Origin of the sequence: Pseudomonas sp. EZ-C24 (assembly GCF_014525325.1) — a bacterium.
In the GTDB taxonomy this organism is placed as follows: Bacteria; Pseudomonadota; Gammaproteobacteria; order Pseudomonadales; family Pseudomonadaceae; genus Aquipseudomonas; species Aquipseudomonas shirazensis.
In genome coordinates, this window is sequence record NZ_JACDIU010000012.1 from 12,996 (window position 1) to 70,666 (window position 57,671).

Genomic DNA, 57,671 nt, shown 5'->3' on the forward strand with positions numbered 1-57,671 from the left:
ATAGCACGGTGGTTGTGCTTGCACAGGCACCTTGTTTCAACCAGTGGTAACCTGGTCTAAAACTACCAACTTGGACTCATAGCTCAGCTGGATAGAGTACTCGGCTACGAACCGAGCGGTCGCAGGTTCGAATCCTGCTGAGTCCACCATCTTCATCAAGAAGCCCGCTTTTATAGCGGGCTTTTTGTTGTCTGCAATTCACCGAATTGTCAGTAAGCCGGACTAGACTGTGTGAGTAGGGCGCCCATGCGACAGGTCCTGCGCCTATGTGCTTTTTGTCTGGCGCCCACCGTCGCACTGATGGCTTTGCGCGTTGTCACAAGATAATCGCGTAAACGATTGTTCTGACCAAAAATTTAAGCAATCCGACAGCTCTTGCAGTGTATGATTGCGCCCGTCAGCCCCGCCGGGGCTTGTGGAATACCACCATGGACTTACCCAGTAGTTACCCCTTAATCCGATTTGCCAAAATAGATCTGATCGATTGATCTCCCCGGCGTGCTCCGCTGCTGGGAGTGGAGTTCGCCTATGACCGAAGTCGAAGTAAAGAAAAGCCAAGACAGCCTGCAGGATCGCCTGGCTCAGGTGATTGACCTGCTGCAGCGTCAGCGTGTTGTTGAAGACCTGACCCACCGTCAGGAGGGGCAGCACAATAGCCTGGTGGAGAGCCTCGTCCACCGCCAGAACCTGGTCGAGCTGCAACGCAAGCTCGATGACCTGCACCCTGCCGACATCGCCTACATTCTCGAAGCACTGCCGCTCGACGACCGCCTGACGGTCTGGCAGTTGGTGCGCTCTGATCGTGACGGCGACATCCTCCTGGAAGTATCCGACGCCGTCCGCCAGACCCTGATCGCCGACATGGACGATCACGAGCTGCTGGCCGCTGCCAAGGAAATGGACGCCGACGAACTCGCTGACCTGGCTCCCGAGCTGCCGCGTGACGTTGTCCACGAGCTGATGGAGACCCTCGACGCCCAGCAACGCGAGCGGGTCCGCTCGGCGCTGAGCTACGACGAGGATCAGGTCGGTGCACTGATGGACTTCGAGATGGTCACCATCCGCGAAGACGTCAGCCTGGAAGTGGTACTGCGTTACCTGCGCCGGCTCAAGGAGTTGCCAGGCCACACCGACAAGCTGTTTGTGGTCGACTCCGATGGCATGCTCAAGGGCGTGTTGCCGATCAAGCGCCTGCTGGTCAATGATCCGGACAAGCAGGTGGCTGAGGTCATGGCTACCGACCCGGTCAGTTTCCACCCTGACGACGACGCCTACGACGCCGCGCAGGCGTTCGAACGTTACGACCTGGTATCTGCCCCTGTAGTCGACAAGAGCGATCGCCTGATCGGCCGTCTGACCATCGACGAGATGGTCGACCTGATCCGTGAGGAAAGCGAAAGCGAAGTCCTCAACATGGCCGGTCTGCGCGAAGAAGAAGACATTTTCGCCTCGGTCTGGCGCTCGCTGCGCAACCGTTGGGCGTGGCTGGCGATCAACCTGATTACCGCGTTCCTCGCCTCTCGCGTGATTGGCCTGTTCGAAGGCTCGATCGAGAAGCTGGTGGCATTGGCGGCATTGATGCCGATCGTTGCTGGTATCGGCGGCAACTCGGGCAACCAGACCATCACCATGATCGTCCGCGCCATGGCGCTGGACCAGGTCAGCCCGGGCAACACCTCGCGATTGATGCGCAAGGAGCTGGCGGTGTCATTGATCAACGGCCTGGTCTGGGGTGGTGTAATCGGGGTAGTGGCGTATCTGCTCTACGGCAGCTGGTCGCTGGGCCTGGTAATGACCGGAGCAATGACTCTGAACCTGCTGTTGGCGGCGCTGATGGGGGTTTTGATCCCGATGACCCTGGTCCGCCTCGGGCGTGACCCGGCGATGGGTGCTAGTGTTATGATCACGGCAGTGACAGACAGTGGCGGCTTCTTCATCTTCCTTGGCCTGGCCACGATATTCCTGATGTAAACCCACTGCCGGCGCTTGATTGAAGAGCGCCGGCAGCCAGAAACAACAAAGCCAGCTTGCGCTGGCTTTGTTGTTTCTGGCGGTTTGATCAGGACGCGTCGGCGGCCATTTCCACATCGTGGGCAATCAAGGCTACCAGAGCGTTTTGTTGGCGGTGGGAGAGCTGGCGGAAGCGTTGCAGCAGCTCGCGCTCGTGCAGGCTTAGCTCAGGGCTGTCCAGGCGCATGCTCAGCTCGTCGCCCAGTGCACCTTCCTGGATAAGGCTCTGTTCCAGGCGGGCAATGATCTCGGAGTTCATGCTGCGGTGATGGTTGCGGGCTACCTCGGCAATGCGCTCACGCATCCCGTCTGGCAGACGAACGACAAACTTGTCAGCGGTGCGGCTTGAATAAATAGCCTGTTTCAATGGGCGCATATAAATTGACCGGTTTACTGGTTCAGGGGAAGCGGTTGTCAAATGCCGCGCGGTGGAAATCTGACCGTCGCGACGGCAAAATGTTCAACCGTCGTGTATTTTTGGCGTTCATCATGCCTAAAATCTGCCGTTTCCTTGGCGTCAATTCTGTGACAAATAGTGATCCGCATAAAGGCTTTTTGCCAGTACCAATTATCAGAAATGAGCACTGGTTTGAAAAGTTTAGCGTTTTTCGGATCTACTGAATGTCAGACCTCTGCCGTCAAAATCTGGTAACAGTCGGAAAAGGGCAGGGAAAACACCTAGAATGCGCTCGGTCCCTAACAGTGAGCATAGTGGCTATGCAATATGACGCAAGCGGCAGTCCATCGACAGTAGGTAGGTTGATATTCCTCGTTGGACCCTCTGGATCAGGAAAAGATTCCCTGATCGACGCGTCTTGGGCGAAATTGACCGAGCACGGCATCATGGTTGCTCGCCGCGTCATTACCCGCTCGCCCGAAGCACTGGGCGAGGCCGCGCAGGGTGTCAGCCCTGAGCAATTCGAGCAGATGCGCGCAGGTGGGCATTTTGCCATGTATTGGCAGGCAAATGCTTTGGCATATGGCATTCCGGCGCAGATTGATCAGTGGCTCCAGGCTGGCAAGCACGTTTTGGTAAACGGATCGCGGGCTTACTTGGCCGAAGCGCGGCGACGTTACCCGGACCTGCTGGCAATCCGCCTCGAGGTAAACCCGACCGTCCTGCGTCAGCGTTTGCTGGCGCGCGGCCGAGAGACCCCGCAAGCCATCGAGCAGCGTTTGCAGCGCAGCGCCGAACTGCAGGTGACCGCCGCCGACAACGTGCATGTGCTGGACAACTCGCAGACGCTGGAGCAATCGGTCACCAGTCTGTTTGCCTTGCTGCAGGCCGAAGGTTTGCTTCAAGCCTGACCGCTATGACAAGTCTTACGTGGCAAAAGCCCGAATCGGGCATGACAAACGGTCTGGCGCTGGTTAACATGCTCGCCGTCACGCTCATCGGCGCTCGCCGGTGGCCCTGGTCCCAGTAGCTCAATTGGATAGAGCATCCCCCTCCTAAGGGGAAGGTTGGCCGTTCGAACCGGCCCTGGGACACCATCTCGCGCGCTGCTGGCGCCCACGCAGCACCGTCAGCTCCCCCAGACATTTCCCGCCGGACCTGGCACTTTCATGCTAGATTCTCGGAAATCTCCGACCATTTCCATGCTGCAACGCCCAACTTGATCCCAAACGATCGGGATTACTGCGCTGGGCAGGCTTATTCACTACTCTGTGGAAGACATCACGATGCAGCAATCTTCTGCCGACGAGACCATTCGTGCGGCGTTGCAGAGGTCCCATGCGCGGCTTCATCGCCAGCATGAGTTGGTGGTCGAGTTTGGCGTCGCCTCGCTCAAGGCGAGTGACCTGGACCTGTTGCTTACCAAGGCTTGCGTGGTGGTTGCCGAAGGCATGCAGACGCGCTTTGCCAAGGTGCTGACGCCGCTGCCCGACAGTGAAGACTTGCTGCTGTCGCACGGGGTTGGCTGGGACGAAGACGATATCGGTCACGCGACGCTGGGTGGTGACGTCGCCAGTCCGGCGGGTTATGCCATCGCCACCTACCGCCCGGTGCTGTCCAATCATCTTGGGCAGGAGCACCGTTTTCGCACCCCCGAGTTGCTGAAGAAGTACGGTATCGAGCGTGCCATCAACGTGCCGATTCGTGGTGCGATGACGCCGTTCGGCGTACTCGAAGCCGACAGCACCGACGGTGATGACTTCATCGAGAGCGATATCGTCTTTCTGGAAGGCATCGCCAACGTGCTGTCCATGGCAGTCGAGCGGTTGGCGGCTGGTAACGCCGAGGCGCTGCCCGACCCGTATTCGGAGAGCATGCTCAACGCCAGCCCGGACTGCGTGAAGGTACTGTCGACCGATGGCGAAATCGAGTTCATGAATGACGCCGGCATGTGCCTGATGCAGGTCGGCGACCTGGCCAAGGTCAAAGGCAAGCCTTGGCCGCAGCTGTGGCCAGAAGAGTCCAAGGACCTTGTGCTGGGCGTTATCGAGAAGGTCAGCAGCGGCGAATCCGCCCGCTTCGAGGCGTTCTGCCCGACCGCCAGCAACGAGCCCCGTTGGTGGGATGTTACGGTGGCGCCGATCGTCAGCCCGGACGGCGTGATCAGCAAGCTGATCGCGGTGTCCCGCGACATTACCGAGCGCCATCACCATGAGGCCAAGCTGCTCTCACTGATCGCCGCGCAGAACTCCAAGCTCGACGAAAGTGACCTTTTCCTTGAAGAGATTCACCACCGGGTCAAGAACAGCCTGCACCTGGTCAACACCTTGCTTATGTTGCAAGCCAACCTGACAGCGGACGAAGCGGTCAAGCTCCAGCTGGAGACTGCCGCTGGGCGCGTAGTGACGATTGCCAGCGTGCACGAGCGCTTGTACCAGGCGACAGAGAGTCAGGACCTCGATGTGGTTGAGTATCTGGGAGCGCTGTTGGGTGATCTGGGCAATGCGTTGGGTGATCGCAAGATCTCGTTGGAGGCTACGTCGTTTGTGCTGGCGCAAGAAAGAATGGCGCCGCTGGGGATGGTGGTGTCCGAGCTGATCACCAATGCGCTCAAGTACGGCAAGGGAAAAATCGAGGTCAGCCTGCACAAGGCTGAGGATCATGCCTTGATCACGGTGACCGACCAGGGTGACGGCTTCCCGGAGACCTTTCCCAAACCCAGTGGCACCGGACTGGGCATGCGCCTGGTCAAGAGTTACTCGGGTTACGGCGACAGCGCCATTTCGATTGATCGGCTGGAAGGCAAAAGCACCATCCGGGTCCGCTTCAAACTCTGATCCAGACCCAAGCGTGCAGCGCAGAGCGCGGTGCACGCCGGTCCTGCCGTTAGATATGCAGTGCGTGCCCCAAAGCGCGCAACGCGGCTTCCTGCACCGCCTCACCCAGGGTCGGGTGGGCATGGATGGTGCCGGCTATATCCTCGAGCCGCGCGCCCATCTCCAGCGACTGAGCAAACGCCGTCGACAGTTCTGAAACTGCCACGCCTACTGCCTGCCAACCCACGATCAGATGGTTGTCGCGCCGCGCTACCACGCGCACGAAACCGGTCTTTGACTCGAGTGTCATGGCCCGACCATTGGCCGCGAACGGGAACTGCGCAACGATGCAATCCAGACCTTGCTGGCTGGCCTGCTCCGGCGTATGCCCAACCACCACCAACTCTGGATCGGTAAAGCACACTGCGGCAATCGCGGTGGGCGCAAAGCGCCGTGCGTGGCCGGCGATCAGCTCGGCGACCATTTCGCCCTGGGCCATGGCGCGGTGCGCCAGCATTGGCTCACCCGCCACATCGCCGATGGCCCAGACGTTGCGCATGCTGGTCTGGCAGCGCTCATCAATGGCCACGGCAGCACCGTTCATACTCAGCCCCAGGCTTTCCAGATTGAAGCCTTGCGTGCGTGGCCGGCGACCGACGGCGACCAGCACCTGATCGGCCTCCAGCAGCAGTTGTTGGCCGTCGGCAGTGCGCGCCTGCAAGGAACCGCCCTCATAGCCTTCGACGCTGTGGCCCAGGTATGTAGCGACGCCGAGCTTTTTCAATGACTCGGCAACCGGTGCAGTCAATTCGGCATCGTAAGTCGGCAAGATCCGCTCACGCGCCTCGACCACGCTGACCTGTACCCCAAGCTTGCGATAGGCGATACCCAGCTCCAGGCCGATGTAGCCGCCGCCGACGACCACCAGGTGCTGGGGCAGTGCCTTGGGCGCGAGTGCTTCAGTGGACGAGATCACCGCGCCGCCCAGCGGCAGCATCGGCAGTTCGACGCTGCTGGAGCCGGTGGCCAGCAGCAGATGATCACAACGGATCAACTGCCCATCGACCTCGACGCTTTTGCCATCGACGATCTTCGCCCAGCCATGGATCACCGTTACGCCGTGCTTTTTCAGCAAGGCCGCGACACCACTGGTCAAACGATCGACAATGCCGTCTTTCCAGGCCACGCTGCGGCTGATGTCCAGCTGCGGTGTGGCCACGCTGATGCCCAGGGCGGCGTGTTCGCTATGCCGGCAGGTCTGGTGAAACTGCTCGGCTACATGGATCAGCGCCTTGGACGGGATGCAGCCGACATTCAGGCAGGTGCCGCCGAGCGCCTGACCTTCGATCAATACGGTCGGGATGCCCAGCTGGCCGGCACGGATCGCTGCGATGTAGCCGCCAGGGCCGCCACCGATGATCAGCAGGGTGGTGTTGAGGGTCTGAGTCATGCTCACTCCACGAACAGGCAGGCGGGTTGCTCAAGCAAGCCGCGCACGGCCTGGATGAACAAGGCGGCGTCCATGCCATCGACCACGCGGTGATCGAACGAGCTGGACAGGTTCATCATCTTGCGCACGACGATCTGGCCGTCGACCACCACCGGCCGTTCGACCATGCGGTTGACGCCGACGATCGCTACCTCCGGGGTGTTGACCACGGGCGTGCTGACGATGCCGCCCAGGGCGCCAAGGCTGGTCAGGGTGATGGTCGAGCCGGACAGCTCGTCGCGGCTGGCCTTGTTGTTGCGCGCCGCGTGGGCCAGGCGGGTGATCTCGCTGGCATTGCTCCACAGGCTGCCGGCCTCGGCGTGACGCAGTACCGGGACCATCAGGCCGTTGTCGCCCTGGGTGGCAATGCCGACATGCACCGCACCATGGCGGGTGATGACCTGGGCTTCGTCATCATAGGTGGCGTTGATCTGCGGGAAGTCGCGCAGGGCGACGACCATTGCCCGCAGCAGCAACGGCAGCAGGGTGAGTTTGCCGCGGCTTTCGCCGTACTTGCGATTGAGCTGTTGGCGCAGGGCCTCCAGCGCGGTCACGTCGATTTCTTCAACGTAGCTGAAGTGGGCAACACGGCGCTTGGCATCCTGCATGCGCTGGGCAATCTTGCGGCGCAGGCCGATCACCGGCACCTGTTCGCTGTCGGTGCGCCGGCTATACCCACTTGGCGCTTGCCCGGCAGCGGACTGTGGTTTGCTCATGAAGTTGTCGAGGTCTTCGTGCTGAATACGCCCGGCCGGGCCACTGCCGTGCACATAACGTAATTCGATACCGGCATCCAGCGCGCGCTTGCGCACGGCAGGGGAGGCCAGTGGTTTTTCGTTGGCCTGGCGCGGCACGATTTCAGCGCTGAGCTTGCTCGCCGCAGGCTGGCTGGTGACGCTGGCTGGGGTAGCTACTGGCGCTGGCGCTTCAGTCTGTGCAGTGCTGACGGCAGGCGCCGCAGCTGCTGCAGCCGGTTTGCTGTCAGGTGCATCAACATGGTTGCCACTGCCTTCGACTTCGATGCGGATCAGCTCGCTGCCGACCGCCATGACTTCACCCGGCTGGCCGCCGAGGGCTACTACCGTGCCGCTGACCGGCGAGGGGATTTCCACCGTGGCCTTGTCGGTCATGACATCGGCCACTACCTGATCTTCGGCAATCACATCGCCGACCTTGACGAACCACTCAACCAACTCGACCTGCGCGATGCCTTCGCCGATGTCCGGCATCTTGATGACGTGCGTGCCCATTCAGACCTCCATGACCTTTTTCAGTGCCGCGCCAACCCGCGAAGGGCCTGGGAAGTACGCCCATTCCTGCGCGTGCGGGTAGGGCGTGTCCCAGCCGGTGACGCGCTCGATCGGCGCTTCGAGGTGATGGAAGCAATGCTCTTGCACCAGCGCGACCAACTCGGCACCAAAACCGCAGGTGCGTGTGGCTTCGTGTACGACCACGCAGCGGCCGGTTTTTTTCACCGAGTCGACAATCGCGTCCAGGTCCAGCGGCCACAGGCTGCGCAGGTCGATGACTTCGGCGTCGACGCCGGTCTCTTCGGCAGCCACTTGCGCGACATAGACGGTGGTGCCGTAGGTCAGCACGGTCACGTCGTTGCCGGGCCGCACGATCGCAGCCTTGTCCAGCGGCACTTTGTAGTAGCCGTCCGGCACTGCGCTCTGGGCATGCTTGGCCCATGGCGTCACCGGGCGGTCGTGGTGGCCGTCGAACGGGCCGTTGTACAGGCGCTTGGGCTCGAGGAAGATCACCGGGTCGTCGCATTCGATCGAGGCAATCAACAGGCCCTTGGCGTCATACGGGTTGGACGGCATGACCGTGCGCAGCCCGCAGACCTGGGTGAACATCGCCTCAGGGCTCTGGCTGTGGGTTTGTCCGCCATAGATGCCGCCGCCGCAAGGCATGCGCAGGGTCAGCGGCGAAATGAACTCACCGGCCGAGCGATAGCGCAAGCGGGCCATCTCCGAGACGATCTGGTCGGAGGCCGGGTAGAAGTAGTCGGCGAACTGGATTTCCACCACCGGGCGCAGGCCATAGGCACCCATGCCGACAGCAGTACCGACGATGCCGCTTTCGGAAATCGGCGCATCGAATACCCGCGACTTGCCATACTTGGTCTGCAGACCTTCAGTGCAGCGGAACACACCGCCGAAATAGCCGACGTCCTGGCCATAGATGACCACATTGTCATCGCGCTCAAGCATCACATCCATGGCCGAGCGCAAGGCCTGGATCATGGTCATGGTAGTGGTGGACATGGCGGTTTCCAGGTCGATGCTGTTGTTGTGATCGTTCATGTTCAGACCCCCAGCTCTTGGCGCTGACGGCGCAGGTGCTCAGGCATTTCCTTGTACACGTCCTCGAACATCGAGGCGGCACTGGGGATCTGGCCATTGCTCATGGTGCCGTACTGCTCGGCTTGCTTCTGTGCCTTGATCACTTCGGCTTCGAACTCGGCAGTTACTGCCTGATGTTCTTCTTCGGACCACTGGCCGATGTGAATCATGTGCTGCTTGAGGCGGGCGATCGGGTCGCCCAGCGGGAAGTGGCTCCAGTCATCGGCGGGGCGGTACTTGGAAGGGTCGTCCGAGGTCGAGTGCGGGCCGGCGCGGTAGGTGACCCATTCGATCAGGGTTGGCCCAAGGCCACGGCGGGCGCGTTCAGCGGCCCAGCGCGAGGCGGCATACACCGCAACGAAGTCGTTGCCGTCGACGCGCAGCGAGGCGATACCGCAGCCAACGCCACGGCCGGCAAAGGTGGTCGACTCACCGCCGGCGATTGCCTGGAAGGTCGAGATCGCCCACTGGTTGTTGACCACGTTGAGAATCACCGGCGCGCGGTAGACATGGGCAAAGGTCAGGGCAGTGTGGAAGTCCGACTCGGCGGTGGCGCCGTCGCCGATCCAGGCCGAGGCGATCTTGGTATCGCCCTTGATCGCCGAGGCCATCGCCCAGCCGACGGCCTGGACGAACTGGGTGGCGAGGTTGCCGCTGATGGTGAAGAAGCCGGCTTCGCGCACCGAGTACATGATCGGCAGCTGACGGCCTTTGAGCGGATCGCGCTCGTTGGACAGCAGTTGGCATATCATGTCGACCAGCGACACGTCGCGGGCCATCAGGATGCTTTGCTGGCGGTAGGTCGGGAAGCACATGTCGCTGCGGTTCAGCGCCAACGCCTGAGCGCTGCCAATGGCCTCTTCGCCAAGGCTTTGCATGTAGAAAGACATCTTCTTCTGGCGCTGCGCAACCACCATGCGGCTGTCGAAGATACGCGTCTTGAGCATGGCGCGCATACCCTGACGCAGGATCTGCGGGTCGATGTCCGCAGCCCATGGGCCAACCGCGTTGCCGTGCTCATCGAGCACGCGCACCAGGCTGTTGGACAGGTCTGCGGTTTCGGCAGGCTCGACATCGATAGGGGGCTTGCGAACCTGGCCTGCATCGTTCAGACGCAGGTAGGAGAAATCAGTCTGGCAGCCTGGCCGGCCGGTAGGCTCGGGCACATGCAAACGCAGGGGGGCGTACTCGTTCATGCTGTTTACGCTCGCTCGAATATTGTTTTTGTGAGCTTTGAAGCGGTCGCCGCTGAATGCCGGCTCGTGACCAGCAGGTCAGTGCTGACTACATGGTAGTGGGAGCGCAGGAGAATATTTCTCTCTTGTTGATTGCCTTTGCCCTCACGCCCAGATAAACATTCCGCATAAACACAAAAAACTGGTGATTTTGTCTCATGCGCAAACTCGATCGCACCGATATCGGCATTCTCAACAGCCTGCAGGAAAACGCCCGCATCACCAACGCCGAGCTAGCCCGCTCGGTCAACCTGTCACCGACGCCGTGCTTCAATCGGGTCAAGGCGATGGAGGAGCTGGGCGTGATTCGCCAGCAAGTGACCTTGCTGTCGCCTGAGGTGCTGGGGCTGGACGTCAATGTGTTCATCCATGTCAGCCTGGAAAAGCAGGTCGAGCAGTCGCTGCATCGCTTCGAGGAAGAGATCGCCGAGCGGCCCGAGGTGATGGAGTGTTACCTGATGACCGGCGACCCGGATTACCTGCTCAGGGTGTTGTTGCCGAGTATTCAGGCGCTCGAGCGGTTTCTCGACTACCTGACCCGCTTGCCGGGGGTAGCCAACATCCGCTCCAGCTTCGCCCTCAAGCAAGTGCGGTACAAAACGGCGTTGCCGTTGCCAGCCAATGGCATGACCTTGCGTGAATGAGATGGACGATGTGCGAGGGTGTACAGGAACTCTGCCGTGACCCACTCATCGAAGCTAGACCTTTTTGCTGACTACGGCCTGCAGCCCGGCCTGTTTGCCCTTATGCTTGCCAGCATACCCTCCACCTGAATCGGGAGCCCCTCAGGGACGCATGCGCCAGATCTGGAAGTCTTTTCGTTCATTGTACTTTGCTGCGCTGATGATGCTGATCGGCTCCGGTCTGCTCAGTACCTACCTGGCGCTGCGCCTGGCGGCTGAAAACGTCGACAGCCTGTGGGTGGGTGCCTTGATGGCGGCCAACTACTTTGGTCTGGCGCTGGGCGGCAAGATCGGCCACCGGCTGATTGCCCGGGTTGGGCATATCCGCGCCTACGCGACCTGCGCCGGTATCGTCGGCGCGGCGGTGCTGGGCCATGGCCTGACCGACCTGTTGCCGGTGTGGGTCGGGCTGCGGGTGATCGTCGGTCTGGGCATGATGTGTCAGTACATGGTCATCGAGAGCTGGCTGAATGAGCAGGCCGATGCCAAACAGCGCGGTGCCGTATTCAGCGGCTACATGATCGCTTCGTATCTGGGCCTGGTGCTGGGTCAGTTGATTCTGGTTGTGCACCCTGAACTTGGCCCTGAGCTGCTGATGCTGGTCGCCATGTGCTTCGCCCTGTGCCTGGTGCCCGTGGCGATGACCCGGCGCATTCACCCGGCGCCGTTGCATCCGGCACCGATGGAGCCGAAGTTCTTCATCAAGCGTGTGCCGCAGTCGCTGAGTACCGTGCTTGGCGCGGGGCTGATCGTCGGCTCGTTCTATGGTTTGGCGCCGCTGTACGCCTCCAATCAAGGCCTGAGCACAGAGCAGATCGGTTTGTTCATGGGTTGCTGCATCTTTGCCGGGTTGTTGGTGCAGTGGCCGCTGGGCTGGTTGTCCGACCGTTATGATCGCGCAGTGCTGATCCGTAGCGCGGCGGGCGGCCTGGCGCTGGCGGCGTTGCCGCTGGCGATCCTGCCCAGTGTGCCGTTGGAAGTGCTGTTTGCGGTCGGCTTTGTCATCTCGTTGTTGCAGTTCTGCCTGTATCCGCTGGCGGTGGCTTTTTCCAATGACCATGTCGAGAGCGAGCGGCGGGTGTCGTTGACCGCGATGTTGCTGGTTACCTACGGCGTGGGCGCCTGTATCGGGCCGTTGGCGGCAGGCGTGCTGATGAAGCTGCTCGGGCCGCAGATGCTCTATGCATTCTTCCTGTTCTTCGCGCTGGTGCTGGTGTGGCGGATTCGACCGAAGGCGGTTACCGGTTTGCACCAGGTGGAGGATGCGCCGCTAGGACACGTCGCGATGCCGGCTGCTGGCTCGCCATTGTCGGCGGCGCTCGACCCGCGGGTGGATGAGCAGACTGTGCAGGATGTGATGCAGACGCCAGTGGCGGCGGAGGATACCGAGGAGGATCAGGTCGGTCCTGAGGGCAGGCCTTCCGAGCTGTAAGGGCTGGGCCCGCGTAGCGGGCCCGGAATCTCAGTAATCGTCTTTATCGAATCGCCGCGCTTCACGCTGCAGCTGGTAGACAAAACTTTCGATCTTGCGCTGCGCCTGGCCACTCAGGTTGTGGAAGCGCACGCCAGCGAAGGTGGTATTGATGCGTTCTTCGAAGTGCAGATGACGCAGCTCGACCATCACGTCCACCAGCCCCAACGGGTTGCCCGCCTTGAATCGCTCGTAAACCTGGCCCAATTGCAGACGCTCTTCTACGTCGCCTTCAAAACGCATCTTGCAGCCGGTGGCGGAGATGTCCAGCAGCTTGCCGCGCAGTGCGCCATTGCCCTTGATATGGGTACCATCAAGCGTCACATCGACCAACTGGGAGAGTTTCAGCGCAGCGCGGAACGCGTTGCGGCGCTGGTGGTAGACGACTTCTTCCGGTAGGGGGCCGCGGTAGCTGCGGTGGCCATCGACCTCGGTGATGGTCAAGGGCGAGTTGCATTCCCAGGCGATACGCACGCCGTCATGGAAGCCTTCAACGCGGAACGGTTCGCCGTTCTCTATGAATTTTTCCCCGTCGCGCGGGATCATTTCATCCAGTGCCACGCTGTTGCTGTCACGGTCAACATCCACTACATAGCTCTGGAACCGCTGGCTACGCTCGTGGAAGGTGATGATCAGCGGATCGTGGCTATCCAGCAGTTGACGCAAGTTGGCGACAATTTCCAAAGGGGTATTGAGCACCTTTGGCGGCTGGGGAGCATCGGATTCATTGAACACGGGTTATAAATCTCCAGGCAAAAACGACACACGCAATTAACGGCATTTTGCCAGTAGTACCGTGCAATGTCAGAAAAATCACACTTGGCTGAGCGCCCGCGGTTTGACCATTGGCGAGGTTGCGCCACGGCTGTCATACAGCGACGGAGAGTCGCCGCCCATGAGGATGCGGATTTGATTGGATGTGGCGTTTTGCTGGACCTGGATGATCCGCCCGTTGGTCTCGTTGACCTGTTGGCAGGTATCCATCAACTGGGTCAGCACGCCGAGCTGCTGCATGATCAACTCGCCGTTGGGCGAGAGGTCGGCAACTGCCTGCACACCGGCGCGATCCGCCGTGAGGCCGAGGCTGGTGAGCAGGTGATTACGGCGCTGGCCCTGCTGCTCGAGCAGCACGATCAAAGACTGCTTGCGGGCGAGAATGGTCTCGAGCACCTCGATTTCACGGCCATGCAGGGCGACTGCCTCGTTCTGTAGCAGCTCGAGCAGTTCCTGGGTGGGCGCGATGTCGTCTTCGATCAGTTGCAGCAGGGTTGTGTCGTGCATGGCTGGCTCTTTGGCTTGTAGCGTCCTTGAAGTCAGCGCGCCGAAGGCTTAGCGCTGAGCTTCGAAATCAAGAAGTTTACTGGCGACCCGGCTGGCATCGACCTGGTAGCTGCCGTCGGCGATCGCTTGTTTCAACTCAGCCACGCGGGCGCTGTTGACTACGGGCTGGTCGCGCAGCTTGTCGCTGATCTTCTGCAACTGCTGAGCCTCTTGGCTGAAATGTACCGCTTCTCCGCTGACGCTGGAGCGCGCTGGTGTTTCGCTGGCTTCACCGCTTTTTTCGGTGCTGCCGGCCGCGGTGCCACCGCGTACGCCGCCGACTGACGGCGAATTGTTCAAACGACTGAAGTCGATGACCATGATCAGAAACCTCTGGGTATTAAGACGCTTGCCTTGTTTTCGGCCAACCCGAAGAAAACTTTAGGCACGAATACGAAGCTGCCTGTCAGCAAGCTTTCGCTACCCGATTTCTGACACAGTTTAGGTAATGCGGTTCCTTACCGCCAGCACTGTTACATCGCTACTTCGACCTGGCCGGGGCCGGTCACCCGCGCCTTGACCACCCGCTTGGAGTTGAGGTTGCGCACTCTGATCTGTTCGCTGAAGCCGCCCTTGCTCAGTGCTTCGCCGGGCATGCGTACGCTGAGGGTGCCGCTGCGGGCCACGATCACCACTTGATCGCCCTTGCGGATCAGCTCTGCCTGTTCAAGGTGCTGCGGGGTCAGCACCTGGTCGAGCACCACCGGTCGCATCAGTTTCATGCCCACAGCCTGGTCCAGACTGCCGAGAAAACCCTGGCTGAGGGTGCCGACGTCGCGCTCGCGCAGAGTCACGTCATCCTCGCTCACCACGCTTTCGCGCTTGAGCGGGCGGGCCATGACCACCACTTCGCGAAACAGCCTGACCTGGGCCGGTACAAACACCGTCCACGGCGCCGCGCTGTCACAGCGCACGCGTACCGTCACACGTCCGAGCGGCTGCGCCGGGCTTTCCAGCGACGCATCCAGCGGCTGGCTGCACAATGGCATGCGCAGGCGCGGGTCCAGGTTGTTGATCTGGATTTCGTAACGTCCGGCGGTCTGGCTGGTGGCCAGATAATCTTCGACGGTGAATTCAAGAAACCCTTGGGTGACACCGATAAGCTGTTCAGGCAAGGTTACCGCGTCGGCCAGCGCCCGAGCGGCAGGTGCCAGCAGGCACAGCGCAGCCAGGCTAGAGGCCAGCAAGCGGGTCAATCGTCGGGAAAATGTCGTTTTCATGTACATGACGCTCAAAAAAGCAAAGCCCGTGCCGACTTTAATAAGAAGGCAGAAACGTTAAGGAGTCTGGCATGGCTGGTGTTATGGATTCGGTCAACCAGCGCACGCAGCTGGTTGGGCAGAATCGTCTGGAACTTTTGCTGTTTCGCCTCAATGGCGCTCAGTTGTACGGGATCAACGTGTTCAAGGTCCGTGAGGTGCTGCAGTGCCCGGCATTGACCGTATTGCCCAAGTCGCACCCGGTGGTGCGCGGCGTAGCCAATATTCGCGGTGCGACCATTCCTATTCTTGATCTGTCGATGGCAACCGGCTTGCCCGGCCTGCAGGAAGACATCCGCAACAGTTTCGTGATCATCACCGAGTACAACACCAAGACGCAGGGCTTTTTGGTGCATTCGGTCGAGCGCATCGTCAACATGAATTGGGAAGAGATTCATCCGCCACCCAAGGGTACTGGCCGCGACCATTATCTGACGGCAGTGACCCGGGTCGACAACCGCATGGTCGAGATCATCGACGTGGAGAAGGTGCTGGCAGAAGTTGCGCCATCATCCGAGTCGGTGTCGGTCGGCGTGGTCGACCAAGAGGTGCACAGCAAGGCGGTGTCGCTGCGCGTGTTGACGGTGGATGACTCGTCGGTAGCGCGCAAACAGGTCAGCCGTTGCCTGCAGACGGTCGGGGTCGAGGTGATCGCCCTGAATGATGGCCGGCAGGCGCTGGATTACCTGCGCAAGCTGGTCGATGACGGCAAGCGTCCGGAAGAGGAATTCCTGATGATGATTTCCGACATCGAGATGCCGGAAATGGACGGCTATACCCTGACTGCGGCAATTCGTAGTGATCCGCGCATGCAACAATTGCACATCGTCCTGCATACTTCATTGTCTGGGGTGTTCAACCAGGCCATGGTCAAGAAGGTCGGGGCCGATGATTTCCTGGCCAAGTTCCGGCCGGACGATCTGGCTCAGCGGGTCGTTGACCGGATCAAGGCTACGCATTAAACCGGTCGGGGTACGCCCCGGCCTCAGCGATTGAAAAGAGGCGGTTGCATTGTCTACGGGTAATTTGGATTTCGAACAGTTCCGGGTCTTCCTGGAAAAAGCCTGTGGCATCCTGCTGGGCGAAAATAAGCAGTACCTGGTCTCCAGCCGTTTGAACAAGATGATGGAGCAGCAGGGGATCAAGTCGCTTGGTGAGCTGGTGCAGCGTATCCAGACCCAGCCGCGCAGCGGTCTGCGTGAGCAGGTAGTCGATGCGATGACCACCAACGAGACGTTGTGGTTTCGCGATACCTATCCGTTCGAGGTGTTGAAGAACAAGGTCATCCCGGAGTTCATCAAGGGCAATCCGGGGCAGCGCCTGCGCATCTGGTCGGCGGCCTGTTCGTCGGGGCAGGAGCCTTATTCCCTGTCGATGTCGATCGACGAGTTCGAGCGGGGCAATCTTGGCCAACTGAAAATGGGCGCGCAGATCGTCGCGACCGATTTGTCGGGGACCATGCTGACCAACTGCAAAAGTGGCGAGTACGACAGTCTGTCGATCGCCCGTGGCTTGTCGCAGGAGCGTCTGCAGCGCTACTTCGATGTGAAGGCGCCGGGGCGCTGGGCGATCAAGGCGCCGATCCGCAGTCGGGTCGAGTTTCGTTCGTTCAACCTGCTCGACAGCTATGCGAGCCTGGGCAAGTTCGATGTGGTGTTCTGCCGGAACGTGCTGATTTATTTCTCGGCGCAGGTGAAACGCGACATCTTGCTGCGCATCCATGCCACGTTGAAGCCTGGGGGGTATTTGTTCCTGGGGGCTTCGGAGGCGCTCAATGGGTTGCCTGATCATTATCAGATGGTCCAGTGCAGTCCCGGGATTATTTATCAGGCCAAGTGATATGGCCCCAGTCACGTTGCGCTGACTGTTGGGGCGGCCTTGCCGGATGGTCGGAAACGGTCGCGCAGCGGCCCCGACCATCCCAAGGCCATGAACAAAAAAAGGCCAGCGTCAATCGACGCCAGCCTCTTCCAGAACAACAACCAATCAACCCCTCACAAGGTCAACTCAGAAGTCATACCGTACCTTGGCCGAGAACACATCGGCATCAAATCCGGACTTGCCGATGTAGTCATAATTCAGACCCACCGTCACAGCGCCCAACTTGTAGTCAGCCCCCACGCCCGCTTCGTAACTGTTGCGTACCGCATCAGCTCCGTGCGTCACGAACGGCGTATTGCCCAGCAGGAAGGTAGACGTACTGCTGGCCTGGTCGGCCGCGAAGTCGTGATAGCCCATCAACTTGAACTGCGGTTCCAGCGTCCCGGCGCCCAGGCCAACGCTTCCGGCAACCCGAACCCCAGCCCCCAGCTCGATCGCTTCATAACGCTGATCTTCGATCTTCAGCGCAGCAGAAGAACCTTTCTCACGGTAACCATCGATTTCCACTCGGCTGTAACGCGCCGCCAGGCGCGGCTCGATCAGCAACTGTGGGTTGATCCGGTAGGTATAACCTCCAACCAGATTCAGGCCCAGCAGGTCGCTGTCGTAGTCAGCCTTGGCGCGGGTGCCGGCGATGTCGCGCTTGCCTTCGTTGTCGTTGAAGCCGTAAGTCAGGCTGGCGTCAACGAAGTAGTTACCCTGCTCAAAGCCGCCGTACAGGGTGAATGCGTGGCTGTCGACTTCGGTCTGGTTGCCGCTTTTGCCGTTGACGTCGGTATTGATGAAGCTGTACGCCAGGCCCAGGGTCAGCTGGTCGTTGAGCTTGCCATCAGCACCTACCGCGATGCCGCGGCTGTAGGCGTTGTAGCCGGCAATGCCGTCGCGTTGGCCTTGGGTCGCATCGCTGTACAGCGACTGAATCCACACGCCGGTCTGCTGGAGCGCGTCGCCCGACGAAGCGCCGCGCAGGCCGCTGGTGCGGCTGGTGGTCACGCCGTTGACCAGGCTTTGGCTGGTGGTCGCTGCCTGGGTAGCTCCGCCGTTGGTTTCCGGGGTCAGCTGTTCGGCAATCTTGGCCAGCTGCTTGCTGTCGGCGTTGACCGCAGCGCGCAGCAGGGGGTCATTGGCGGCAAGCTTGGCGAGGACGCCGTCCTTGGCCAGGGCGCCGAGCGCGCGTTTGTGGTTGATGGTGCCGCCATTCAGATCCAGTACGTGGTCGATGCCTTGCTGATCCTTGGTGGTGACCACCGCCACGACCGTGTTGCCTTCGACTGCGCTGGTGTCGACATCGAGCAGTGCCGAGGTGCTGGTGACCAGCGGAGCACCTTGCAGCTCGCCGGCCTCTATCAGCTTGAAACGGCTGCCGTTGGCGCTGAAGTCATTACCGCGTGCAGTCAGTTTCAGTTGCGCACCTTCGCCGAATTCAGCGGTGCCGCTGACGCTGACGACGGCGCGAGCAGGGTTGGTGTCGGCGCCCAGGGTCAGGCCCAGTGCCGAGTTGCCAGCAACATACAGGTTGCCGTCGATGGTGGTGTGCGCCGACTGCAGCGCCAGGGTCGCCGAATTGCCGCCCGAAACCGAACCGACGTCGATCCAGCCGTTGTCCTTGAGGCGAATGTTGGAGCCGTCAGCGGAGCTGTCGGTGCCCGTGAAGGAGGTGTCGGCCTCGACTTCGATGTTCGACAGGTCGATCAGGTTGCCGACGATCACGCTGCCTTTGCGCAGGATCAACTCGACCGGGCGGTTGGCTTCGGAGGCATCGATCGCTTCATCCTGAGAGATGATGGTGCCGCTGTTGAAGATGTTCAGATCACCGTGCAACTGGTACTGAGGTTGCAGGCCCGGGCCGTCGAAGTCGACGTTGCCGATGGTGATTGCCGCGTCTTCGGCAATGATGGTGCCGGTGTTGAGCAGGTGTACGCCATCGGCGGTGCTCAGGCTGGCGCCGTCGAGCATGATGCCGTTGGCGTCGTTGCCGGTGGCGATGATGGTGCCGTGGTTTTCGATGCCGGCCAGGTCGACCATGTCGCCGCGGTTGCTGGTGGTGGCGTCGATGGCAGTGGCGCCTTCGCCGCTGACGACGATGCTGCCGTAGTTGATCACCTTGCCATTGATGGTGCCGCCTTCGAGGTTGATCCCGCGGGCGCTTTCGCCGCTGGCCACGATACGGCCGCTGTCGGCGTTGGTCAGGTCGCCTTCGATCAGCGAGGTGCCGGAGAAGTCCAGTGCGCGAGCGACATCGGTGCCGCCGTCGTCGGTCAGTGGCTCGCCGATGGCCGACAGCAAACCCTGGTTGATCAGGTTGCCGCCGATCCGCGCTGGATCGATCATCAGCGCGTTGGCGCCGCCGCCGGTGGCGCTGATGCTGCCTTTGTTGATGACGTCGCCGGCGATGTCGTTGCGTGCCCAGCTCAGGCCATCTTCCCAGCTGTCCATGTCCACGCCGCCGGCAAAGTCGCCGCTGCTGTCGATGGTGCTGTTGAGGATCAGGTCGCCGGTGATCGTCGAGCCGTTCAGTTCAATGGCGTCTTCATCGCTGCCGCCGGTGTAGCTGCCAGTGAATTCGAGATTGCCGTAGTGAGTCTGGTGCTCGCTCTTGAAGCCGGCGTTGGTCAGGTTGACCACTTGGTTGGCGAGCGGTACGGCAAAGGCGGGGAGGGCGCTGGCGGTGATGGCCAGGGCCAGCAGGGTCTTGCGGAAGATAACGGGAGCCACGGTTCTGTCCTTGAAAAACGGGGGAGCAAACGGCGCGCATCCATGCATGGCTCTAGGCAGTAAGTCAGGCGACTACGGCCAGCGGGGCCGCATGTCTGCGCGGCGCGAATTCTATCCCAAATAGTGGCCAATTGACATTTTCGTTGGCGTCAATTTTTTGATTTGCCGCTTTTGCCGCCCAACTATTGCCGCCCGCCTACCATCAAGCGGAAGCACTTTGCCGCTTTTCTGGCATTCCTATGCTCGCAAGCAAGGCTGACCGCCCTGATCCCGTGCCTTCCAGCTGGTTGGCACAGGCCTTGCTATAACTTCGCCAACGACACTCCGGCCCCATCGGCGAAGGTTTGCATCCATGAGCATCAGTTTCGACAAAGCGCTTGGCATCCATGAAAAAGCCCTGGGCTTTCGCGCCCAGCGCGCAGAGGTCCTGGCCAACAACATCACCAACGCCGACACGCCCAACTACAAAGCGCGTGACATGGACTTTTCGTCGGTGCTGGCTGCCGAGAGCGACAAGCAGCAAAACGGCCGCATCGCGCTCGACCGCACCAACACTCGCCATATCGAAGCGCAGGGCCTGGCCATGGGTGACGACACCCTGAAGTACCGTACACCGACACAGCCGTCGGTCGACCAGAACACCGTTGACGCTCAGGTCGAGCAGGCCAACTACACCGAAAACGCGATCGGTTTCCAGGCCAGCTTCACTTTGCTCAACAGTAAATTCAAAGGGCTGGTATCGGCCCTGCGCGGAGAGTAACCATGTCCCTTTCCAACGTTTTCAATATCGCCGGTAGCGGCATGAGCGCGCAGAATACCCGCCTCAACACCGTCGCTTCGAACATTGCCAACGCCGAGACGGTCTCGTCGAGCATCGACCAGACCTACCGCGCACGTCACCCCGTGTTCGCCACCACCTTCCAGCAGGCCCAGGCCGGCATGGGGCAGTCGTTGTTCGAAGACCAGGGTGAAGCGGGGCAGGGCGTGCAGGTAACGGGCATCATCGAAGACCAGAGCAATCTGGAAGCCCGCTACCAGCCTAATCACCCGGCGGCCAACAAGGACGGTTACGTCTACTACCCGAACGTCAACGTGGTCGAAGAGATGGCTGACATGATCTCGGCGAACCGTTCGTTCCAGACCAATGCCGAGCTGATGAACACTGCCAAGACCATGATGCAGAAGGTACTGACCCTGGGTCAGTGATAAGGAATCCGGACCATGGCTATCAACAGTACCAACCTCAATGAAGTGATCGCAGCGTCGGGTGTCAGCACCGGGACCAAGAAGGTGACCACCGATACGGCTTCCAAGACCGGCACTGATTCGCTGGGCAAGGATGCGTTTCTGCAGTTGCTGGTTTCCCAGATGCAGCACCAGAACCCGCTTGAACCGCAGGGCAATGGCGAGTTCGTGGCGCAGTTGGCGCAGTTCAGCAGCCTTGAAGGCATCACCTCGCTGAACGAGTCGGTCAATGCAATCACCAGTTCGCTGGGTTCGTCCCAGGCGCTGCAGGCGTCGTCGCTGGTCGGTCGTTCGGTGATCGTGCAGAACGACAAGGCGGTGGTTGACACCAGTGCAAGCTTCAATGGGCAGTTTGTGGTGCCGGAAGGCATCAGCGAAGCCAAGATCACGGTCAAGGACAAGGACGGCAATACCGTCAAGACCATTGAGCTGGGCGAACAGAAAGCCGGTTACGCCGACTTCATCTGGGACGGCACCAACGACAAGGGCGTCAAGGTCGATCCGGGTACCTACACCTTTACCGCCAGCACCATGGTGGACGGCAAGTCGGTGCAGATGAATACCCTGCTGCCGGCCAAGGTCACCAGCGTCAGTTTCAGCGCCAATGGCGAAATGGTCCTCAACCTCGCCGGCGTCGGCAAGGTCTCTCTTTCCGACGTACAAACCATCGGTATCTAAGGCCAGAACGGCACAAGGAGCAACAGCATGTCTTTCAATATCGGCCTTAGCGGTCTGTACGCAGCCAACAAGCAACTGGACGTCACCGGCAACAACATTGCCAACGTCAATACCAATGGCTTCAAATCCTCGCGCACCGAGTTCGCCGACGTCTATGCCGGTGCCAACCGTCTGGGCGTGGGCAAGAACCAGATCGGCAATGGTGTGCGCCTGGCCGCGGTTTCCCAGCAGTTCAGCCAGGGTGACGTGAACAACACCGGCAACGTGCTGGACATGGGTATCCAGGGTCGCGGCTTCTTCGTGTTGTCCGACAACGGCACCCAGGTCTATACCCGTGCCGGTGCATTCCAGAATAACAAAGACAACTTTGTGGTGACCTCCGACGGCCTGCGTCTGCAGGGCTACGCAGCTGATTCCAACGGCAAGATCCAGAAGGGCATCCTCACCGACCTGAAGATCGACACCTCGTCACTGGCGCCAAAAGCCACCACGTTGATCGATCAGGGCATTAACCTGAACTCCTCGGCAACCTCCATTCCGCTGCCGGCTACCCCGCCTGGCGCGGGTGATATCGTCTTCGACCCGGCTGACGAAACCTCATACACCAAGTCGTTCCCGACCAAGGTTTTTGACAGCCAGGGTAACGAGCACACCATGGAGCAGTTCTATCGCAAGACCGGCAAGAACGAGTGGACCATGTATACCCTGGTCGACGGCCGTAACCCGATGGATCCGACCAGCACCGCGCCGTTGGTGGGTACCGTCAGTTTCAACGAAGACGGCAGCGTTGCCTCGATGACGGCCGACCAGACTGGCCTGCCGACCGGCGCCGAATGGAGTGTGACCAACAATGTCTTCAGCATGAAGGGCTGGATCCCGGCCGAAAAAGACGGTGCCGGCAACTGGGGCTCCAATGGCTCGGCCGGCAACCCGGATGGCATGCGTCTGTCGATGAACAGCACTACCTCGTACAACACCGAGACCGCGCGCATGTCGCAGTCGCAGGATGGTTACGCCACCGGTGTTCTGTCGAGCCTGAGCATCGACTCCAGCGGCGTCATGTTTGCCAGCTTCAGCAACCAGCAGTCGCGGGCGATCGGCCAGGTGGCGCTGGCCAGCTTTGCCAACGAGCAGGGTCTGCAGCAGATCGGCGGCACCCGCTGGACAGAGACCTTCGCGTCGGGTATCCCGGGCGTTGACGCACCCAAGACCGGCACCCTGGGCGGCGTCGAGTCCAACTCGCTGGAAGCCTCCAACGTCAACCTGACTCAGGAGTTGGTCGAGCTGATCAAGGCGCAGAGCAACTACCAGGCGAACGCCAAGACCATCTCGACCGAGAGCACCATCATGCAGACCACCATCCAGATGGTCGGCTAAAAGCGCTGAGGATGGACACTGGACGAGCCCCTTCACTGCAAGGGGCTCGTCGTTTCAGGCAAGGTGGACATGAAAAAACTGATCATCGCCAGCGCTGCTGTGTTGTACCTGCTGCAGGCCCAGGCTGGCACCGCGCCGTGGTGGCGCTGGGAAAGCCAGGTGGATGGCCGGCTGGTGTGTTCGCAGTGGTCGCCAGGGGAGGGCTGGAAGCGTTTTGCCGGGCCCTTCAACAATGCCGGTTGCCGCGAGTTGTAGCCAGTTGCCGCCGGCGGCAAGCAAGCGCCGGATATCCGGCGTGAGTATTTCCCCACTATCCCCCATGAGCCCGTAAACACGGGCTTTTTCATGCTTTGTAAAAGTTGGTTCGGAACTTGCTTTATCGCCTGTATAGCAGCGGCGAGCGGCAAGCAATCGCCAGTGCAGTGGAGGAAGACTGTGGACAAGATGCTTTACGTGGCCATGACCGGCGCCAGCCAGAACGCGCTGGCGCAAAAGGCCCATGCCAACAACCTGGCGAACGTTTCAACCAACGGTTTCCAGCGTGACCTGGAGCAGGCGCGCTCGATGCCGGTGTTTGGTGACAGCTTTCCGTCGCGAGCATTTGCCCTGTCCGAGCGCCCGGCCACCGACTTCACCGCCGGTGCGCTGGTAGAAACCGGCCGCGAGCTGGACGTTGCCGTGACCGGCAATGGCTTTATCGCCGTGCAGGCACCAGATGGCAGCGAAGCCTATGTACGCACCGGCAGCCTCAATATTGACGCCCTCGGCGTCCTGCGCGCTGGCAATGGCATGCCGGTGATCGGCAACGGCGGCCCGATTGCCGTGCCGCCCGAGCAGAAGGTCGAGATCGGCGAAGACGGCACCATCAGCATTCGCGCCATGGGTGAAGACCCGCGGGTGATGGCTGAGGTCGACCGTATCAAGTTGGTCAACCCGGACATCAAGGGCCTGACCAAAGGTACCGACGGCATGATCCACACCACCAGTGGCCAGCCTGCGGATGCTGACATCAACGTCAAGGTGGTGTCGGGTTTCCTTGAGTCGAGCAACGTCAATGCCGTCGAGGAAATGACCTCGGTGCTGGCCTTGTCGCGCCAGTTCGAACTGCACGTGAAGATGATGAACACGGCCAAGGAAGGCGATGAAGCCATGGCCCGGGTTTTGCAAATCAGCTAATCAATTTTGAACGGGTGCCGAAAAACAGGCGCGCGAGGAGAACACTATGCTTCCGGCACTTTGGGTCGCCAAGACCGGTTTGTCCGCCCAGGACACCAACCTGACGGTCATTTCCAACAACCTGGCCAACGTTTCGACCACCGGCTTCAAGCGTGATCGCGCCGAATTCCAGGACCTGCTGTACCAGATCAAACGCCAGCCTGGCGCTCAGTCGACGCAAGACAGCGAGCTGCCTTCGGGCCTGCAGGTCGGTACCGGTGTGCGCATCGTTGGCACCCAGAAGAACTTCCAGACCGGCAGCCTGCAAACCACCGAGAACCCGCTCGACCTGGCGGTCAATGGTCGCGGCTTCTTCCAGGTCTTGCAGCCTGACGGTACCGTGTCCTACACCCGTGACGGTACCTTCCACCTGAACTCCGATGGTCAGGTAGTGACCGCCAACGGTTTTGCCCTGGAGCCTGCGATCGTCGTCCCCAACGACGCCCAGACCTTCACCGTGGGCCAGGACGGTACCGTGTCGATCACCACCGCCGGCAACCCGGCAGCGCAGATCATCGGCAACCTGCAGACGGCTGACTTCATCAACCCGGCAGGCCTCCAGGCAATGGGCAACAACCTGTTTCTGGAAACCGCCGCCAGCGGCGCGCCACAGGTCGGTACCCCGGGCCTGAACGGCTTCGGTACTACCCTGCAGCAGACCTTGGAAAACTCCAACGTCAGCACCGTGGAAGAGCTGGTCAACATGATCACTACCCAGCGTGCCTACGAGATGAACTCCAAAGTCATTTCGACCGCCGACAAGATGCTCGGGTTCGTCACCCAGCAGCTGTAAACCTTAGGTCGCTGTTGCAGCGCCAGTTCTACCGTGAGGGAAGCGTCATGAGTCGTCTGTTGTCCGTATTCGCCCTGGGTGGGGCGGTGTTGTTGGCCGGTTGCGTCGCGCCGACGCCCAAGCCCAACGACCCGTACTACGCGCCGGTGTTGCCGCGCACCCCATTGCCGGCGTCGGCCAACAACGGCTCGATCTATCAGGCCGGCTTCGAGCAGAACCTGTATGGCGACCGCAAGGCGTTTCGGGTGGGTGACATCATCACGATCACCCTCAACGAGCGTACCTCGGCGAGCAAGAGTGCCAACTCCCAAGTGGGCAAAGACAGCAAGGCCAGCCTCGGCCTGACTTCGCTGTTCGGCGCCATCCCCAATACCAACAACCCGTTGGGCAGTGGTGACCTGTCGCTCGAAGCCGGCTACAGCGGTAACCGCGCGACCAAGGGCGACAGCAAGGCCGCCCAGGGCAATACCTTGACCGGTTCGGTCACTGTGACCGTGGCTGAAGTCCTGCCCAACGGCATCATCGCCGTGCGCGGCGAGAAGTGGATGACCCTTAACACCGGCGACGAGCTGGTGCGGATTGCCGGGCTGGTGCGCGCCGATGACATCGCCACCGACAACACCGTACCGTCGACCCGCGTCGCCGATGCGCGCATCACCTATTCGGGTACCGGTTCGTTTGCCGATGCCAGCCAGCCCGGTTGGCTGGACCGCTTCTTCCTCAGCCCGCTTTGGCCTTTCTGAGTACGGATGCCCATGCTTAATTTCAGGCAGCTGATTGCCGCAACCGTGCTTGTATCCTGTGCGTTCAGCGCCCACGCCGAGCGCCTCAAGGACATCGCCAGTATCTCCGGCGTGCGCACCAACCAGCTGATTGGTTATGGCCTGGTGGTCGGCTTGAACGGCACTGGCGACCAGACCACGCAGACCCCGTTCACCCTGCAGACCTTCAACAACATGCTCTCGCAGTTCGGCATCAAGGTGCCGCCAGGCTCGGGCAACGTGCAGCTGAAGAACGTCGCCGCCGTGTCGATCCATGCGGATCTGCCAGCGTTTGCCAAGCCGGGCCAGGTGGTCGATATCACCGTGTCGTCGATCGGTAACTCCAAGAGCCTGCGCGGCGGCAGCTTGCTGATGACCCCGCTCAAGGGTATCGACGGCAACGTCTACGCCATCGCCCAGGGCAATCTGGTGGTCGGCGGTTTTGACGCCGAAGGTCGCGATGGCTCGAAGATTACCGTCAACGTGCCATCGGCCGGGCGTATCCCTGGCGGTGCCAGTGTCGAGCGGGCCGTGCCGAGTGGTTTCAACCAGGGCAACAGCCTGACCCTGAACCTCAATCGCCCTGACTTCACCACCGCCAAGCGCATCGTCGACAAGGTCAACGAGCTGCTCGGCCCAGGTGTTGCCCAGGCCCTCGATGGCGGTTCGGTGCGGGTCACTGCGCCGATGGACCCAAGCCAGCGTGTCGACTACCTGTCGATCCTGGAGAACCTCGAGATCGATCCGGGCCAGGCCGTGGCCAAGGTCATCATCAACTCGCGTACCGGCACCATCGTCATCGGCCAGAACGTCAAGGTTTCGCCGGCTGCGGTGACCCACGGCAGCCTGACCGTGACCATTACCGAAGACCCGATCGTCAGCCAGCCGGGGCCGTTCTCCAATGGCCAGACGGCCGTGGTGCCACGTTCGCGCGTGAACGCCGAGCAGGAAGCCAAGCCGATGTTCAAGTTCGGCCCGGGCACCACGCTGGATGAGATCGTCCGAGCGGTCAACCAGGTCGGGGCAGCGCCCAGTGACTTGATGGCCATCCTTGAAGCGCTGAAACAGGCCGGTGCTCTGCAAGCCGACCTGATCGTGATTTGAGGGCGCTTTGATGAACTCCAAGAGTCTGGTTTCCAGTCAAGCCGACAGCGGTGCCTACACCGACCTCAACCGCCTGACCTCGCTCAAGCATGGCGATCGTGACAGCGAAGCGAACGTGCGCAAAGTCGCCCAGGAGTTCGAGTCGCTGTTCATCAGCGAGATGCTCAAGGCTTCGCGCAAGGCTAGTGACGTACTGGCTGAAGACAACGAGCTGAACACCGAGACGGTCAAGCAGTACCGTGACATGTACGACCAGCAGCTGTCCGTGAGTATGTCCCGCGAGGGCGGCGGCATCGGCTTGCAGGATGTGCTGGTGCGGCAATTGTCCAAGCAGAAGAACCCGGTCGCGACGCCCAACCCGTTCCTGCGCGGCGAGGGCGCAGGCCCTGCGCTGTGGGGGACCAAGGTGGCGACGCCGGTTCACGGCGATACCAGCAGTGCCGCGCGCAATGACGTCGCCGCGCTCAACTCGCGGCGCCTGTCGCTGCCTGGCAAGCTCACCGATCGGCTGCTGGCCGGCATCGTGCCGTCTGCCGGCAACCCGGCGCTGGCCGGCGCTGGTGCGGCGCTGCCGGCGCGTGACGGGCAACTGGTCAATGGCGTGGTCAAGGGCGACTGGGAGCCAGCGCAAGCGTTTGCTGCCGCCGATGGCGGTACGCGCATCCTCGGTCGGGCCATGGCCCAGCCACCGCTGGCGCCGAAAAGGGCCTTCGGCAACAGTGACGAATTCGTCTCGACCATGCTGCCAATGGCTGAACAAGCGGCCAAGCGCATCGGCATCGACCCGCGCTACCTGGTAGCCCAGGCCGCGCTGGAAACCGGCTGGGGCAAGTCGGTGATGCGCAACACCGATGGCAGCAGCAGCCACAACCTGTTCGGCATCAAGGCCACCGGCAGTTGGCAGGGCGGTGAAGCGCGGGCGATCACCAGCGAGTTCCGCGATGGCGCCTTCGTCAAGGAAACCGCCGCGTTCCGTTCCTACGACTCCTACCAGGACAGTTTCCACGACCTGGTCAGCCTGCTGCAGAACAATGCGCGCTATCAAGATGCGGTCAAGTCGGCCGATAACCCAGAACAGTTTGTGCGAGAGCTGCAGAAGGCCGGGTACGCAACCGACCCGAACTACGCCAGCAAGATCTCGCAGATCGCTAAACAGATGAAGTCGTACGAGAGCTACGCAATGCTCGGTACCACCACGCAACGTTAAGGGTAGAGAACCATGGCGAGTTTGCTCAATATTGGCATGTCTGGGCTTGGAGCCGCACAGTCGGGGTTGTACACCCTGGGTAACAACATCGCCAATGCCGATGTCGCCAGCTACTCGCGTCAGCAAAACGTGCAGAAGACCAGCGGCGGCCAGCAGACTGGCCAGGTCTTCATCGGTACCGGTACCACCCTGGCCGACGTACGTCGGGTGTACAACGCGTTTCTCGAGAACCAGTTGCGCACCACTACGTCGCTGTCCAGCGATGCCACCTCTTACCTGAATCAGATCACGCCGCTGGACACCGCCCTGTCCAGCGCCGACACCGGTATCACCGCCGCCCTGCAGAGCTTTTTCAGTGCGATGCAGGATGCCTCGGCCAAGCCTACTGAAGACGCCTCGCGCCAGTTGCTGCTGACCAGCGCGCAGACCTTGGCCAAGCGTTTCAATACGTTGTCTGCCCAGCTCAATCAGCAGAACAGCAACAGCAACAGCAACATGGCTTCGCTGGCCACTCAGGTGAACAACCTGACCAAGACCATTGCCGATCTGAACACGCAGATCTCCAAGGTCGGCGTGGTCACCGGCCAGCCCAACGATCTGCTCGACCAGCGCGACGGTGCAGTTCGTGAGTTGACCGCGCTGATCGGCGCCGATGTGGTCGAGCAGAAAAACGGCAACTACGACATCTACCTGAAGAACGGCCAGGCGCTGGTGCTGGGCAATACCACGCAGACCCTGGGTGTCGAGCCAACCGCGACCGATCCCACCCGCATGAGCCTCGTGCTCAATCGCGGCTCGACCAAGATGGACATCACCAACAGCACCACCGGTGGTGAGCTCGGCGGCCTGATTCGCTACCGCAAAGAGACCCTCGACCCTGCGCTCAATGAGCTTGGTCGCGTGGCGCTGGTGGTGGCGGATGCAATCAACAGCCAATTGGCCCAAGGCATCGACAAGGAAGGCAACTTCGGCGCCAGCCTGTTCGGCGACATCAACAGCGCCAAGGCCATCAGCGAGCGCAGCATCGCCAGGCAGGGCAATGCCGGCACCGGCAATATCAACGTGACCATTGCCGACACCGGCAAGCTTGGCACCAGTGACTATCAGGTAACCTTCAACAACCCGGCCAACCTGAAAGAGTACACCGTGCGCAAGCTGCCCGAAGGCACCGACATGGGCACGCACAACCTCGACGACGACCCGGCGCCGGTGTTCGACGGCTTCAGCCTGTCCGGCAATGGCGGCACCTACGCTGTCGGTGACAGCTTCAAGATCACCCCGACGCGCAACGCCAGCGCTACCATCGAGTCGGTGCTGACCGACCCCAAACGCTTGGCCATGGCTTCGCCGCTGACCGCGACCAGCGGTTCGGGCAACAAGGGCACTGGGGTGATCACCCAGCCCAAGCTGACCAGCGAGCTGGACATCTATGATGCCGCGCAGCTGAACAAGATGCAGACCGGCCTGAAGTACTCCACTCCGGTCAAACTGGTGTTCGGCGATGACGGCGCCTCGCCGCAGAGCTACACCCTGTACAACGCCAAGGGCGATTCGATCGGCACCGGCACGATCATCCCCGGCCAGGACAACAAGCTGCAATTGTCGGTGCCTTTGACCGATGCCAATGGCAATGCTCTAGGTGGCAATTTTACCTTCGAGATGAACGTCAACGGCGCGCCAAAAAACGGCGACAGCTACAGCGTGGCGCTGACCGGCGCAGGCTCGGCGGATAACCGCAATGCTCAATCGGTACTAGACCTGCAGACCAGATCGACCGTGGATGTGGGTGCCAACGGCAAGGGCATCAGCATCACCGACGCTTACGCCAAGCTGGTGTCCAACGTCGGCGGCAAGGCCGGTCAGGCGAAGATGGACAGCAACGCCACCGACGCGCTGCAAAAATCTGCTCTGGACAGCCGCAATTCGCTGTCAGGGGTATCGGTCGACGAAGAGACCGGCAATCTGATCAAGTTCCAGCAGTACTACACCGCGTCGTCGCAGATCATCAAGGCGGCCCAGGAAACCTTCGCCACTTTGATCAACAGCCTTTAAGGAGCGTAGACCGTGCGCATTTCCACTTCGCAGTTCTACAACACCAACAGCGCCAACTATCAGCGCAACTTCGCCAATCTGGACAAGACTCGGCAAGAGGCTTCCGACAATCTGCGCATTCGCAGCGCTGCTGATGATCCGGTGGGCGCCGCGCGTTTGCTGCAGCTTGAGCAGCAGCAGAACATGCTCAAGCAATACAGTACCAACATCACCAACGTGCGCAATGCACTGGGTAGCACCGAGAGCACTCTGAATGCCATCGGCAGTATCCTGCAGCGAGTCAATGAACTGGCTATCAGCTCCGGCAACGCCGGTTTCACCGATGCTGACCGCAAGGCCAACGCTGACGAGTTGTCCTCGCTGGAAGATCAGCTGTTCTCGCTGATGAACAGCAAGGACGAGAACGGCAAGTACCTGTTCTCCGGCTCCAAAGGCGACACTCCGCCGTATGTGAAGAATGCCGACGGCACCTTCAGCTACCAGGGTGACCAGAGCAGCCTGGTCCTGCAGGTGGGCGACATGCTCAGCCTGGCCGCCAATGAAACCGGCTACAGTGCTTTCGAGCAGGCGCTCAATACCAGCCGTACTGAGGCCAAGCAGACTGCGCCGAGCCCGGATGATGGTCGCGTCAACCTGTCCAATGGCCAGGTAAGCGGCAGTTCGGTGTTCAACGATCGCTTCCGTCGCGGTGAGCCCTACACCGTCGAGTTCGTCAGCAGCACGCAGATCAAGATCACTGCCGCCAACGGCGACGACGTCACCAACGAGGCGGCCCAGGGCGGCAAGTTCGATCCCAACGGTACCAACACCATGATCAACTTCCGCGGAGTCGATCTGCGCCTGGAGATCAGCTTCAAGGCTGGTGACAGCGCCGACCCGGATGCCGCCATCAGTGGCCACACCTTCACCCTGGGTGCGAAAGAAGATACCGTCAGCGGCACGCGCAGCGCAGGCAATGGCGTCAGCGGCAGCCAGCTGACCGGTGCCAGCATCTCGGACCAGGACAAGTACAAGGCTGCCTTCCCGGCGGGCGGCGCGGTACTCAAGTTCTCCGAAACCGATCCGACCCAGTTCGATCTGTACGCCGCGCCTTACAGCGCCGACAGTCGTCCGATCGGCAGCGGCACCTTGTCTGGCACTGGCGCCAACACTACGGCCACTGTGGCCGGCTTGACCTTCAAGTTCTCCACAGAGCCGGATGCCGGTGACTCGTTCGCGATCAAGGCCAACACCCATCAGACTCAGAACGTGCTAGACACCATCAGCCAACTGCGCACGGCGCTGACCACGCCGATGGACAACGACCCGGTGGCCAGGCAGAACTTCCTCGCTTCGCTGGATTCGGCCATCGGCAACGTTGCCAGTGGCATCAACCAGGTCAGCTCGTCGATCAGCTCGATTGGTGGTCGCGGTCAGGCGCTGGACATTCAGGCTGAGACCAACGAGTCGCTGAGCGCCGAGAACGGCAAGACGCAAAGCTCGATCCGCGAAAGCGACCCGGCCGAAGTAATGATCCGCCTGCAGATGCAGAGCAACATGCTGCAAGCTTCGCTGCAGGCCTACGCCAAGGTGGCCGGGCTGTCGCTGCTCAATTACATCTGATCCCCTCTCGTGTCAGCGGTCGCGCAGTGCTTGATAACGGGCGCTGCGCGAACCTTCTCCCAGGTTCCCCATCGTGAATCATTCACCTCTCGTCAGCATCGTCATTCCGGCATTCAATCCCGAGTTTTTTCAGAACGCGCTGATGAGTGCGCTCAACCAGGACTATCCGCACCTGGAAGTGGTGGTCTGCGACGACAGTCAGGGCGAGGACATTCAACGTATCGTCGACGAGGTCAGCGGCCAGGCCGGTAAGCCCATTCGCTATGTGCGCAACGCGCAAACGCTGGGGTTCAGTCGCAATCTGCTGGTCTGCCTGGCGCAGGCGCGCGGCGAACTGGTCAAGTTTCTGTGCGATGACGACCTGTTGTTTAACGACTGCGTGAGCTTGCAGGCAGCGGCGATGACGGCGCGCGCCGATGTCAGCATGACCATCTGCCAACGCATGCTCTGCGCTGCGGACGACTCATTGCTGCCCTCACGCATGCTCAACATGGTGATGTGCCCGGATGACGCAGTGGTCAAAGGCACCGACCTGCTTGAGGCCTTGGAGCATGCAACGCCCAACCTGTTCGGCGGCCTGAGCAGTGCGCTGCTGCGGCGAGGCCTGGTCGAAGAATTCTTGCCGCAGCTGGTACAAGAGGGCCAAGGATTTGTCGCACGCCTGGACCTTGCGCTGTACATCTGCATGCTGCGCCGCGGCAACCTCGGCCACCTTGATCGCTTTCTCTGCCTTGAGCGCCTGCATCCGCGCCGGCTGAGCCATCAGAGCAGCATCACCTTGCTGTATCCGCTCGAGAGTGACTGGATCAAGGCAATGCTGCTTGCCAGGAGCAGCGAGGCAGCGCCTGCCAAGGGTTGGGTGCGTTATGTGCCGCTGCTCGACTATGTCGATGAGCAAAGCACGCTGTGGCAGGAATATGACCTCAATGGCCTCGGTGCTTTGCAGAACGCCCGGACTCAGCAGCAGGTCGGCAGCGACTGTATGACCTTCGACGAGGTCTACGCGCAGTGGCTGGAGTGCCGCAGGCTGACGCCGGCACAGCTCAAGTTGCTGCCCAAGCGTATTCAGCAGTGGCCTGCGCAGCCGCGCATAGTGACGGTGATCTGGGCCGAGCCAGGCCAGGAACAAGCGCTGCGCACGACCCTGGACAGCTTGGCGCTGCAGTCCTATCCAATGACTGCATGCTGGGTCCTGGCGCCGGCGCAGATGACGCTGGCGCCGGCAGCAAACCTCGAACACCTGCTGTTGCAGGGTGACGGCCTGGCGCAATTGCAGCGCCGCCTGCAGAGCGCGGACGACGCTGACTGGATCTTCCTGTTACAGGCAGGCGACCGGGTAGTCCCACATGCACTGGCGATCATGGCCGAGCGCATGGTCCTGCGCGATCGCGCCTGCCTGTATATCGATGAGGATAGACACGACGGTGTCAGCGCCAGCGCGCCGGTGTTCAAACCTGACTTCAATCTCGACCTGATGCGCAGCCTGCCTTACGTCGGTCGCTTGCTGGCTTTTGACTGCAAGGCGTTGCGTGAAGCCGGCGGGTTCGATGCCGATTTTGGTGTGTTGGCCCCGCATGACGTGCTGTGGCGCTTGGTCGAAAGCCGTGGCTTGCACATCATCGAACACATCGATGAACTGCTGGTGCATAGCCGGTGGAGTTTCGACCAGTGGCTCAGTGACCCGCGTTGCATTGCGCAGGCGCCGCGTGTGGTTCAGGCGCACCTACGCCGCCTTGGAGTAGAGGCTGAAGTGACCTGCGCCGCTGATCGGGCCCTGTGCCAGGTCAGCTACCTGCATGAGGGGCTGGCCGGGGTGTCGATCCTGCTCGATGTCGGTACTGACGTGAACAACGCCCGACGCTGCCTTGAATCGCTGTTCGAGCACACTGCGTACAGCAATTTTGAAGTGCTGCTGGTCGCTCCGTTCGAGCCGTCGCCGGAGCTGCGCCAATGGCTCGAAGCCATGCAGGGCTTGGGCAGCGATCAACTGCGCGTGATCAGCGTTGGCAGCGACTGCCGCGTGGCCCGCCTCAATCAAGCCACCGCCAGCGCCCGTGGCGACTATCTGCTGATGCTCGACAGCGCCTGTGTAGCCTTCGATTCACGCTGGCTGGCGCAACTGATGGCCCAGGCCCGCCGGCCTGAGGTTGGCGTGGTTGGTCCCAAGCTCTGCAACGCCGCCGGCGGCGTGTTCAGTGCGGGTCTGATACTGGGCCTGCATGGTGAAGTTGGCAGCCCGTTTGTCGGTATGCCGGCAGATGCCAGCGGCTACCTGTATCGGCTGGTATCTGCACAGAATCTGAGTGCGCTGTCGCTTGACTGCATGCTGGTCCGCCGTGAAGTGTTCGAGAGCGTTGGCGGCTTTGATGTCGAGGCCCTGCAAGGTGGCTTGCACGAGGCAGACCTGTGTCTGCGCGTCAGTGAGGCGGGGTACCTGCTGGTATGGACCCCTGCAGCTTTGCTGGCAAGGTTGTCCGGGCCTGCGCCGCTGCCCATGGCCAGCGCGTGTAAGGCCAGCGACGCGGCGGTCTTCTATCAGCGCTGGCTGAGCAAGATCGCCCGCGACCCAGCCTACAATCGCAATCTCAACCTGAAAATGGCCAGCTTCACGCTCGACCCGGGCCAGCGTCAGGGCTGGGACCCGTTCATCAAACGGGTGCTGCCATCGGTGCTGGCCTTGCCGGTGAACTCTTCTGCGGTCGGCCACTACCGCATGTCGCATCCTTTCCAGGAGCTGGAGAACGCTGGCTGGATCCAGGGGCGCCTGGACTACAGCCTGCCGAGCCTGATCGAGCTGGAACGGGAAAAGCCCGACGTGGTGATCGTTCAGTACCGCAGCAAGGCGAGCTCGGTTGCCCACCTGCAGCAACTGCTGCCGTCCTCCAATGCCCGCTATGTCTACGAGATCGACGACTACATCATCGATGTCCCCAAGCGTAACGACCACTCGCGCAACATTCCTGGGGATATCCGCGAACTGATCCAACGGAGCATTGGCCTGTGCGATCGCCTGGTGGTGTCCACCGAGCCGTTGGCGGATGCCCTGTCGAGCATGCACAACGACATCCGGGTGGTGCCCAACATGCTGGCCGCACGCATCTGGTCGGGGCTGTCCAGCGCTCGCCAGACCACAGCCCGCCCGCGCGTGGGCTGGGCTGGCGGCACCAGCCACCGCGGCGATCTGGAATTGCTGTTGGAGGTGGTCAAAACCTTGGCTGATGAGGTCGACTGGGTGTTCTTCGGCATGTGCCCGGACTCCCTGCGGCCCTACATCAAGGAGTTCCATCAAGGCATCCCGATGGCGCTGTATCCGCAGAAACTGGCCAGCCTCAACCTGGACCTTGCGCTGGCGCCGTTGGAGCAGAACCTGTTCAACGACTGCAAGAGCAATTTGCGCCTGCTCGAATACGGCGCCTGCGGCTTCCCGGTGATCTGCTCGGATACCAAGGCCTATGCCGGGTATCTGCCTTGCACACGCGTCGCCGGCAACAGCCCACAGGCCTGGCTTGAGGCGATTCGCATGCACCTTGCCGATCCGGATGCCAGCTATCGTCAGGGCGATGCCTTGCGAGAGGCAGTGCTGCGTGATTACGTGCTCACCGAGCGCCATCTGCAGCATTGGGCCAACGCCTGGCTGGCTGACTGAAGCGCCACAACGGCGCTTCTTGACAACACTGAATTTTGAGCATCGGGTACCCCATGACTGAACAATCCACCGTGAACACCTCGCCGGCCCTTGACATCAGTGTGCTGCTGCTGGGCAGCGCCGATCACGATTATCGCGCGCGCGCCACTGCCTATCTGGTTGGCCACGGCTGCCAGCCCCGGGTGGTCGACGGTGACAGTGTCGAGGATTTGTATGCGGCCCTTGCGCAGGCGCTCGAACAGCTCACAACGCCCTTCGTCGTGCTGGCCAGAGACAGCGAATTCCTTTTGCTCGATGCCTTGCGCGAAGCGCAGCAATGGCTGTCGGCGCATCCACAGGTGCAGGGTGCCCAGGGCTATGCACTCGGCATGCGCCCAGGTAACAGCACGGTGAGCTATCACCGTTTGGGCGAAACTGCCCATCAGCAGGTACCGGGCGATGTCCGCGAACGCTTGTTGCAACACGCTCTGAGCGGCTTGCAGCCCTGGCGCGCGGTGCTGCGGGTGGACGCCTTGCGTGCTGCGCTGGCCGAGTCGCCGAGAACTCTTGAGGGCGAGGACTGGTTGCTGGGTCTGTCCTTTGCCTTGCTTGGCCAGGGCGAGATCCACGTGCTCGAACAGACCATGGTGGTCAGTGAATGCTTCGAGCAGCCGCTCGATGCCGATGCGCTGGCGCCAGCGGTGCGCGCGCTGCGTCAGTGGGATGAGCAGCAGGGCGGTGTTTTCGCTGATGAGGACGGCTTTGCCATCTTGCGCCAGTTTGTCCTGACCACCGGCTCGATTGGCGCTGCGCCGTTGCTGTTCGTCTCACCCTGGGCCAGCGTCGTCCACGAGCCGGTACGCAGTTTTGAAGCGCGCCAATACGTTGAACTGCCTTACTACAATGCCAAGTTGTTCAAGCAACTGTCGGCACTGGAGTTCCTGCTTCACGCCTGGCCGGTCGGCAAAGCCCATGTGCGGGCAGTGGAGGGCGCTTGGGTACGTCAGCGCGACTTGCTGCAACAGCACCCCAGCGACAACCTTGGCACGCTGCGTGGGCGTTACTGGCAGGCACTCTCGATCAACATGTTCGCACCTCAGGTCTGCCAGCTGCTGCTCGATGTATTGACGGAGGACAACGATCAACAGCGCCGCGAGCTCGAGTGCTGGCTGGCCCTGCTGGAGCAGGTCGGCGCCCCGCAGTTGTCGCAGCGTCTGGCCCGCACGCCATCCGGCGGTATTCTGCAGGCGCTTGCCGAGGCAACCCTTGATGCGTCAGGCCGCAAGCGCGTACAGGCGCATTTGGCTGCTGCCAAGGCGGTGCCTCTGGCACTCTTGGTGGTTGATCTTGAGGACGATAACGAGGCCTTGCAGCGCACCTTCGACAGCATCGCTGGCAGCGGTCTGCGCGACTTTCATATCGTCGTGCTGAAGGCCGGCAACTTGCCGGCGATCACGACTGCGCGCGACACCTTGCACTTCGTCAAGGTCACTGCCGAGAGCGTCGTGTCCCACCTCAACCAAGTCACTCGGCAGCTGCCATGCGACTGGCTGATGCTGTTGCAGGCCGGCGACGAATTGGCCGGTAGTGGCTTGCTGCGGCTACAGGTCGAATTGACGCAGGCGCCGGACTGCAAGGCGGTCTGTGGCAATGAAGTGCAACGCGACAGTGAGGGTCGGTTGATCGCGATCCAGCGCCCGGGGGCTGATGTCGACTTGCTGCGCAGTCGTCCCGAACTGATGGCGCCGCACTGGCTGATCCGCCGTGAGGTATTGCTGGAGATCGGCGGCTACCGCGATGCCAGCCGTCAGGCGCTTGATTTCGATGTGTTGCTGCGCTTGGTTGAAACGCACGGCATGGGCGGTTTAGGGCATGTCGAGGAGTACCTGGTAGTCGGCCGCAACAACGGTGAGGCAATGCTGCCCGATGCACTGCTCACGCTTGACCGGCACCTGCTCCAGTTGGGTTATCGCGGCCAGGTCGCGCAAGGGCCGCAGGGTCGACTGCAGATCGATTTCCGCCATCCAGGCACGCCACTGGTGAGTATTCTGCTCGCCGCCGGCGATGACATGCAGCAATTGGCGAGCAGCCTGGCGAGCATTCAGCAGCGGACCCGCTATCCGCGTTATGAAGTGTTGGTCGTGACTCAAGGTGAGCAGCGCCTTGAAGCCAATTTGGGCGGCCGCGCGCGAATGCTCGCCTGCCCTGCCGAATCACTTGCAAGCCGGCTCAACATGGCGGCCAACGAAGCGCGCGGTGAGTACCTGGTGCTGCTCAGCGACCGCAGCCAGGTTGCAACGCCGGGCTGGATCGAGGCACTGCTCAATCAGGCGCAACGTCCTGAGGTCGGGGTGGTGGGCTGTCAGATGCATGACGGCGCGGGCCATGTCAGCCACGCCGGCTACGAGCTGCTCGAAAACCGCCAGGTCCATGCCAGCTGGCTGGGCTGTGGCGACAGCACCGAGGCGCTTGGGCTGGACGTGGTGCGCGGCTGTCATGCAGTTAGCGCTGATGGCTTGATGGTGCGCAAGCAGGTGCTCGATGCGTTGGGCGGGCTGAGCCTGGAGCAACCGCTGGATATCGCCCTGTGCCTGCAGGTCGCGCAGGCCGGTCTGCTGGTACTGATGGCGCCCCAGGCGCAGTTGTTCAACCCGGCACTGCCGGTATTGGCCGAGGCCTCGCTGCAAGCACTGACGGCGCAGATGCCCTGGGCGTTCACCCGTGCTGTGGCTACCGATGGCAGCGCGGGTATCGCCCAGCCGGCAACCTCGTCCGGGCCACGCTGGTTGCACGAGCTGGCCTGATTGACGGCAATCAACCAAGCCGGGCGCTGCCCGGCTTTTTTGTGCGCGTTGGCAGACATCTTGCTTCGTGCCCGTGAATACAAGCAAGTGTTGGATTTCTGACTAGGCCAAGCCATGGCCGAGCCCGCATCGGTGTACGCGCCAGCGCTTTCAGCAAATCCGTCATGACGTCAATTAGCAGGAGACATCTTGAACGATTCTCGACGTATCAAGGGCAAGCATGTAGCCATCGATTACGACGCTACCCGCGCCTTCTTCGAATCACGGGGCAAGCGCGAGTACGCCAACGTGCTGAGCGCGACCATGTACCAGGATCACAACGCTGAGCTGGTGGAAAAGCGCGATCAGGCCGAAAAAGCCGCGATGGCCGACATCCTCGGCCTGGGCCAGGTACAGCGGATTCTGGACATCGGTTGCGGCACCGGGCGCTGGGGCTGGTATCTGGCCAGCAACTGTCAGGGGCTTGAGTATCTGGGCCTGGACTTCAGCGCCAGCCTGATCGAAAAAGCTCAGCGAGAGATCGTCAAGCGGCAGTTGGCGGGCCTGCATTTTCAGGTCATGTCGGCAACTGATATCCAGCCTCAGGCGCTGCTGCTGCAAGCGCCTTTTGACCTGGCGTTGATCTCCGGGCTGTTGATCTATCTGAACGATGCCGACTGCATCAAGGTGCTGCGTGATGCCGCGCAACTGATCGTTTCCGGCGGCGGCATCTACCTGCGTGAGCCGGTGGGTGTCAGCGAGCGCTTCACCCTTGACCGGTTCTACTCCGAAGAACTCGCCGACGAATACTCTGCGATCTATCGCACCGCCGACGAGCTGCGCAAACTGATGGCGCAGGCCTTCGAGGGCCTGGGCATATTCGTCGAGCACGAAGGCTTTCTGTTCCCCGAAGGCCTGGAAAAACGTGCAGAGACGCGGCAGTACTTCTTCGTCCTGCGCCGTCAAGGAACCGAGCTATGACCACCGCGTACTGCTTCGATCTCGATGGCACCCTGACCCGTCAGGAGCTGTTGCCGCTGATTGCCACCTCGGTGGGGCTGGAAGACGAGATCAGCGCCCTGACTCAGGCCACCATCGCCGGCCTGCTGCCGTTCGACAAGTCGTTCAAGCTGCGCGTCAGGCTGCTGCGCGATGCGCGCCTGGACTGGATTCACGCTGCGCTCGATCAACACGTCGAGTTCGATCCGGCCATTCTCGACTTCATCCGTCGCCACCCTGAGCAGGCGTTCGTGGTGACCGGCAACCTCGACCTGTGGGTAAAGCCTGTGCTCGACAAGCTCGGCATCCATAGCTTCAGCTCGACTGCGCGCCTCGACGGGCACGGCCAGCTGGATGGGGTCGAGCACATTCTGCACAAGGGCGATGCGGTCAGCAGCTTGCGTTCGCGCTTTGACCGCATCGTCGCGGTGGGCGAGGGCATGAACGATGTGCCGATGTTCGAAGCCGCTGACTGGCGCATCGCCTTTGGCGGTGTTCATCAGCCGAACAAAGAGCTGGTCAAACTGAGTGATTTCGTTACCTACGATGGGAAGGCTCTATGTCGCCTGTTAAGCACGCTGTAATCTGCGCCGCCGGGATTGGCTCGCGGTTGGGGCTTAACAAGCCCAAATGCCTGGTCGAAGTTGCCGGGCGCTCGTTGCTTGACTGGCATCTTGAGCGCCTGCAATGGGCCGAAAGCGTCTGGCTGGTGGTCGGCTTTCAGGAAGAAGAGGTGATCGCCCACGCCATCGCCTTGCGCCCCGACCTGATCGTCGTGCGCAACCCCGACTACGCCCGCACCAACACGCTGCAGAGCATCTACCGCGTATCCCGCCATCTCGATGAGCGCCTGCTGGTGCTCGACGCCGATACCGTCATGGATTCACGCAGTTTCGAGGCGTTCCTGCAGGCGGCCAACGACAACGAACAGCTGATCGGCGTTTCGCCCTACCTGACCAGCGATGGCGTGCGCGTACAGCTCGACGACAGCGGCACGCAGGTGCTCGGTTTCACCCGCGAGCCGCATTACGCGGTGGAGTGGACCGGCATTGCCGTGATCAAGCCGCAGATCGTGGTTGATCAGCCGATCTTCGTTTATCAAGCGCTGGAAGCCTGCTTGCCGTTGCCCGCCTTCAAGTTGAAGGCGTTCGACATCGACACCACAGCAGATCTGGATATGGCACGTAAAGTCTTTGCGAATCAGTGGGGCGACAATGAGTAATAACCAACAGGGTCAGGTAGCGCGGCAGTTCTGGAGCCAGACCGAGCGCGGCCAAATCGGCCCGGCGCAGCTCTATGAACGCCAGCGTGATTGCCTGCTGACGCACGTTTTGCCGTCGCTGCCGGCAGATGCCCAGGTGCTCGACATTGGCTGCGCAGATGGTGAATTCAGCTTGCTCTTTGCCCAGGCCGCGGCACGGGTGGTGGCGTTCGATGTGGGTGAAAAGCTGATCGACCAGGCGCGCCAGAAAGCCCGCGAGCAACAGATCGACAACGTCGAATTCCACGTTGCCGACGTTTTCCAGTTCTCTTGCGAAGAGCGTTTCGATGCGGTCAGCCTGATGGGTGTATTGACCACCATCAGTGACGATACTGCAGCCGCCCGGGTGGTGTTGCGTGCGCTGGCGCTGCTCAAACCGGGCGGGCAACTGATCCTGAAGGACTCGGTGCTGCTGCAAGGCAGTGAAGCGCGGACCTTGCTCAACGATCAGTACGAAGCCAAGTATCGCCCCGAGTCGCGCTACCTGGCGCTGATTCGTTCACTCGGCCTGCGCGAGGTGGCGCGGCATCCGCTGTTGACCATGCACAACTGTGGCCAGACCAGTGTGCTGTATGTGTTCCAGCCAGTGCTCAGTGAGTCCGCCGCGCTGCCCATCGCCGGGCTGCGCGTGGCCTGCTACGGCAGCATGCCGTTCCACTTCCGCTCGCTGCGGCCGCTGGCTGCCTGTTTTGAAACGAGCCTGCTGAGCCTGTCGATCGAAGAGGTGATGCAGTGGCAGCCGCAGGTGATCGTGGTTGCCGATGGCTGGTCGGTGGAATTCTGGCGCGATTACTGCGATGCCCATCAGGTGCTGCTGATCGGTATGCGCCATGGTTCGGTGACCCGTTATGGCTTTGCCGAGCAGCAGTACAACCATGCCGATTATCTGTGTGGCAGTGTCTGGGATATCGAAGACACGCTGCTCTCCAACGTGCACCCGCGCCACGGCTTCCTGTTGACCGGCAACGCCTGGGTCGATCAGGTGTTCCGGCTGCCCGCACGGCCACTCAGCGATGCTCAGCCGACCATTCTGTTCGCGCCGACCTACAACCCGGAAATCAGCGCGGCGGTGTACTTCGGTGAGCGTATTGTGCCGCTGATCCGTTCGGTCTATCCCCGTGCGCGAATCATCATCAAACCGCACCCGGCCATCGTCCAGCATGAACACAGCTTTGTGGTCGACAAGGCGCTGTTCCGTGACTTGATGAGCAAGTGGCGCCTGCAGGTCGCTGCCGACCCGCTGCTGGAATTGGTCGACGACCCTGAAGCGAGCATTGCCGACAGCTTTGCCGAGGCCGACATTCTGGTGGCCGACCGCTCGTCCCTGCTGTTTGAATTCATGGCGCTGGATCGCCCGATCCTGCTCTATTCCAGCGAAGCGCGGGTCGGCCATTGGGAGTACAACCCTGACGCACCGGGCAATGCCTGGCGTGATATCGGCATGGAGTTTAGCGACGATCAGGCGTTCCTCGAACTGCTGGGCGACGCGTACAACTTGCATCAGACCCGTTGCCGGGCTGCCCAGCGCGAGCGCGTGCAGCAATTGTATGGCGACTTTGCCGACGGCCGCAGTGCTGAGCGGGTGGCATCTGCCATCGCTCAGGCGCCACGCCTGCATGTGGTCATCGATGGTCGCCACGGCGCTGACGCAGCGCAGTTGTACCAGGCATTTGAGCAGACCCTGGCGTTCAAGCACATCAGCCTGCTCGGCAGCCAGGCCGAGGCCCAGCAGTGGTTAGCAGCACGCGCCGCGACCCCCGGCGCAGACCATAGCTACCTGCTGGTCGATGGCGACTTTGCCGGTATCCCTGGCAGCGCCCATCAGATCAGCGACGGCCTGGCCGCGCTGGCCGCCGGTGCGCTGGATGGGTTGGCGCTGAATCACTCGGGTGTCTTGCCGGTCGAGGCTCCTGCAGCCGACAGCCAGGCCTGGGTGCGCCAGCGCCTGCGTGCGGCCTTGCAGCAATGGCAGGGGCAAAAGGCTTGGCAACTGCTGCCTGCGCATACCTTGCAACGCAGTTTCGAGCAGTTGCCGTCGGCAGTCGACGACGAGGTCTTCAGCACCCTGTGGCAAACCCTGAGTGCTGGCGGGCAACAAGCCCAGTGGCAAAGCGACAAGCTCAATGTCGTTTTGCGTGGGTGGATCCTGCGCATCGTCGGCGGTACGGCAGGCCGCTACTTTGTAGGGCAGAACGCAGCGTTGCAGTTGACCCCGGCGGTCATCGGCCAGGCGCCGTCGACGGCAGCCGTGGAAGTGCTGCTCGGTGCCTTGCCGGGCCAGCAATATGACGTGTTCCCGTTCACCACCCAGGTCTGGGTCAACGGCCGCTACCTGACCGAGATCACCCTTGGCAACGATGGCGCGCAGCGCCTGCTGCTGCCGTACCAGCCCAACGAGTACGGCGTGACCGATATCGAACTGCGCAGCAGTGGCGCCTTCCCGGGGATGTCCGGGCTGGCCGGGCCGCTGTCGTTGCAGCTGGCGTTCGTTGGCCCGGCAGCGGTGGCCGCGCCTGCGCGGGCGCATATCCACCAGATCTTCTATTCGGACGAAACCCGTGCGTTGCTTGAGCCAGGCTACACGCCGCTGGACAACGTCGGTCAGCGCCCGGACTGGGCTGAATACTGGCCAATGCGCAAGCTGCTGATGGACAAGCCGCTCGACGAGAATGCCTTCTACGGTGTGCTCTCGCCGCGCTTCAAGCAGAAGACCGGGCTCGATGCCGAGCACGTGTTGCGCTTCGTCGAGTCGGCGCCAGATGACGCTGACGTGTTGCTGTTCCCGGTGTTCTTCCCGGACGGCGCGCGTTACGAAAACATCTTTATCCAGGCGCTGGTGCATCACCCCAATATTTGGCCGGTCTGCGTCGAGATGGCCCGCCAGGTGGCCCCAGGCGTCGATCTCGAAACCCTGGTGATGGACTCGAAGCAAGCGCAGTTCTGTAATTACTTTATTGCCAAACCGCGCTTCTGGCGGCATTGGTTCAGCAAGGCAGAGAGCATCTTCCAGGCGGCTGAGCTGGCCCGTGACGGGCAGTGGTCTACGCCTTACGGCCAGGCGCTGAACACGCCAACCCTGCATCGCGGTACGCAGGGTTACGAGTGCAAGGTGTTTGTCATGGAGCGCCTGCTGTCGTTGCTGCTGGCGACCGATTCGCAATGGCGAGTACACGTCAATGCCGCCATGCTGCCGAGCGCATCCGATGGCGGGTTCACCCCGCAGTTGATCGAACTCGACCAGTTGAAGAGCCGCCTGCGCGAAGCGGATACCGCCGAAGGGCGTCAGGCTTACCTGCAGCTGCGCGAGCAAGTGTTCTGTGAAATCTATGCGCAACCGATCGCCGAGATCATCGCCAATGGCGGCCAGGTAGCAACCGCAACCGAGCAGCTCCAGGCGGCCATGCGTCAGTTCCCGCTGCTGCCGGCAGCACTGGACGTGCCGGCCTGGCTTGCCGAGCGCACGCCGACCGCGGCGCAGCAGGTGCTGATCGATGAGCGCCTGGCCAGTGGCATGCCTAGGATCGGCGTGCTGGTGCTGGATCGCGAAGGCGATGCCGATCGCCTCGACCTGACCTTGCGCAGCTTGAGCCCCGAGCACAACCGCTATCCAGGCCTAAGCATCGTGGTCTTGTCGGCCCTGGAGCTTGGCGCAGCAACCAGCGCTCAGGACAAGCTGCATATCCTGCGCATTGGCAGCGAGCCTCTCCATCCGCTGATTGATCAGGCAGTTCGCGAGGCAGGTTTTGACTGGTTCATGCTGGTCGAGGCGGGCAGCGAATTCACCGCCAGCGGCCTGCTGGTGGCAGCTCTGGATATGCTCGGTGCGCCCGGGCTGCGTGCTGTTTACGGCGACGAGGTGCTGCGTGTGCCAGGTGTCGGCGAGCAGTTGGCGATGCGCCCGGGGTTGAATCTGGACATGCTGCTCAGCCTGCCCGGCGTGATGGCTCGGCACTGGCTGTTCAGCCGGGATGCCTGGCTGCAGTTGGGCGGCTTCAATGCCGAGGCGGGGACGGCGGTCGAGCTTGACCTGATCTTGCGCCTGATCGAAGACCAGGGTCTGGAGGGACTTGGTCACGTCAGCGAGCCGCTGCTGATCAGTGACAGTCGAGCACTGCTCGATTGCCCGGACCACCGCGCGACTATCGAGCGTCATCTGCTTGCCCGAGGCTTCGAGGGGGCGGCAGTGGCAGGGCGAGTGCCGGGTCACTACGAGCTGAACTACGGCGTCGGCGAAAGTGCGCTTGTGAGTATTCTGGTTTCGACCGAGTACGGCCTGGAGCGAGTCCGCCGGTGCCTGGACACCATCCTCGAAAAAACCACCTACCGCACCTTCGAGGTAGTGCTGTTGGATCAGGGCGCTGAGGACCCGGACCTGCAAGCCTGGCTTGACGGTGTCGAGCAATTGGGTGGGCAACTGATCAAGGTGGTGCGCCTGCCCGCTGACTTGTCGTCGGTGCAGGTGCGCAATGTCGCTGCCCAGCAGGCGCAAGGTGAGTTGCTGCTGTGGCTGCACGCGGGTATCGCGGTGCTGGAGACCGATTGGCTGCAGCAACTGGTCAACCATGCATGCCGTCAGGAAGTCGGGGTGGTCGGTGCCAAGTTGCTGGCCAGTGACTGTACCGTGCGCCATGGTGGCCTGGTACTGGGCCTGGACGGCACGGTGGGGCGCGTGTTCCGAGACCTGCCGATGGCGGGGGCGGGCTATCTGCAGCGGCTGCTGGTCGATCAGAACCATGCCGCGGTCAGCGGTCACTGCATGATGATGGGCAAGGCGTTGTTCATGGAGGCCGGTGGTTTCGACGAAAGCCCCGAGCTGGCCGCCTGGGCTGATGTCGACTTGTGCCTGCGGCTGCATGCTGCGGGTTATCTGAATGTGTGGACGCCGCGCGCTGCGCTGTTGATCAGCGAGACCGTCGAGCCTGCCATCACCCACGAGCAGGAGCAGGCGCTGTACACCCGCTGGTTGCCGCTGCTGGCACGCGATCCGGCGTACAGCACGCACTTCGCGCTAAGCGCAGGCAAGGCGTTTCAGGTTGCCCCGAGCCGCCTGAGCTGGGACCCGTTGTCGTCGTGGCAGCCGCTGCCGAAGGTCCTTGCCTGCGCCGTTGAAGGCGAAGCTGTGCAGCGCACTGACGAGCCACTGCAAGCGTTGCGACGGGCTGGCCTCGCCGACGGTGCAACGATCCAGACTCAGCTGTCGGTAACTGAGCTGGAGCGCTATGCGCCGGACAGCGTTGTGCTGCAAACCCCGCTTGGCCATATGCAGATCGAGCGTCTGCAGCGTTTGTCGGCGTTCTCGCGCGCGTTCAAGGTGCTCGAGCCAGTGCTGGCGCTGGGTGGCGAGAGCGGCCTGGCACACGATCAGTTGCGCGGCCTGCAGCTTGCCTTTGCCGACCGTCTGGTGGTGGCCAATGAGGCCCTGGCAGATGCCCTGGCCGCTAGCCACTCCTCCATTGTGGTCGTGCCCGACATGCTCGATCCGCAGCACTGGAGCAACCTCGGCGGACGTCGCCGGATCAGCGCCAAGCCGCGCGTCGGTTTGATCGGCGACGCAGCTGATGGCAGTAACCTGGCGGTTGTCGAGGAGTTGGTCATGAGCCTGGCTGGCGAAGTCGAGTGGGTGTTGCTTGGCAACTGCTCGGACGTGTTGCGTCCGTATCTGACGGAGCGCCATACGGGCCTGCGGCAGACTGGCTATGCGCAGCAGTTGGCTCGGCTTGATCTTGACCTGGCGCTGGCGCCGCTGCGACCAGGGCTGTTGCGCAACAGCCAGAGCAGCTTGCGTCTGCTCGAGCTGGGCGCGTGTGGCGTGCCGGTGATCAGCAGCGCCCATGCCTGCGACCGCGGCGAGTTGCCCGTCACTCTGGTGGACGAGCGCCTGGGCGATTGGCTGGACGCTGTGCGCATGCACCTGCACGACCTGGACGCCACTGGGCGGCTGGGGGATGCACTGCGCGCTCAGGTACTGCAACATTGCATGCTTGAAGGTGAAAACCTGCAGCGCTGGCGCAAGGCCTGGCTGGCTGATTGACGTGCGGCGCGCAACGTCGGCCTGCAATTGACTGCAGGCCGGCGTTGCGCGTGCCGATGCGCCGGTGCAACGCCGTTGCTGCGTAGCGTGACGTATTTGTCACAACCGTGACTTGGCAGTCGGAACGCGCATCTCTACTCTATAGAGTCAGCGGGTAGCCATGCCGGCGCGGCATGCACGACTAGCGGCCACGGCCCCACGCCCGCCTATTTTTGCCATTTCCATCGGGAAGCCACAATGATTGGCATCAAAAGCATCGCCAGCTACGTACCTGTCGAGGGCGTTGACAATTACGCTCAGGGTGCGAAGTTCGGTAAGGATCAGGATTTCATCTTCGGCAAGATCGGTTCGACTTTCTTGCCGCGCAAGGCTCAGGAGCAGGAAACCTCCGACCTCTGTGTCGAGGCCGCCAAGGCCCTGTTCGCGGGCAACCCGGCGCTGGATCCGGCGTCGATAGATGTAGTGATTGTCGTCACCCAGAACGGTGACGCCGAAGGGCTGCCGCATACCGCTGCCATCGTTCAGCACAAGCTCGGCCTGGCAACCCATGTAGCTGCTTTCGACATTTCTTTAGGCTGCTCGGGCTACGTCTACGGTCTGTACGCCATGAAGGGCTTCATGGAAGCCGCAGGCCTGAAGAATGGCCTGCTGATCACGGCCGATCCGTATTCGAAAATCGTAGATCCGGAAGATCGCAACACCACAATGCTGTTTGGCGATGCCGCCACCGCTACCTGGATGGGCGAGGATGCCCGCTGGCAGTTGGGCAAGGCACTGTTTGGCAGTGACGGCGCCGGCGCCGAGCATTTGCGCACCACTGACGGCAAGTTCTTCATGAACGGGCGTCAGGTGTATAACTTCGCCTTGGTGAAGATCCCTGCGCATCTGCAGCAACTGCTCGATGCCAGCGCGTTGCAGGCCACTGACATCGATCTGTATTGCCTGCATCAGGGCAGTGCAGCGATCGTCGATGCGGTGTCCTTGCGTTTCAATGAGGGCGAGCACAAGCAGCGCTTCGTCAAGGATATGGTCGAGACCGGCAATACGGTCTCGTCGAGCATTCCGCTTTTGCTGGAGAAGCACGTGCTGGGCTCGCAGCATCGACGCGTAGCCTTGAGCGGCTTTGGTGTTGGCCTGTCATGGGGTTCGGCGATCATCGAGCGCCACGACTGACGGCACCCGCCGAGCGGGTGAACAAGCGCCGCCTTTTCAGGCGGCGTTTTTATTGGGTGTGCCGACGTCTGAAACTTGGCGTCAACTCCTTGATTTCATTGGGCTGGCCGGATGCCACTAAAATTTGTTGAAAATCCGCTAAAGCAATGAGCTGTGACGACGATAACTATTACGAAGGTTCTCTGTGCCGCACCGGGCGAATTGCCAAGGCCGGAAGCCGTAGTACCCAATTAACGAGGAATTCGTCATGGCTTTGACCGTTAACACCAACACTACTTCCCTGAACGTTCAGAAGAACCTGAACCGTGCTACCGACGCGCTCAGCACTTCGATGACTCGTCTGTCTTCCGGCCTGAAAATCAACAGCGCCAAAGACGATGCTGCTGGCCTGCAGATCGCTAACAAAATGACCTCGCAGATCCGCGGTCAGACCATGGCAATCAAAAACGCCAACGACGGTATCTCCATCGCCCAGACCGCTGAAGGCGCGATGCAAGAGCAGACCAACATCCTGCAGCGTATGCGTGAACTGGCTATCCAGTCGCGAAACGACACCAACAGCCCAGAAGACCGTGAATCTCTGGACAAAGAATTCCAGTCGATGGCTTCCGAGCTGACTCGTATCGCCAACAGCACCCAGCTGAACGGCAAGAACCTGCTGGACGGTTCGGCTTCGACCATGACCTTCCAGGTCGGCTCGAACACCGGCGGCGTCAACCAGATCACCATCAACCTGAGCCAGAAGTTCGACGCCGCCTCGCTGGGTGTCACCTCGGGTATCAACATTCAGGGTTCCAGCTCCACCCTGGCTGAAACCAACTTCAGCGCCGCTGTAGGTGCAATCGACGACGCTCTGGCAATCATCAACAGCAACCGTGCTGACCTGGGTGCTTCGCAGAACCGTCTGACCAGCACCATCAACAACCTGCAAAACATTAACGAAAACGCCGAAGCCGCCCGTGGCCGTGTACAGGACACCGACTTCGCTGCTGAAACCGCTCAGCTGACCAAGCAGCAGACTCTGCAGCAAGCGTCGACTTCGGTTCTGGCCCAGGCCAACCAGCTGCCATCCGCTGTACTGAAACTGCTTCAGTAATCGCTGATGGTCATCGGCGGGGGAGTGCACATTGAGGCGCTTCCCCGCCTTTTCGTTACGAGGTGGTAGGCATGGACATGAGCGTCAAGCTGAACCTGTCTTACCCGGCCGTGCGTCCGGCCGAGCAGGTCGCCGACAAGCCCGTTACCGATACAGCGGTGACCCGTGCGGCGGATACCTACCGAGTCGCTGATGCGAAAGAGCCTTCATCGGTGATCGATGCCGAACAGGTGCGCAAAGCGGTATCGGAAATCGAAAAATTCTTGAGCACCTCTCGACGCAATCTGGAATTCTCCACCGATGAAGATTCCGGCAAGATAGTGGTCAAGGTCATCGCCAGCGAGACCGGTGAGCTGATTCGTCAGTTGCCCTCGGAAGAGGCGCTGCGCATTGCCAGCAGCCTGAGCGATGTCAATAGTCTGTTGTTCGACGCCAAGGCATAATTGGCGTCGAGTGTTGCAGCAATGAATAGAGGCGGCTCTGCACTAGCGGAGCTGCCGCACAAGTAGAGAGGGACACTACCATGGCAAGCTCGATCGTTTCCGACTTGGGTCTTGGCTCCGGGCTGAACATCACCAACATCGTCAAGGTGCTGGTGCAGTCCGACACGGCTGCCAAGACCGCGCAGTTGGCCCGGCAGTCCAGCTACAACAGTGCCTATATCTCCGGTGTTGGAGCCCTGCGCAGTGCCCTCACTGCTTTTACTACCGCCATGGGCAAGCTCAACGACAAGACGGCGCCGTCGTTCAATGCGTTTGCCGCGACATCGGCCAGCGACAGTGTGGTCAAAGCTAGCGCCGGCAACACTGCAGTGGCGGGAAGCTATGCCATCGAAGTGAAAAACCTTGCCACCAGCTCGAAGGTGGCCAGCCAGGCCTTCAGCGGCGGCGCCAGTGAGCCGATTCCTGCAGGCGACCTGATCATCGAGCAGGGCGGCAAGACCTACAAGGTCACCGTCGGCGACGATGCCACCCTGCAGACCGTTCGCGACCAGATCAACAAAGAGCTGGGCAGTTCGGGTTTCTCCGCCAACATCATCACTGGTGAAGATGGTGCGCGTCTGGTGCTTGGCTCAACCACCACTGGTGCTGAAAGTGACATTTCGGTCAGCGGTATCACCAAGCTGGAAATCGACGGTACCAAGTCAATGAAGGCCGAGGGGGCCGGCTACATTACCGAGGCGGCCAAGGATGCGGTGGTGCTGATTGACGGTCTGGAGGTTAAAAGCGCCTCCAACACCATCAAGGATGCCGTCAGCGGTATCAGCCTCGAGCTGACCGGCGCCAGCGTTGCCGGGGTGGCCACCAAGGTCACGGTAGCGGCCAACAACGATGGTCTGAAGACCTCGGTGCAGGCCTTTGTCGACGCCTACAACACCCTGCAGAAAGCTGTCACCGCTCTGACCAAGACCAGCACCGATGCCGATGGCAACCTGGTGCTGGGGTCGCTGACCAACGACCCGACCACGCGTTCGTTGCTCTCCGATGTGCGCGGTGTCATGTCCGAGATGGGTGGCGGTGATCGCCTGACCACCCTCAGCCAGCTGGGTATCAACACCCAGAAAGACGGTACCCTGGAATTCAACAGTACCAAGTTCACTGCAGCCATGAACGACAAGAAGCTGGGTAATGAGGTGCAGGCACTGTTCACCGGCACCAATGGCATCTTCGAGCGCATGAACAAGGCCATCGATCCGTACAACGCCGCCGATGGTAGCCTGGCCACGCGCAAGGCCAACCTGGACAAGGTTGCCAAGAACCTGACGGATCAGCAGGCTGCGCTGGATCGTCGCACCGAGTCGCTTACCGAGGCGCTGACCAAGAAATACGTTGCTCTGGACACTGCTTTGGGCAAGATGAAGGCCCAGGCTGATCAGATCACCTCGATCTTCGAAGCACTTAACGCGCAGGCCAGGAAATCCTGACCCGCCATTGCTGAACAACAAGCCCGGTAGCGTCCAACGACGCACCGGGCTTTTTATTTTGCCGCTAAAGTTTTTTGACGCGGCGGCGATATACAGGGTATACGCAACCTTTTTTGCTGGAACGAGGCAGATCCATGAACCCGATGTTGGCCCTTCGGCAGTACCAGAAAGTGAACGGCGCGGCGCAGACCTCCGAGGCCAGCCCGCATCGCCTGGTGCAAATGCTCATGCAAGGTGGTCTTGACCGCCTGGCTCAGGCCAAGGGCGCGATTGCGCGCAATGACATTGCCCAGAAGGGCATCCTGCTGGGCAAAGCCATCGACATCATCGGCGGCCTGCGTGAAGGTCTCGACCTGGAAAACCACGCCGACAGCCTGGCCGAGCTGGATAATCTGTACACCTACATGAGCCGGCGCCTGGTCGAGGCCAACCTGAAGACCGACACCGCGATCATCGACGAAGTCGCCCGCCTGCTGATCACGGTCAAGGAAGGCTGGGATGCGATCGCCGACCAACAGCCGGAAGGCTGATCCAAGGAGCGTGGCATGAGCATGGTGATCGAGCGTATCGAACAGACCCGTGAGGCGCTGCTGGCAGCGCTCGCCGGCCGCGACTGGGATGCAGTGAGCGAACTCGACCTCGAGTGCCGCCTGTGCGTCGAGGACGTGCTGTCCGAGGCCACGCACAACGAAAGCCAGGTACGTGCCAGCCTTGAGCAGCTGCTCGAGGTCTATCGGCATCTGATTGAAGTTGCAAGTGGGGAACGTCAAACTTTAGTCGACGAGATGACGCAAATCCGTCAGGCGAAAAATGCCGCCAAGGTATACCATCTGTTCAGCTGACACTGATGAGATACAAAAACTGAGCGCCATAAATTTGACTGTGCGTTTTTTTTTGACTTTACTAGTGGCTGTATTCGAATTTCAGACGTCCGAACACTGACCATTCAGTCGGAATGATGTCGAGCACGCCCTCAGGGCGCCGATATGACTAGGGAAGTTGCTATTGCATGTGGCGTGAAACCAAGATTCTCCTGATCGATGACGACAGCGCCCGCCGCCGCGATCTGGCAGTGGTTCTGAACTTTCTCGGCGAAGACAACCTGTCTTGCTCAAGCCAGGACTGGCAGCAAGCGGTAGAGTCGCTGGCCTCCAGTCGTGAGGTGCTGTGCGTACTGATTGGTGCGGTCAATGCGCCTTCCAGTGTGCAAGGGCTGCTTAAGACAGTGGCAGGCTGGGATGAGTTCCTTCCGATGTTGCTGCTTGGCGATGTTTCTGCTGCAGAGTTCCCTGAGGACCTGCGCCGCCGGGTGTTGTCCAACCTGGAAATGCCTGCCAGCTACAGCCAGCTGCTCGATTCCCTGCACCGCGCCCAGGTCTATCGCGAAATGTACGACCATGCCCGCGAGCGTGGCCGTCAGCGCGAACCGAACCTGTTCCGCAGCCTGGTCGGCACCAGTCGCGCCATTCAGCACGTGCGGCAGATGATGCAGCAGGTGGCCGACACCGACGCCAGCGTGCTGATCCTCGGCGAGTCGGGCACTGGCAAGGAAGTGGTTGCGCGTAACCTGCACTATCATTCCAAGCGCCGTGAGGCACCGTTCGTGCCGGTCAACTGTGGGGCGATCCCGGCCGAGTTGCTCGAAAGCGAACTGTTTGGTCACGAAAAGGGCGCGTTTACCGGTGCGATCACCAGTCGAGCTGGGCGCTTCGAGCTGGCCAACGGCGGCACGCTGTTCCTCGACGAGATCGGCGACATGCCGCTGCCGATGCAGGTCAAGCTGCTGCGCGTGCTGCAGGAACGTACCTTCGAGCGTGTCGGTAGCAACAAGACCCAGAGCATCGATGTGCGCATCATTGCCGCCACGCACAAGAACCTTGAGGTCATGATCGAAGAGGGCACCTTCCGCGAAGACTTGTACTATCGCCTGAACGTGTTCCCGATCGAGATGGCGCCGCTGCGCGAGCGAGTTGAAGACATCCCGCTGCTGATGAACGAGCTGATCTCGCGTATGGAGCACGAGAAGCGTGGGTCGATTCGGTTCAATTCGGCCTCGATCATGTCGCTGTGCCGGCATGGCTGGCCTGGCAACGTCCGCGAGCTGGCCAACCTGGTCGAGCGCATGGCGATCATGCATCCCTACGGTGTGATCGGGGTGTCCGAGCTGCCGAAGAAATTCCGCTACGTCGACGATGAAGACGAGCAGTTGGTCGACAGCATGCGCAGCGACCTGGAAGAGCGCGTTGCGATCAACGGCCATACGCCGAATTTCTCCAATCACGCGATGCTGCCGCCCGAAGGCCTCGACCTCAAGGACTACCTCGGTAGCCTCGAGCAAGGCTTGATCCAGCAGGCGCTGGACGACGCCAATGGTATCGTTGCGCGGGCCGCCGAGCGCTTGCGGATTCGCCGTACGACGCTGGTGGAGAAAATGCGCAAATACGGCATGAGCCGTCGTGACGGCGAGGAACAGGCAGAGGATTGACGCCTGCCGTTTCCCTTGCATAGGGCTGCAGTGCAGCCCTGATAAGCCCTCCACCCCGTTAACCCTATCTCCGGCACGGCTATTGCTATATCGCAGGCAACACACCGTTTTTATGACGGTCAGCCACGCGAGAGAGCACGATGCCCCACGCCGCCCCGATTTCCCGAGCCGCTGATCCGCAGGGTCGCATCCCGGTCGAGCAGGAAAGCCGACAGGGCCTTGAACACGCATTCGCGTTGTTCAATCAGGTTTCCAGCCAACTGAATCAATCCTACGGCATGCTCGAGGCGCGGGTGCGCGAGCTCAAGGGCGAGCTGGCTGTAGTCAGTGCGCAGCGCATGGCTGAACTGGACGAAAAGGAACGCCTGGCCAATCGCCTGCAGAACCTGCTCGACCTGTTGCCTGGCGGGGTGGTGGTGATCGATGAGCACGGCAGGGTGCGTGAGGCGAATCCTGCAGCCTGCGAGTTGCTGGGCGAGCCATTGCTCGGCGAATTGTGGCGCCAGATCATTGCCCGCAGTTTCGCTCCACGCAAGGACGACGGCCATGAAGTGTCCCTGCGCGATGGCCGCCGTGTGTCGATCGCTACTCGTTCGCTGGATGCCGAGCCTGGCCAGTTGGTCCTGTTGACCGACCTGACCGAAACCCGTCGCCTGCAGGATCAACTCGCCCGGCATGAGCGCTTGTCCTCGCTCGGGCGCATGGTTGCCTCGCTGGCGCATCAGATCCGCACGCCGCTGTCGGCGGCCATGCTCTATGCCAGCCATCTGGCGGATCCGCAGCAACAGTTGCCCAGCGAAACCCGTCAGCGCTTTGCTGGAAACCTCAAGGAGCGCCTGCACGAGCTTGAGCATCAAGTGCGCGACATGCTGGTGTTCGCCCGCGGTGAGTTGCCGCTGGCTGATCGGCTCAGTCCGAAGGGTTTGTTCCAGGCGTTGCAACAAGCCGCGCAGGTGCATGTGCAGGGCCATGCAGTGCGTTGGCAGTGCGACACCCACCTAGGAGAGTTGCTGTGCAATCGCGACACCCTGGTCGGGGCACTGCTCAATTTGCTGGAAAACGCCCTGCAGGCAAGCACGCTGCCGGTGCGGGTAAAAATTCATTTGTTCCGCCGTGGGCATGCGCTGCACCTGTGCGTCAGTGATGCTGGCTGCGGCATCGCGCCGGCGCTGCTGGCGCGCCTCGGTGAGCCGTTTCTGACCACCAAGACTACCGGTACCGGGCTCGGTCTGGCCGTGGTTCAGGCGGTGGTGCGCGCACATCAGGGCGAAGTACGCATGCGCTCGCGACTAGGTCGGGGCACCTGCGTGCAGGTGATCCTGCCGCTGCTGGGCGAGTTGCCTGGGGAGGCGCGCTGATGGGTATCAAGGTGCTGCTGGTCGAGGATGACCGGGTGCTGCGTGAAGCGCTTGGCGATACCCTCGAGATCGGCGGTTTTGCCTATCGGGCTGTGGGCAGTGCCGAAGAGGCGTTGGCCGCTGTGGCCGGTGAAGCGTTCAGTCTGGTGGTGAGTGACGTCAACATGCCGGGCATGGACGGCCATCAGTTGCTGCTGCAATTGCGCAGCAGCCATCCGCAATTGCCGGTGCTGCTGATGACCGCCCATGCTGCGGTTGAGCGTGCAGTCCAGGCCATGCGCCAAGGCGCGGTGGATTACCTGGTCAAGCCGTTCGAGCCGCAGGCGCTGTTAAGTCTGGTGGCGCGTCATGCTGGCGGTCGCGTCGGCGGAGCCGATGAAGACGGCCCGGTGGCATGCGAGCCGGCCAGCCGGCGCTTGCTGGAGCTGGCTGCGCGAGTCGCCCAGAGTGATTCGACGGTGTTGATTTCCGGCGAATCGGGTACCGGCAAGGAGGTCTTGGCGCAGTACATCCATCGCCAGTCCGCGCGAGCGGCGCAGCCGTTTGTGGCGATCAACTGCGCAGCAATCCCGGACAACATGCTCGAGGCAACCTTGTTCGGCCACGAGAAGGGTGCCTTCACCGGCGCCATTGCCGCTCAGCCAGGCAAATTCGAGCAGGCCGATGGCGGTACCTTGCTCCTTGACGAGATTTCCGAAATGCCGCTGGGCTTGCAGGCCAAGCTGCTGCGGGTGTTGCAGGAGCGGGAAGTGGAGCGGGTGGGTGGACGCAAGCCGATCGCGCTGGATATTCGCGTGCTGGCTACCACCAACCGCGACCTGGGCGCTGAAGTAGCGGCGGGGCGCTTCCGCGAAGACCTGTTCTATCGATTGTCGGTGTTCCCCTTGGCCTGGTGCCCGCTGCGCGAGCGCAGCGGCGATATTCTGCCGCTGGCCGAGCGCCTGCTGGCGCGCCATGTGGCGAAGATGAAGCACGCGCCGGTCCGGTTGTCTGCCGAGGCGCGCCACTGCCTGCAGAACCATCCGTGGCCGGGCAACGTGCGCGAACTCGACAATGCCCTGCAGCGGGCGCTGATTCTGCAGCAGGGCGGCTTGATCGAGGCGGCGGATTTTTGTCTGGGTGGGGTCATTGCCTTGTCTGCACCGGCAGCGCTGGTCGCGCCTGCACAGGCAGTCACTAGCGATTCGCCTGCTGATTCCGGGGTGTTGGGCGATGACCTGCGCCGGCACGAATTCCAGATGATCATCGACACCCTGCGCGCCGAGCGCGGACGGCGCAAGGAAGCGGCCGATCGACTGGGCATCAGTCCACGTACCCTGCGCTACAAGCTGGCGCAGATGCGCGATGCAGGCCTTGATGTCGAGGCCAGCCTGTTCGGCTGATTCACCTTAATTAACCCGCTTACAGGATGGCTGGCATCGCTCTTGCTAGCACCAGCCTATCCGCTGCATGAGTGTCAAAAAAATGCGGCCGCCGGAGAGAGAAGTTCATGAGCCAAGGTGTTGAATTCAATCGTCTGATGTTGGACATGCGGTCCATGCAGGCCGATGCCATGTCCCTGCCCAAAGTGGCAGCTGCGCCTGAGCTGGCGCCAGGGCAGAGCAGTTTTGCCGACATGCTCGGCCAGGCCATTGGCAAGGTCCATGAAACCCAGCAGGCCTCGAGCCAGCTCGCCAACGCTTTCGAAATTGGCAAGAGCGGCGTGGACCTGACCGACGTGATGGTTGCTTCACAAAAAGCCTCGGTGTCATTCCAGGCGTTGACCCAGGTGCGCAACAAGCTGGTTCAGGCGTACCAGGACATCATGCAGATGCCGGTTTGAGGACTAATTGACTCATGGCCGAAGCAGTCGTCGATAACGCCCCCGCCAAGAGCGGGCCGCCAGTGGCCAAGCCGCCGCTGTTCGGCATGTCGTTCCTGGAAAACATCTCGCGGATGCCCGCCTTGCGTCAGGTCGGCCTGTTGGTCGGGCTGGCTGCCAGTGTGGCTATCGGCTTTGCCGTGGTGCTCTGGTCGCAGCAGCCGGACTACCGGCCGCTGTATGGCAGCCTGGCCGGCATGGACACCAAGCAGGTCATGGAAGTGCTTGGCGCCGCCGACATCCCCTACAACGTGGAGCCCAACTCCGGCGCTCTGCTGGTCAAGGCCGACGACCTCTCCCGTGCGCGCCTGAAACTGGCAGCCGCTGGCGTGGCGCCAAGCGACGGCAACGTCGGCTTCGAGATGCTCGACAAAGAGCAGGGTCTGGGCACCAGCCAGTTCATGGAGGCGACCCGCTACCGGCGCAGCCTGGAAGGCGAGCTGGCGCGCACCGTGTCGAGCCTGAACAACGTCAAGGCCGCGCGCGTCCATCTGGCGATCCCGAAAAGCTCGGTATTCGTGCGCGACGAGCGCAAGCCAAGTGCGTCGGTACTGGTCGAACTGTATCCGGGCCGTGCGCTGGAGCCGGGCCAGGTGATGGCGATCGTCAATCTGGTGGCGACCAGCGTGCCGGAACTGGACAAGACCCAGGTCACCGTGGTCGACCAGAAAGGCAACCTGCTCTCCGATCAACTGCAGGACTCTTCGCTGACCATGGCCGGCAAGCAGTTCGATTACAGCCGACGCATGGAAGGCATGCTCACCCAGCGTGTGCACAACATCCTGCAGCCAGTGCTGGGTAATGACCGCTACAAGGCCGAAGTGTCGGCCGATGTCGACTTCAGTGCAGTCGAGTCGACCTCCGAGCAGTTCAACCCTGATCAGCCAGCCCTGCGCAGCGAACAGTCGGTCGACGAGCAGCGCACCAGCAGCCAGGGGCCGCAAGGCGTGCCGGGTGCTCTGAGCAACCAGCCGCCAGCTGCCGCTGCCGCACCGCAAAACGCCACCGCCGCGGCAACCCCAGCGGGTGCCATTCAGCCTGGCCAGCCATTGCTGGATGCCAATGGCGCGCAGATCATGGACCCGGCCACCGGCCAGCCTATGCTCGCACCGTACCCGGCCGACAAGCGCAAGCAGTCGACCAAGAACTTCGAGCTGGACCGCTCGATCAGCCATACCCGTCAGCAACAGGGCCGCCTCAGCCGCCTGTCGGTGGCAGTGGTAGTGGATGATCAGGCCAAGCTCGATGCTGCGACTGGCGAAACCACCCGTGCACCGTGGGGCGCCGAAGATCTGGCGCGCTTCACCCGCCTGGTCCAGGACGCGGTGGGCTTCGATGCGAGCCGTGGCGACAGCGTGACCGTGATCAACGTACCGTTCGCCGCTGATCGCAGCCCTGAAATCGCCGATATCCCGTT

Annotated in this window: 46 protein-coding genes and 2 tRNA genes (1 of these 48 only partly in view); 38 read left to right on the forward strand and 10 right to left on the reverse strand. The window is 61.5% G+C overall.

The genetic code is table 11. From position 1 onward, the window contains the following. Window positions 1-72: 72 nt before the first annotated feature. Window positions 73-149, forward strand: a tRNA-Arg gene (locus tag IDM28_RS06865). 379 nt (window positions 150-528) lie between these two features. Next, entirely contained in the window at window positions 529-1,971 is a 1,443-nt protein-coding gene (gene mgtE, locus IDM28_RS06870; RefSeq protein ID WP_101317732.1) for a magnesium transporter, read from the forward strand. A gap of 88 nt (window positions 1,972-2,059) precedes the next feature. Here the strand turns inward: mgtE and IDM28_RS06875 are convergent, their stop codons facing one another. Next, window positions 2,060-2,386, reverse strand: a complete 327-nt coding sequence (locus tag IDM28_RS06875; protein ID WP_033699552.1) for an Arc family DNA-binding protein — start codon at window positions 2,384-2,386, stop codon at window positions 2,060-2,062. A 341-nt stretch (window positions 2,387-2,727) separates the two neighbouring features. Between IDM28_RS06875 and phnN the strand changes: the two genes are divergently transcribed. The 3 genes from phnN to IDM28_RS06890 all read left to right on the forward strand — a co-directional run bounded on the left by phnN (window position 2,728) and on the right by IDM28_RS06890 (window position 5,244). Then, window positions 2,728-3,318: a phosphonate metabolism protein/1,5-bisphosphokinase (PRPP-forming) PhnN gene (gene phnN, locus IDM28_RS06880; RefSeq protein ID WP_150569832.1), complete on the forward strand. Its 591-nt coding sequence runs from the start codon at window positions 2,728-2,730 to the stop codon at window positions 3,316-3,318. Window positions 3,319-3,427: 109 nt separating this feature from the next. Next, a tRNA-Arg gene (locus tag IDM28_RS06885) sits at window positions 3,428-3,504 on the forward strand. 189 nt (window positions 3,505-3,693) lie between these two features. Beyond that, on the forward strand, window positions 3,694-5,244 hold the full coding sequence (locus tag IDM28_RS06890; protein ID WP_150572184.1) for a sensor histidine kinase: 1,551 nt from the start codon (window positions 3,694-3,696) through the stop codon (window positions 5,242-5,244). 49 nt (window positions 5,245-5,293) lie between these two features. On the opposite strand, the gene lpdA is transcribed toward IDM28_RS06890, so the two are convergent. The 4 genes from lpdA to IDM28_RS06910 are packed head-to-tail and all read right to left on the reverse strand — an operon-like array spanning window position 5,294 to window position 10,256. Continuing rightward, entirely contained in the window at window positions 5,294-6,673 is a 1,380-nt protein-coding gene (lpdA, locus tag IDM28_RS06895) for a dihydrolipoyl dehydrogenase (RefSeq protein ID WP_103436613.1), read from the reverse strand. Between the two features lie 2 nt (window positions 6,674-6,675). Next, on the reverse strand, window positions 6,676-7,962 hold the full coding sequence (locus tag IDM28_RS06900) for a dihydrolipoamide acetyltransferase family protein (protein WP_188035608.1): 1,287 nt from the start codon (window positions 7,960-7,962) through the stop codon (window positions 6,676-6,678). Continuing rightward, complete coding sequence (locus IDM28_RS06905) at window positions 7,963-9,021, reverse strand: alpha-ketoacid dehydrogenase subunit beta (protein WP_101317744.1); 1,059 nt, start codon at window positions 9,019-9,021, stop codon at window positions 7,963-7,965. It abuts the gene before it with no gap. Window positions 9,022-9,023: 2 nt separating this feature from the next. Then, the gene (locus IDM28_RS06910; RefSeq protein ID WP_103436616.1) at window positions 9,024-10,256 is read right to left on the reverse strand and encodes a 3-methyl-2-oxobutanoate dehydrogenase (2-methylpropanoyl-transferring) subunit alpha; all 1,233 of its coding nucleotides are present in this window, start codon (window positions 10,254-10,256) and stop codon (window positions 9,024-9,026) included. Between the two features lie 197 nt (window positions 10,257-10,453). Here IDM28_RS06910 and bkdR point away from each other — a divergent pair, with 197 nt between their 5' ends. Both bkdR and IDM28_RS06920 read left to right on the forward strand, forming a co-directional pair. Next, the gene (bkdR, locus tag IDM28_RS06915) at window positions 10,454-10,939 is read left to right on the forward strand and encodes a Bkd operon transcriptional regulator BkdR (RefSeq protein ID WP_054891915.1); all 486 of its coding nucleotides are present in this window, start codon (window positions 10,454-10,456) and stop codon (window positions 10,937-10,939) included. A 151-nt stretch (window positions 10,940-11,090) separates the two neighbouring features. After that, window positions 11,091-12,410 (forward strand): MFS transporter, encoded by a 1,320-nt coding sequence (locus IDM28_RS06920; RefSeq protein ID WP_101317748.1) that lies wholly within the window; start codon window positions 11,091-11,093, stop codon window positions 12,408-12,410. 30 nt (window positions 12,411-12,440) lie between these two features. Here IDM28_RS06920 and IDM28_RS06925 read toward each other — a convergent pair whose 3' ends face one another. From IDM28_RS06925 to flgA, 4 genes are all read right to left on the reverse strand, one after another. Next, window positions 12,441-13,184 carry a flagellar brake protein gene (locus IDM28_RS06925; protein WP_101317750.1) on the reverse strand — a complete coding sequence of 248 codons (744 nt, stop codon included), beginning with the start codon at window positions 13,182-13,184 and terminating at the stop codon, window positions 12,441-12,443. Window positions 13,185-13,262: 78 nt separating this feature from the next. Next, the gene (locus tag IDM28_RS06930; protein WP_101317752.1) at window positions 13,263-13,730 is read right to left on the reverse strand and encodes a flagella synthesis protein FlgN; all 468 of its coding nucleotides are present in this window, start codon (window positions 13,728-13,730) and stop codon (window positions 13,263-13,265) included. Window positions 13,731-13,778: 48 nt separating this feature from the next. Further along, on the reverse strand, window positions 13,779-14,090 hold the full coding sequence (flgM, locus tag IDM28_RS06935) for a flagellar biosynthesis anti-sigma factor FlgM (RefSeq protein ID WP_150569794.1): 312 nt from the start codon (window positions 14,088-14,090) through the stop codon (window positions 13,779-13,781). A 152-nt stretch (window positions 14,091-14,242) separates the two neighbouring features. Next, window positions 14,243-14,995, reverse strand: a complete 753-nt coding sequence (flgA, locus tag IDM28_RS06940) for a flagellar basal body P-ring formation chaperone FlgA (protein ID WP_101317756.1) — start codon at window positions 14,993-14,995, stop codon at window positions 14,243-14,245. 65 nt (window positions 14,996-15,060) lie between these two features. On the opposite strand from flgA, the gene IDM28_RS06945 reads away from it, so the two are divergent. After that, the gene (locus IDM28_RS06945; protein WP_103436620.1) at window positions 15,061-15,990 is read left to right on the forward strand and encodes a chemotaxis protein CheV; all 930 of its coding nucleotides are present in this window, start codon (window positions 15,061-15,063) and stop codon (window positions 15,988-15,990) included. 49 nt (window positions 15,991-16,039) lie between these two features. Further along, window positions 16,040-16,867, forward strand: a complete 828-nt coding sequence (cheR, locus tag IDM28_RS06950; RefSeq protein WP_101317760.1) for a protein-glutamate O-methyltransferase CheR — start codon at window positions 16,040-16,042, stop codon at window positions 16,865-16,867. A 168-nt stretch (window positions 16,868-17,035) separates the two neighbouring features. Here the strand turns inward: cheR and IDM28_RS06955 are convergent, their stop codons facing one another. After that, a complete protein-coding gene (locus tag IDM28_RS06955; RefSeq protein ID WP_316936993.1) occupies window positions 17,036-19,624 on the reverse strand; it encodes an autotransporter outer membrane beta-barrel domain-containing protein in 2,589 nt (862 codons plus the stop codon). 352 nt (window positions 19,625-19,976) lie between these two features. On the opposite strand from IDM28_RS06955, the gene flgB reads away from it, so the two are divergent. From flgB to fliF, 29 genes are all read left to right on the forward strand, one after another. Then, on the forward strand, window positions 19,977-20,384 hold the full coding sequence (gene flgB, locus IDM28_RS06960) for a flagellar basal body rod protein FlgB (RefSeq protein WP_101317765.1): 408 nt from the start codon (window positions 19,977-19,979) through the stop codon (window positions 20,382-20,384). Between the two features lie 2 nt (window positions 20,385-20,386). Continuing rightward, window positions 20,387-20,830 (forward strand): flagellar basal body rod protein FlgC, encoded by a 444-nt coding sequence (flgC, locus tag IDM28_RS06965; protein ID WP_101317767.1) that lies wholly within the window; start codon window positions 20,387-20,389, stop codon window positions 20,828-20,830. A gap of 15 nt (window positions 20,831-20,845) precedes the next feature. Continuing rightward, on the forward strand, window positions 20,846-21,547 hold the full coding sequence (gene flgD, locus IDM28_RS06970) for a flagellar hook assembly protein FlgD (protein ID WP_101317769.1): 702 nt from the start codon (window positions 20,846-20,848) through the stop codon (window positions 21,545-21,547). Between the two features lie 27 nt (window positions 21,548-21,574). Further along, window positions 21,575-22,924, forward strand: a complete 1,350-nt coding sequence (gene flgE / locus IDM28_RS06975) for a flagellar hook protein FlgE (protein ID WP_101317771.1) — start codon at window positions 21,575-21,577, stop codon at window positions 22,922-22,924. A gap of 69 nt (window positions 22,925-22,993) precedes the next feature. After that, complete coding sequence (locus IDM28_RS06980) at window positions 22,994-23,179, forward strand: hypothetical protein (RefSeq protein ID WP_150569791.1); 186 nt, start codon at window positions 22,994-22,996, stop codon at window positions 23,177-23,179. Window positions 23,180-23,359: 180 nt separating this feature from the next. Further along, the gene (gene flgF / locus IDM28_RS06985) at window positions 23,360-24,100 is read left to right on the forward strand and encodes a flagellar basal-body rod protein FlgF (protein ID WP_150569790.1); all 741 of its coding nucleotides are present in this window, start codon (window positions 23,360-23,362) and stop codon (window positions 24,098-24,100) included. A gap of 46 nt (window positions 24,101-24,146) precedes the next feature. After that, a complete protein-coding gene (gene flgG, locus IDM28_RS06990; RefSeq protein WP_101317777.1) occupies window positions 24,147-24,932 on the forward strand; it encodes a flagellar basal-body rod protein FlgG in 786 nt (261 codons plus the stop codon). A gap of 47 nt (window positions 24,933-24,979) precedes the next feature. Next, complete coding sequence (gene flgH, locus IDM28_RS06995) at window positions 24,980-25,675, forward strand: flagellar basal body L-ring protein FlgH (protein ID WP_101317779.1); 696 nt, start codon at window positions 24,980-24,982, stop codon at window positions 25,673-25,675. A gap of 12 nt (window positions 25,676-25,687) precedes the next feature. Further along, on the forward strand, window positions 25,688-26,797 hold the full coding sequence (locus tag IDM28_RS07000; RefSeq protein WP_101317781.1) for a flagellar basal body P-ring protein FlgI: 1,110 nt from the start codon (window positions 25,688-25,690) through the stop codon (window positions 26,795-26,797). A 10-nt stretch (window positions 26,798-26,807) separates the two neighbouring features. Next, entirely contained in the window at window positions 26,808-28,004 is a 1,197-nt protein-coding gene (gene flgJ / locus IDM28_RS07005) for a flagellar assembly peptidoglycan hydrolase FlgJ (protein ID WP_101317783.1), read from the forward strand. Between the two features lie 12 nt (window positions 28,005-28,016). Continuing rightward, a complete protein-coding gene (flgK, locus tag IDM28_RS07010; protein WP_188035610.1) occupies window positions 28,017-30,056 on the forward strand; it encodes a flagellar hook-associated protein FlgK in 2,040 nt (679 codons plus the stop codon). Between the two features lie 12 nt (window positions 30,057-30,068). After that, window positions 30,069-31,658 (forward strand): flagellar hook-associated protein 3, encoded by a 1,590-nt coding sequence (locus tag IDM28_RS07015; RefSeq protein ID WP_188035611.1) that lies wholly within the window; start codon window positions 30,069-30,071, stop codon window positions 31,656-31,658. 73 nt (window positions 31,659-31,731) lie between these two features. After that, window positions 31,732-35,304: a glycosyltransferase gene (locus IDM28_RS07020; RefSeq protein WP_188035612.1), complete on the forward strand. Its 3,573-nt coding sequence runs from the start codon at window positions 31,732-31,734 to the stop codon at window positions 35,302-35,304. A 53-nt stretch (window positions 35,305-35,357) separates the two neighbouring features. Beyond that, window positions 35,358-38,087: a glycosyltransferase family 2 protein gene (locus tag IDM28_RS07025; RefSeq protein WP_188035613.1), complete on the forward strand. Its 2,730-nt coding sequence runs from the start codon at window positions 35,358-35,360 to the stop codon at window positions 38,085-38,087. A gap of 189 nt (window positions 38,088-38,276) precedes the next feature. Further along, window positions 38,277-39,047 carry a class I SAM-dependent methyltransferase gene (locus IDM28_RS07030; protein ID WP_188035614.1) on the forward strand — a complete coding sequence of 257 codons (771 nt, stop codon included), beginning with the start codon at window positions 38,277-38,279 and terminating at the stop codon, window positions 39,045-39,047. Next, entirely contained in the window at window positions 39,044-39,649 is a 606-nt protein-coding gene (locus IDM28_RS07035; RefSeq protein ID WP_119143377.1) for an HAD-IB family phosphatase, read from the forward strand. Before IDM28_RS07030 ends, IDM28_RS07035 begins: the two co-directional genes overlap by 4 nt. After that, entirely contained in the window at window positions 39,625-40,287 is a 663-nt protein-coding gene (locus IDM28_RS07040; protein WP_188035615.1) for an NTP transferase domain-containing protein, read from the forward strand. The genes IDM28_RS07035 and IDM28_RS07040 overlap by 25 nt, the downstream gene beginning before the upstream one ends. Beyond that, window positions 40,280-46,357, forward strand: coding sequence for a methyltransferase domain-containing protein (locus IDM28_RS07045; protein WP_188035616.1), 6,078 nt, complete (start codon window positions 40,280-40,282; stop codon window positions 46,355-46,357). The genes IDM28_RS07040 and IDM28_RS07045 overlap by 8 nt, the downstream gene beginning before the upstream one ends. A gap of 237 nt (window positions 46,358-46,594) precedes the next feature. Further along, on the forward strand, window positions 46,595-47,530 hold the full coding sequence (locus IDM28_RS07050) for a ketoacyl-ACP synthase III (protein ID WP_188035617.1): 936 nt from the start codon (window positions 46,595-46,597) through the stop codon (window positions 47,528-47,530). Window positions 47,531-47,777: 247 nt separating this feature from the next. Beyond that, window positions 47,778-48,626, forward strand: a complete 849-nt coding sequence (locus IDM28_RS07055; protein ID WP_188035618.1) for a flagellin domain-containing protein — start codon at window positions 47,778-47,780, stop codon at window positions 48,624-48,626. 71 nt (window positions 48,627-48,697) lie between these two features. Then, complete coding sequence (locus IDM28_RS07060; RefSeq protein WP_188035619.1) at window positions 48,698-49,069, forward strand: flagellar protein FlaG; 372 nt, start codon at window positions 48,698-48,700, stop codon at window positions 49,067-49,069. Window positions 49,070-49,149: 80 nt separating this feature from the next. Beyond that, window positions 49,150-50,550, forward strand: a complete 1,401-nt coding sequence (gene fliD / locus IDM28_RS07065; protein ID WP_188035620.1) for a flagellar filament capping protein FliD — start codon at window positions 49,150-49,152, stop codon at window positions 50,548-50,550. Between the two features lie 134 nt (window positions 50,551-50,684). Next, complete coding sequence (fliS, locus tag IDM28_RS07070; protein ID WP_103436644.1) at window positions 50,685-51,080, forward strand: flagellar export chaperone FliS; 396 nt, start codon at window positions 50,685-50,687, stop codon at window positions 51,078-51,080. Between the two features lie 15 nt (window positions 51,081-51,095). After that, window positions 51,096-51,392: a flagellar protein FliT gene (locus IDM28_RS07075; protein WP_150569773.1), complete on the forward strand. Its 297-nt coding sequence runs from the start codon at window positions 51,096-51,098 to the stop codon at window positions 51,390-51,392. 167 nt (window positions 51,393-51,559) lie between these two features. After that, the gene (fleQ, locus tag IDM28_RS07080) at window positions 51,560-53,035 is read left to right on the forward strand and encodes a transcriptional regulator FleQ (protein WP_103436646.1); all 1,476 of its coding nucleotides are present in this window, start codon (window positions 51,560-51,562) and stop codon (window positions 53,033-53,035) included. A 140-nt stretch (window positions 53,036-53,175) separates the two neighbouring features. Next, complete coding sequence (locus tag IDM28_RS07085) at window positions 53,176-54,393, forward strand: sensor histidine kinase (protein ID WP_188035621.1); 1,218 nt, start codon at window positions 53,176-53,178, stop codon at window positions 54,391-54,393. Continuing rightward, window positions 54,393-55,775, forward strand: a complete 1,383-nt coding sequence (locus tag IDM28_RS07090) for a sigma-54-dependent transcriptional regulator (protein ID WP_150573122.1) — start codon at window positions 54,393-54,395, stop codon at window positions 55,773-55,775. Before IDM28_RS07085 ends, IDM28_RS07090 begins: the two co-directional genes overlap by 1 nt. A 107-nt stretch (window positions 55,776-55,882) precedes the next feature. Next, complete coding sequence (gene fliE / locus IDM28_RS07095) at window positions 55,883-56,215, forward strand: flagellar hook-basal body complex protein FliE (RefSeq protein WP_101317840.1); 333 nt, start codon at window positions 55,883-55,885, stop codon at window positions 56,213-56,215. Window positions 56,216-56,229: 14 nt separating this feature from the next. After that, window positions 56,230-57,671, forward strand: partial view of a flagellar basal-body MS-ring/collar protein FliF gene (fliF, locus tag IDM28_RS07100; RefSeq protein WP_101317842.1) — the 5' portion only. Its footprint extends 337 nt past the window's final position; 1,442 of the gene's 1,779 nt are visible here — the first part of the coding sequence; the start codon lies at window positions 56,230-56,232; its stop codon lies beyond the right edge, outside the window.

Bases quoted from the DNA above. Each gene is read 5' to 3' on its own strand.
- bkdR (WP_054891915.1), top strand. From the start codon at position 10,454: ATGCGCAAACTCGATCGCACCGATATCGGCATTCTCAACAGCCTGCAG.
- flgK (WP_188035610.1), top strand. From the start codon at position 28,017: ATGGCGAGTTTGCTCAATATTGGCATGTCTGGGCTTGGAGCCGCACAG.
- IDM28_RS06910 (WP_103436616.1), bottom strand. From the start codon at position 10,256: ATGAACGAGTACGCCCCCCTGCGTTTGCATGTGCCCGAGCCTACCGGC.
- IDM28_RS07000 (WP_101317781.1), top strand. From the start codon at position 25,688: ATGCTTAATTTCAGGCAGCTGATTGCCGCAACCGTGCTTGTATCCTGT.
- IDM28_RS06945 (WP_103436620.1), top strand. From the start codon at position 15,061: ATGGCTGGTGTTATGGATTCGGTCAACCAGCGCACGCAGCTGGTTGGG.
- lpdA (WP_103436613.1), bottom strand. From the start codon at position 6,673: ATGACTCAGACCCTCAACACCACCCTGCTGATCATCGGTGGCGGCCCT.
- fliE (WP_101317840.1), top strand. From the start codon at position 55,883: ATGAGCCAAGGTGTTGAATTCAATCGTCTGATGTTGGACATGCGGTCC.
- IDM28_RS07040 (WP_188035615.1), top strand. From the start codon at position 39,625: ATGTCGCCTGTTAAGCACGCTGTAATCTGCGCCGCCGGGATTGGCTCG.
- IDM28_RS06930 (WP_101317752.1), bottom strand. From the start codon at position 13,730: ATGCACGACACAACCCTGCTGCAACTGATCGAAGACGACATCGCGCCC.
- IDM28_RS07035 (WP_119143377.1), top strand. From the start codon at position 39,044: ATGACCACCGCGTACTGCTTCGATCTCGATGGCACCCTGACCCGTCAG.
- phnN (WP_150569832.1), top strand. From the start codon at position 2,728: ATGCAATATGACGCAAGCGGCAGTCCATCGACAGTAGGTAGGTTGATA.
- flgG (WP_101317777.1), top strand. From the start codon at position 24,147: ATGCTTCCGGCACTTTGGGTCGCCAAGACCGGTTTGTCCGCCCAGGAC.
- mgtE (WP_101317732.1), top strand. From the start codon at position 529: ATGACCGAAGTCGAAGTAAAGAAAAGCCAAGACAGCCTGCAGGATCGC.
- IDM28_RS06890 (WP_150572184.1), top strand. From the start codon at position 3,694: ATGCAGCAATCTTCTGCCGACGAGACCATTCGTGCGGCGTTGCAGAGG.
- fleQ (WP_103436646.1), top strand. From the start codon at position 51,560: ATGTGGCGTGAAACCAAGATTCTCCTGATCGATGACGACAGCGCCCGC.
- flgC (WP_101317767.1), top strand. From the start codon at position 20,387: ATGTCCCTTTCCAACGTTTTCAATATCGCCGGTAGCGGCATGAGCGCG.
- IDM28_RS07045 (WP_188035616.1), top strand. From the start codon at position 40,280: ATGAGTAATAACCAACAGGGTCAGGTAGCGCGGCAGTTCTGGAGCCAG.
- IDM28_RS06980 (WP_150569791.1), top strand. From the start codon at position 22,994: ATGAAAAAACTGATCATCGCCAGCGCTGCTGTGTTGTACCTGCTGCAG.
- flgJ (WP_101317783.1), top strand. From the start codon at position 26,808: ATGAACTCCAAGAGTCTGGTTTCCAGTCAAGCCGACAGCGGTGCCTAC.
- flgH (WP_101317779.1), top strand. From the start codon at position 24,980: ATGAGTCGTCTGTTGTCCGTATTCGCCCTGGGTGGGGCGGTGTTGTTG.
- fliD (WP_188035620.1), top strand. From the start codon at position 49,150: ATGGCAAGCTCGATCGTTTCCGACTTGGGTCTTGGCTCCGGGCTGAAC.
- flgE (WP_101317771.1), top strand. From the start codon at position 21,575: ATGTCTTTCAATATCGGCCTTAGCGGTCTGTACGCAGCCAACAAGCAA.
- IDM28_RS06875 (WP_033699552.1), bottom strand. From the start codon at position 2,386: ATGCGCCCATTGAAACAGGCTATTTATTCAAGCCGCACCGCTGACAAG.
- flgA (WP_101317756.1), bottom strand. From the start codon at position 14,995: ATGTACATGAAAACGACATTTTCCCGACGATTGACCCGCTTGCTGGCC.
- IDM28_RS07055 (WP_188035618.1), top strand. From the start codon at position 47,778: ATGGCTTTGACCGTTAACACCAACACTACTTCCCTGAACGTTCAGAAG.
- flgB (WP_101317765.1), top strand. From the start codon at position 19,977: ATGAGCATCAGTTTCGACAAAGCGCTTGGCATCCATGAAAAAGCCCTG.
- IDM28_RS07025 (WP_188035613.1), top strand. From the start codon at position 35,358: ATGACTGAACAATCCACCGTGAACACCTCGCCGGCCCTTGACATCAGT.
- IDM28_RS06900 (WP_188035608.1), bottom strand. From the start codon at position 7,962: ATGGGCACGCACGTCATCAAGATGCCGGACATCGGCGAAGGCATCGCG.
- IDM28_RS07090 (WP_150573122.1), top strand. From the start codon at position 54,393: ATGGGTATCAAGGTGCTGCTGGTCGAGGATGACCGGGTGCTGCGTGAA.
- IDM28_RS07050 (WP_188035617.1), top strand. From the start codon at position 46,595: ATGATTGGCATCAAAAGCATCGCCAGCTACGTACCTGTCGAGGGCGTT.
- IDM28_RS07075 (WP_150569773.1), top strand. From the start codon at position 51,096: ATGAGCATGGTGATCGAGCGTATCGAACAGACCCGTGAGGCGCTGCTG.
- flgM (WP_150569794.1), bottom strand. From the start codon at position 14,090: ATGGTCATCGACTTCAGTCGTTTGAACAATTCGCCGTCAGTCGGCGGC.
- IDM28_RS06905 (WP_101317744.1), bottom strand. From the start codon at position 9,021: ATGAACGATCACAACAACAGCATCGACCTGGAAACCGCCATGTCCACC.
- flgD (WP_101317769.1), top strand. From the start codon at position 20,846: ATGGCTATCAACAGTACCAACCTCAATGAAGTGATCGCAGCGTCGGGT.
- IDM28_RS07060 (WP_188035619.1), top strand. From the start codon at position 48,698: ATGGACATGAGCGTCAAGCTGAACCTGTCTTACCCGGCCGTGCGTCCG.
- IDM28_RS07085 (WP_188035621.1), top strand. From the start codon at position 53,176: ATGCCCCACGCCGCCCCGATTTCCCGAGCCGCTGATCCGCAGGGTCGC.
- IDM28_RS06920 (WP_101317748.1), top strand. From the start codon at position 11,091: ATGCGCCAGATCTGGAAGTCTTTTCGTTCATTGTACTTTGCTGCGCTG.
- fliS (WP_103436644.1), top strand. From the start codon at position 50,685: ATGAACCCGATGTTGGCCCTTCGGCAGTACCAGAAAGTGAACGGCGCG.